Below are 56,900 nucleotides of genomic sequence, written 5' to 3'. Positions count from 1 at the left end.
CGTGCCCACCGCCACGTCGGCCGACACGCGCGAGCAGAAGGACTGGTCCAAGGCCGTCATCGACAACAACGTCGTGCTGCGGGCGGCGCCAGTGCAGCTGCCGGCGGGCAAGCATGTCGTGCGCCTCTGGCGCCTGGACGACAACGCCGTGCTGCAGCGCCTGGTGCTGGTGCCGGGCAACGTAGGCGACGCGGTGCTGCGCTCCGCCGCCGCCGAGACCGGCCAGTACCGCAACCTGCTGCGTGAGCTGCGCCCGGACATCACCGAGGCCGACATCACCGCCAAGCTGGACAGTTACTGGCGCTCGCTGTTCGAGGGTGGCAAGGATCAGCGCATCGTCTACCCCGCCGCCGCCACGCCCGACGGCCCCGCCGCCTATGTGCTGGACGTGGGCAACAACGACGTGCGCAGCGAGGGCATGTCCTACGGGATGATGGTGGCCGTGCAGATGGGCCGCAAGGCCGAGTTCGACGCGCTGTGGAACTGGGCCTGGACGCACATGCGCTACCGCAGCGGCCCGCGCCAGAGCTATTTCCGCTGGCAGTGCAAGCCCGAGGGCTGCGCCGGCTTCGGCAAGGATGCCGTGCCCGCCTCCGACGGCGAGGAGTACTTCGCCACCGCGCTGTTGATGGCGGCCTCGCGCTGGGGCAACGGTCAGGGCATCTACGACTACAACGCCCAGGCGCAGGAACTCCTGACCGCCATGCTGCACAAGGAGACGATGAACGGCGGCATCAAGGACGGCGCGCGCGCCATCTTCTCGCCGCAGCACGGCCAGGTCGTGTTCGTGCCGGTGGGCGACGCGGCGGACTTCAGCGACCCGTCCTACCACCTGCCGGCGTTCTACGAGATCTGGGCCCGCCGTGCCGCCAAGGCCGAGGACCGCCAGCGCTGGCGCGAGATCGCCGACATCAGCCGCGCCTACTTCTCCAAGGCCGCCCACCCGCGCACCGGCCTGACGCCCGACTACGCGCACTTCGACGGCCGCCCCAAGGTGCTGGAGGGTCATGAGGACTTCCGCTACGACGCCTTCCGCACCGCCGTGAACTGGAGCGTGGATCAGGCCTGGTGGGGCAAGAACCCGGCGGCCTACGGCCTGAGCCACAAGCTGCTGAACTTCTTCGCGTCGCAGAAGCAGCCCTACACCCACCTCTACACGCTGGACGGCAAGCCGCTCAACGACGAGCCATCCAAGGGCCTGATCTCCTGCAATGCGGTGGCCGCGCTGCTGGTGGACGAGGCGCAGGCCGCGCCCTTTGTCAACGCCCTCTGGGCGCTGGAGCCGCCCACCGGCCAGTGGCGCTACTACGACGGCCTGCTGCAGTTCATGAACCTGCTGCACATCACGGGGCGCTTCAAGGCCTGGTGAGATTCACCTGCAAACGCGCAGGGCGCTGAGCCGAGGGCGGGGTGGCTGTCCCTAACATCGCCCGCACGCACCGCGGTGCGTGCAACCAAGGGATGCCATGCAGAAAGACCACCGGGGCCGTGCGCGGCTCGCGCTCCTGACCCTCACGCTCGCTGCCGGCCAGGCCTGGGCGCAGACGCCGCCCGTGCCGCCGGCTGGGGCCGCGTCGGCCGCTGCGGCTGCCGGCGCCCGCCCGCCGGTGGTGCTACCTGACCCGTCCGAGCCCAAGCCCTTCGACAAGGTCATCACCTCGGACGCCAAGACCCAGCAGGGCCTGTTCGCGGTGCACCGCGTCAAGGCCAAGCTGTACTTCGAGATCCCCAAGGCGCTGCTCGACCAGCCACTGCTGATGGTGGCCAATGCCACCGCGGTGCCGGCCGGGCAGGACCACGTCGGCCGCGCGCTGCACCAGGACGTGCTGCGCTTCGTGCTGCACCAGAACCGCGTGCTGGTACAGCGCGTGTCGCACAGCGCCGTCACGGCGCCCGGCAACGTGATGGCCGACGCGGTGGCGCAGTCGCAGCGCGAGGCCATCCTGGCCGTGTTCCCGGTCGAGGCCTTCGGCAAGGGCGGCGCGCCGGTCATCGAGGTCACGCGGTTGTTCGCGTCCGAGTTCGGCGACTTCAGCGCACGCTCGGTGGTGCGCGGTTCGGCCGATGCCAGCCGCAGCTATGTGGACAGCACCAAGGCCTTCGCGGGCAGCGTCCGCGTGGATGCGGTACAGACCTACAGCGTCGCCCCCACGCCCGTGCCCGCCGCACCCGGCGTGCCGGTGCTCGTGGCCGGGCCGGCACCGCGCAGCGTGTCGGTCAACGTGGCCTACAACATCGTGCGCCTGCCCGAGCAGCCCATGCAGCCGCGGCTGCTGGACGACCGCGTCGGCTTCTTCAGCGTCAGCCGCATGGACTTCGGCGCCGGCCTGCAGGAGGCCCGTCAGCAGCGCGTCATCACCCGCTGGCGCCTGGAGAAGAAAGACCCCGCGGCCGCGCTCAGCGAGCCGGTCAAGCCCATCGTCTGGTACATCGACAAGGCCACGCCCACGGCGCTGGTGCCCTTCGTCAAGAAGGGTATCGAGGCCTGGAACATCGCCTTCGAGGCGGCCGGCTTCAAGAACGCCGTGCAGGCCCGGCCCTATCCCACGGCCGAGGAAGACCCCGAGTTCGACCCCGAGGACGTGCGCTACAGCGTCATCCGCTGGGTGCCGTCGCCCATCCCGAACGCCTACGGCCCGCACCTGGCCGACCCGCGCAGCGGCGAGATCCTGAACGCCAACATCGTCATGTATCACAACATCCTGCAGCTGCAGCAGGACTGGTACGTCACGCAGGTCGGCCCGCTGGACCCGCGCGCCCGCAAGCTGCCGTTGCCCGACGACCTGATGGGCGAGCTGGTGGCCTACGTCGTCACGCACGAGGTGGGGCATTCGCTGGGCTTTCCGCACAACATGAAGGCCAGCTCGCAATACCCCGTGTCCAAGCTGCGCGACGCGGAGTGGCTCAAGACCATGGGCCATGTGCCCACGCTGATGGACTACAGCCGCTTCAACTACCTCGTGCAGCCCGAGGACAAGCTGGACCCGGCGCTGCTCATCCCCAAGATCGGCCCCTACGACATCTTCGCCACGCGCTGGGGCTACACGCCCATCCCGAGCGCCAAGACGCCCGAGGACGAGCGCCAGCAGCTCAACCTGTGGGCCCGCGAGCAGGAGGCCAAGCCCTGGCTGCGCTTCAACGCGCCCAAGGCCGAGGGCGGCGATGTCGGCGAGAACACCGAGGCCGTGGGCGACGCCGATGCGGTGACCGCCACCGGCCTGGGCCTGGCCAACCTGCAGCGCGTGATGAAGATGCTGCCCGCCGCCGTGCCGCAGGACGGCGGCGACGATCAGCTGCTGCTGCGCCTGTACCAGGCCACCTGGCAGCAATGGGCGCGTGAGATGGGCCATGTGGTGGCTGTCGTCGGCGGCTACGAGGTGCAGAACAAGCACAACGACCAGCCCGGCGCCATCGCCAAGCCCGTGCCGCGCGCGCAGCAGGCGCGGGCCATGGCCTTCCTGACCCGGCATGTGCTGGCCACGCCCGACTGGCTTCTGGACCCCGCCATCACGCAGCGCCTGAGCCCGTATGCGGCCGGCACGCTGTTGACGCTGCAGCAGCGCTCGCTGCTTCGCCAGCTGCTGGCGCCCGCGCGCACGCTGCGCCTGGTGACCCAGGAGGCCACGCTGGGCAGCGGCGCCTACCGGCTGCAGGACCTGCTGGCCGATCTGCGGCGTGGTGCATTCGGCGAGCTGGATGGCGCGGCCGCCATCAGCGCGCCGCGCCGCAGCCTGCAGCGCGCGCTGGTGGAGACGCTGACCAGCCGGCTGAGCGCGCGCAACCTGCTCGGCAGCGACGACGGCGAAGCCCTCATCCGCGCCGAGCTGGTGGACCTGCAGCGCGTGCTGGCTGCTGCGGCTTCGCGCGGCGACATGGGCCGCCGTGCCCACCTCGCCGCGTTGGGCGACGGCATCGCCAAGGCGCTGGACCCGCGCTTCGCGTCGGCCGCCATCGCCCTGCCGGTGGTGGTGCCCGTGTTTGGCCACGAGGCCAGCGAGCCGGCCCAGCCCCACGCCTGCTGGCCGGGCCACGCGCATTGAGCGCCCTTGCCCCTGGCGCGCTGACCCGCCTTTGAGGGGGCCGCCCTGGCCGCGCCGCCGCGTGCGGCCGGGGACAATCGCGCGCATGCGGAGGGCAAGCATCCAGGCGGATCAGGGCAGGGTAGGTGCATGGGCATGGGCCTGAGCGGCGCCGTGCCCGCCTGGCCACGCCGACGCCCCCGCTGGCCGCTGCCGCCGGCGGCGCTGCTGTCGTTGCTGGCGCATGGAGTGCTGCTGTCGCTGAGCTTCGGCCAGGGTCAGGGCTTGCCGGGGCTGGACTTCCCCTGGCAGAAGCGCCGCGTCGAAGCGCCTGAGCTGCGCGTCGTGCTGGCGTCGCCCCCGCCCGGGCAGGCGGCGCTGCCCGCGCCCGAACTGCCCCAGGACGCCGCGGCCGCGGTGGCCACCGCCCCTGCCGGGCCGACGGATGAGCCGGCGGCCATTGGCGCACTGGCGGAAGCGGCGCCGGGTGCCGGCGATGCGGCCGCCAAGCCAGAAGTGCCCGAGGTGCGCCTGCTGGCCGCGCCGGCGGCCGACGCTACCGTGGAGGCGCCGCCCGCCCGCGCCGTGCTCACCACGCCGCGCCCCGTGGCGGCCTGGGCGCTGCCGGCGGCCTCGGCCGTGCCGGCGGCTGCCGTGGCCGTGATGGCCGGCGCCAGCAGCCCGGCCGTGCAAGCCCTGCAGCGCGAGCGCCTGCAGCCCCGCAGCGACGTCGTGAGCGACCTGGGCGCCGTGCAGCCGCCTGCGCCCGCGGCCGTGGTGGCAGCGCTCACCGCCGCGTCCGGCCCCGCCGTGGAGCGCGTGAAGCGCAGCGGCGATGCGCTGCGCCTGCTCGGCGAGCGGGCCGGCCCGACGCTGCCGGGCGAACGGCCCGAGGGCATCGCGCTGCCATCAGCCGTCGTCTCCACACTGGGCCTGACCGCCGGCAGCAGCGTGCAGGCGCTGCGGCGCGGCAGCGAGGCCTTGCGGGCCGGCGGCGCAGCCGCGGACCGTGGCGCCGACATCGCCCAGCTGGACGCTGCCCGCCTGCAGGCCCAGCAGGGCGCGCAGCAGCTGGAGGCCGCCCGCCAGGAAGCGCTGCGCCAGGACGCCCAGCGGCTGGAGGCGGCACGCGCCGAGGCGCTGCGCCTGGCTGCCGAGCGCGCCGAGGCGGCCCGCCAGGCGGCCGCGCGGGCCGAGCTGGCGCGGCAACAGGCGGTGCAGGCGGCGCAGGCGGAGGCCGCCCGCCTGGCCGCCGCCCAGGCCGAGGTCACACGCGCCGAAGCGGCCAACGCCGAAGCGGCTCGCCTCGCGGCCGCACGCCAGGAGGCCGAGCGCGCCGAGGCCGCCCGTCAGCAGGCCGCCCGGCTGGCCGCCGCCCAGGCGCAGGCCCGCGCCGAGGAGGAGCAACGCGAGGCCCGCAAGCGCGCCATCGGCCGCCAGCTGGACGAAGAGGCCGCCCGCCGCGACGCCCAGCGCGACCCCGAGCGCCAGCGCCCCGACTGGGTGCCGGCGCGGCGCGGCCGCCTGTTCGGCCGCATCGACAGCCATGCCGAGCTGGCGCTCTACGGCGAGGCCTGGGCGCGCAAGATCGAGAACAACACGCCACCCGACACCGTGCGCGAGCTGGCCCGCCAGCCGCACAGTGCCGCCGTCGTCACGGTGGCCGTGCGCAGCGACGGCTCGGTGGAGGCCGTCACCTTCGTGCGCTCCAGCGGTGTGCCCGCGGTGGACGAGGCCATCACACGCATCGTGCGTGCACAAGCCAACTACCCGGCCTTCCCGCCGGGGCTGCTGCGGGACTACGACGTGGTGGAGATCCGGCGCAGCTGGCAGTTCGACACGGCGGTGCGTCTGAATTGATCACGCCCTGCATGGCGATGCCGTAGCGATGCCCGATATCTCGGCAGCAAACAGAGATCTGTTCACCGACCAAGCCATGCCAAGCGGGTGTCGCAGGCCGCTGGCCCGAGTCCAGGCACGTGCCCCTGCCGGCAACGTGTTCGATCTACGGTCCCGTCGTGGCGCCGTTGTCGGCGGTGTCAGGCCCAAGGCCATAGAGCTTGCCAGCGCCCGCCCAGTCAGTGGGCTGCACGTCTTCGAAGATGACGTAGACGTAGTTGGGATCGGTGCCGGTGTGGCGCGCGATGCTGGCGGTCACGTCGGCTGCGACGGCCTGCTTGGTGGGGGTGTCTTTGCCGGCGAACCAGCTGATGCGAACAACGGGCATGGGAGCTCCTTGAGAGGGGTGAGCGCCTGCGGCGCGTGGGGTGAACGTGGGGGCAGGCCCGGGCTTGGCACGCAGGCGCGGTGGATCGGGATGCCGGCTCAGCCTGCACCGTCGGCCAGGCGTTCCCACAAGCGGGCAGCGACGCGCGCATCGATGCCGTGGCCAAGGTGCGGAAAAATGTCTAGCGTCACGGTTGCGCGTAGCGCTTGCAACTGGGTGTAGGCGTCGACCGATGCCTGGGTTGGGACGACGGTGTCGGCCTGCCCATGCAGCAGGTGGATGCGCATGCCGGGCAGCACCTGCGTTGGCGCGACGGCAAATCGGCCCGCAAGCGCAGCCACGCGGCTGGCTGCAGGCAATGCTTGCTGGGTGGTCGCCAGCGCCATGATGGCGCCCTGCGAAAAACCCAACAGCGTCGTGTGGCTGGCGGGTACACCGCTGTGTTGCTGCCAGCGGGCCACGGCCTGCAGAAAGCTCGGCATTGCATTGGCGACACGGTCGGCACGGTTGTCGTCTGTGACACCTCGTACCGAGAACCACTGCCAGCCCAGGCCCTGATCAGAGGGCTGCGATGCCTGCACACTGATGATCCATGCGCGTGGGTGGCGGATGGCAAGTGCAGTACCCAGAGCGTGCAGATCCTCGGCGCTCCCGCCGACGCCGTGGAAGAGCAGGAAGAGATGCGCGGCCGGGGTGCCGTTGAGGTCAGGCTGCTGGACGATCAGGTCGTTCATGGCACGGGCATGCGGTGGTAGTGCGCCATGGGCTAGGGTCAGGCTTTGCGCAGCCAAGTGGGTGCGATCGCGGTGCCAAGGCCGGCACCGTAGCCGAGATAGATGTTCAGTCCGGCCAGCGGTTCCAGGTAGCGTGCGTTCTTCAGGCTGCCGGCGTCGACGGTGTCGAAACCGATGCTGGCGGCCAGTGTGGCGGCACGCTGCTTGGCAGCGGCGTCGTCGCTGGCGAGAAAGACGGGCACCTTACCGGCGGTGCCGAAGTCCGCGCCACCGGCCAGCACCTGGGCAAAGACGGTGTTGAACCCCTTCACCACCGCGGCGGCTGGGACCGACTTGGCGATCTCCTCGGCAGCGGAGGTGCTGTGGCCGAGTGTCAGGCCCATGTAGTCGGGCGTCAGCGGATTGGTGATGTCGATCACGGCCTGCGCGGGCTGGATGTCTGCCGCCTGCAGCGCTGCGATGGCATCGGCGTAGCCGGTGGCCAGCACGACGATGTCTGCGCCGTGGGCGGCGCCGTTCGCGGGTACTGCACGTGCACCGGAATGCGCCGCCGCGACTGCGGCGGCCTTGGCCGGGTCGCGAGCGGTGACGCTGACCTCGTGGCCGGCGCGAACCAGTTGACTGACGAAGGCTGAACCCATGTTGCCGGCGCCGATGACGGTGACTTTCATTGCTTGACTCCTGGTGGTGAAAGCAGCGGGCTTGCTGCGATGTCCGGCACTTTATGAATCCTTGTGAGTGGGATAAATGGCCTTTGTAGGGACTGATAGGTTCGAAAATCAGGACAATCCGGCATGGATCGATTTCTTGAAATGCAGGCCTTTGCGGCGGTGGTGGACAGCGGCAGCTTCGTGCGTGGTGCAGACGCCTTGCAGTTGTCGAAGTCCGTGATCTCGCGGCTTGTGGCGGACCTGGAGGCCAGGCTGGGTGTGCGGCTGCTGCAGCGCACGACCAGAAGGCTCTCGCTGACGCCAGAGGGCCAGGTCTTTCTAGAGCGGTGTCGCCATCTGCTCGCCGATGTGAACGATGCAGAGGCCGAGGTCACGCGTCACGCGGGTGAGGTGATTGGCGAGCTGCGTGTCAGCGCACCGGTGAGTTTTGGGCTGCAGCAGTTGGCGCCGTTGTGGCCGGCCTTCATGGCGCGACATCCCCAGCTGTTGCTGGATGTGACGCTGGCCGACCGCTTCGTTGATCTGGTTGATGAGGGCTACGACATGGCGCTGCGCATCGCGCGGCTGCCTGCGTCATCGCTGGTCTGTCGCCAGCTGGCCAGCACCCGACTGGTGCTGTGCGCCTCGCCGCAATACCTGCAGCAGCACGGCGAGCTGAACCACATCGACGAGCTCGCCGGGCGTACGGTATTCGCCTACAAGCTGCTGAGCACGGGAGATCAGTGGCATTTCACAGGTCCGAAAGGGCCGGTGTCCGTGAAGGTCACACCGCGCATGCGCAGCAACAGCGGTGACTCCTGCGTTCAGGCCGCCTTGCAGCACCAGGGGCTGGTGCTTCAGCCCAGCTTTCTCGTCGGCGAGCCGCTTCGCTTGGGTAGGCTGGTGGAGGTGTTGCCGCAGTACCGTTCGATTGAGCTCGGCATCTACGCGGTCTATCCCAGTCGCAAGCAATTGGCGCCCAAGGTGCGCCGCTTGGTGGACTTCCTGGTTGAGTCCTTCCGCACGCCGGCCTGGCCGGCGTGAGCCCGGAGGCGCTAGCCAGGGTGTCGCAACAGCGCCGACGCCGCTGCCACCACCGCCTGCACCGTTATGCCGAAGTGCGCGTACAGCGCCGCAGCCGGCGCCGATTCGCCGAAGGTGTCGATGCCCACCACGGCGCCCTCCAGCCCGACGTATTGGCGCCACGGCCCGGTGACGCCGGCTTCCACGGCCACGCGTGGCACGCCGGCGGGCAGCACGCTGGCACGCCAGGCGGCGCTCTGCCGCTCGAAGGTGAAGCAGGACGGCATGGACACGACGCGGGCGTTCACGCCTTGCTCGGCCAGCCGTTGGTGCGCCTGCACGGCCAGGTCCAGCTCGGAGCCGGTGGCGATCAGCACCAGTTGCAGCGGGCTGTCGGTGACCTCACGCACGAGCACGTAGCCGCCGCGCTGGATGTCGGCCAGCGCCTGGGCGTTGCGCGGCTGGTGCGGCAGGTTCTGGCGCGACAGGATGAGCGCGGTGGGCGTGTGGCGGTGGCGCACGGCGGTCTGCCAGGCCACGAGCGTCTCGACGGCATCACCCGGTCGCCAGACGTCCAGGTTGGGCACCATGCGCAACGTGGCGACCTGCTCGACCGGCTGGTGCGTGGGGCCGTCCTCGCCCAGGCCGATGGAGTCGTGCGTGAACACGTAGATGGGATTGGTGCGCATCAGCGCGGCCATGCGGATGGCGTTGCGGGCGTACTCCGAAAACATCAGGAAGGTGCCGCCAAACGGCCGGTAGCCGCCGTGCAGCGCGATGCCGGTCTGGATGGCGACCATCGCGAACTCGCGCACGCCGTAGTGCAGGTAGTTGCCGCCAGTGGCAGCTTTCTCGACCGAGCGGCAGCCCGCCCATTGCGTGAGGTTGGACGGCGCCAGGTCGGCCGATCCGCCCAGCAGTTCAGGCATGCCGGGCGCGAGCGTGTTGATGCTGTTCTGCGAGGCCTTGCGCGACGCGATCGTCTCGGCCTTGGCAGCGACGGCGGCGAGCTGGGCGGCGGCTTGCTCGTCGAAGCCGGCGGGCAGGTCGCCGCGCATGCGGCGCATGAACTCGGCCGCGCGCGGGTGCGTGGCGAGCAGGGCTTCCCAGGCGCGCTGGGCAGCGGCGCCGCGCTCGCGGGCGTCCAGCGGCGCGCGGGCCTCGGCGGGCACGACGAAGGGCGGGTGCGGCCAGTTCAGCGCGTCGCGCACGGCCGCCACTTCGGCAGCGCCCAGCGGCGCGCCGTGCACGTCGTGGCCGCCGGCCTTGTTGGGTGAGCCCTGGCCGATGGTGGTCTTGGCGCAGATCAGCGTGGGCTTGCCGATGTCTTCGGTCGCTGCGTTCAGCGCCGCGTCGATGGCGTCAAAGTCGTGACCGTCGACATTGCGGATCACGCGCCAGCCATAGGCCTCGAAGCGGGCCGGCGTGTCGTCGCCGAACCAGCCTTTGACGTCGCCGTCGATGGAGATGCCGTTGTCGTCGTAGATGACGACGAGCTTGCCCAGGCCCCAGGTGCCGGCCAGCGAGCAGGCCTCGTGCGAGAGGCCTTCCATCAGGCAGCCGTCGCCGACGAAGACGAAGGTGCGGTGGTCGACAAGGGCGTTGTCTGCTGTGTTGAACTCGGCGGCCAGCAGCTGCTCGGCCAGCGCCATGCCCACCGCGTTGGCCAGGCCCTGGCCCAGCGGGCCGGTGGTCGTCTCCACGCCGGGCGTCAGGCCCACCTCGGGGTGGCCGGGCGTCTTGCTGTGCATCTGGCGGAAGTTGCGCAGCTCCTCGATGGGCAGGTCGTAGCCGGCGAGGTGCAGCAGCCCGTACAGCAGCATGGAGCCGTGGCCGTTGGACAGCACGAAGCGGTCGCGGCCGGGCCAGGTCGGGTCGGCCGGGTTGTGGCGCAGGTGGCGGCTCCACAGCACGGCGGCGATGTCGGCCACGCCCATGGGCATGCCGGGGTGGCCGGAGTTGGCCTGCTGCACGGCGTCGATGGCGAGCAGGCGCAGCGCGTTGGCGGCGAGGGTGAGGTCTTGCATGGTGTTCAGGCTTGGATGGAGCGGATCAGCTGTTCCAGCGTCTCGGTGTCGGCGATGAACTGCTGGATGCCTTCGTTGAGCTTCTCGTGGGCCATGGCGTCGGCGGCCAGTGCGGCGTGGAACTGGGCTTGCGTCAGGGCGGCGGGCCGCGGTTCGATGCGCCCGTCGTGGGACAGGCGGCGTGCTACCGGTGTGCTCGCACCGGCCAGCTCGGCCAGCAGCGCGGGGCTGATGGTCATCAGGTCGCAGCCGGCCAACGCCAGGATCTGGCCGCTGTTGCGAAAGCTCGCGGCCATCACCTCGGTCCTGATGCCGTGGCGCTTGTAGTGGCGGTAGATCTCGACGACGGAGCGCACGCCAGGATCGTTGGGGCCGGCCATCGCGGCTTCGTCCCAGCTCTTGCCGGCGGTCTTCTTGAACCAGTCGTAGATGCGGCCCACGAAGGGCGAGATCAGCTGCACGCCCGCATCGGCGCAGGCCTGGGCCTGGGCCAGGCTGAACAGCAGCGTCAGGTTGGTGCGGATGCCTTGCTGCTCCAACGCGCGCGCGGCCTGGATGCCTTCCCACGTGGACGCCAGCTTGATGAGCACGCGCGCTCGCGGCACGCCGGCGGCCGCGTACAGCGCGATGAGGCGCTGGGCGGTGGCGACCGAGGCCGCCGTGTCGTGCGAGAGGCGCGGGTCGATCTCGGTGGACACGCGGCCCGGCACGAGCTTCAGGATCTCGACGCCGAACGCCACCAGCAGATGCTCGGCCACCGTCGTCGCGCTGGCGCCCGGCTGGGCCGCCACGGCCTGCGCCAGCAGCGTGCGGTAGCGCGGCTGCTGCACGGCCTTTAGCACGAGGGAGGGGTTGGTCGTCGCGTCCTGCGGGCGGAATGCGCCAAGCTGGTCGAAGTCGCCCGTGTCGGCGACGACGGTGGTGTGTTGGCGGAGGAGGTCGAGGCTGTTCATGGGCGAAGCGCGGCCCTGCCGTCCAACGACAGCATGAGCCTGTGCAGTTGAGAAATGGGTTAGCTGAACTCGCTGCGCAGCGCCGCGTACAGGCGCTGGAAGCGTTCAAAGCGAGGCTTCAGTGCGGCAGCCAGCGAGGGGTCGGGATCGGCGATGCGGGCGATGTCGGGCGTGCGGCAGACCTCGTCCACCGTGCCGCCCGTGGCCAGCCACGCCAGGCGGGCGGCGCCGAGCGCACCGCCGGCTTCGGCGCCGACACCGTTGACCAGGCGCACGTTCAGCAGTGACGCGAGCAGCTGGGCCCACCATTCGCTGCGCGCACCGCCGCCCACCAGCCAGAGTTGTTCTGCATGGCCGCCGCCAGCCTGCAACGCTTGCCAGCCGTCCAGCAGTGCGAAGCCCACGCCTTCGAGCACGGCGTAGCCCATCTCGGCGGCGCCATGCTCGTGCGTGAGGCCGAAGAACACGCCCTGCGCGTTGGCGTTGTTGTGCGGCGTGCGTTCACCGCTGAGGTAGGGCAGGAAGATCGGCGCCTGCTGCCGCTGCGTGTCGGTCAAGGCTGCAGCCTTGGCGATGAGGTCGGCCTCGCCGCCCGGCATGCCCAGCATCAGCGTGACCCAGCGCAGCGCACTGGCGGCGCTGAGGATGACGCTCATCTGGTGCCAGGTGTTCGGCAGCGCGTGGCAGAAGGCATGCACCGCCCGCGCCGGGTTGGGGCTGAACGCCTCATTGCACAGGAAGATGACGCCGGACGTGCCCAGCGACAGGAAGCCGTCGCCGGGCTTCACGACGCCCATGCCGACGGCGCTGGCCGCGTTGTCGCCGCCGCCGCCAGCGACGGGGATGCCTGCCGGCAGGCCCCAGCGCGTGGACAGCTCGGCCTTCAGTGTCGCGCTGGCTTCGCTGCCTTCGACGAGGCGCGGCATGTGGCTTTCATTGAGGCCCGTCAGCGCAAGGGCGACGGGTGACCAGCGGCGCTGGGCGACGTCCAGCCACAGCGTGCCGGCGGCGTCGCTCATCTCGCTCACCGCTTCGCCGGTCAGCTGCAGGCGTAGCCAGTCCTTGGGCAGCAGCACCTGGGCCACGCGGGCGAACAGCTCGGGTTCATGCTGGCGCATCCACGCCAGCTTGGGTGCCGTGAAGCCCGGCATCGCGAGGTTGCCGGTGATGGCCGGCAGCTCGGGGCAGGCGGCCATCATCTCGGCGCACTGCGGGCCGCTGCGGCCGTCGTTCCACAGGATGGCCGGGCGCAGCACCGCGCCGGCTGCGTCCAGCGTCACGGCGCCGTGCATCTGGCCGGACAGGCCGATGCCCCGCACCTGCGCGAGCGCAGCGCCGTGGTCTTGCTTGAGCTTGGCCATGCCGGCATCGAGCGCGGCCCACCAGTCGGCGGGGTTCTGCTCACTCCACAGCGGCTGCGGCCGCTGCACGGTGAGCGCCACGCCGGTGGTGGCGATGATCTGGTGCTGCTCGTTGAGCAGCAGCAGCTTGATCTCGGAGGTGCCGAGGTCGATGCCAAGAAACATGGTGTCTTGAATTCGGTATTGGGCTTTCGGGCCGAGCGCCGGGCCGCCCCAAGCCGGCCCGTCAGGCGATGTGCTTGCGGCCCAATGCCGCAAGCATCGCCATCCCCTCGGGGGATCGATCAGCTCGCCACGCGTTCAGCAGGGCGAGCTGGGCGAGGGGTCAAACAAACGCGTTGACGATGTTCTCGAGCCGCTCTTGACGGCCCGAACGCGGCTGGGGCGAGATGCCTTGCGCGTGAACCAGCGAAGCCAGATCGTCTAGCGAAGCACCGCCGGTGATCTTCTTGCCCAGGTCACCTTCCCAGCCCGCATAGCGGTCGGCCACGGCCTTCTCCAGCTGGCCGCTCTCGTACAGCGCGGCGGCGGCCAGGAAGGCGCGGGCCATGGTGTCCATGCCGCCGATGTGACCTTCCAGCTGGTCGATCGGGTCGATGGACTGGCGGCGCACCTTGGCGTCGAAGTTGGTGCCGCCGGTGGTGTAGCCACCCGCGCGGATCATCTCCAGCATGGCCGGCACCAGCTGCACGTGGTTGTTGGGGAACTGGTCGGTGTCCCAGCCCAGCTGCTCGTCACCGCGGTTGGCGTCCAGCGAGCCGAAGATGCCCAGGGCGCAGGCGGTGGCCACTTCGTGCTCGAAGCTGTGGCCGGCCAGCGTGGCGTGGTTCACCTCGATGTTGACCTTGACCTCGTTCTCCAGGCCGTAGGTCTTCAGGAAGCCGTAGACCGTGGCGCTGTCGTAGTCGTACTGGTGCTTGGTGGGCTCCTGCGGCTTGGGCTCGATGAGGATGGTGCCCTTGAAGCCGATCTTGTGCTTGTGCTCGACGACCGAGGTCAGGAAGCGGCCGTAGTTGGCCATCTCGCGCTTGAGGTTGGTGTTCAGCAGGGTCTCGTAGCCTTCACGGCCGCCCCACAGCACGTAGTTGGCGCCGCCCAGGCGGTTTGTCCACTCCAGCACGTGCTTCACTTGGGCGGCGGCGTAGGCGTAGACCTCGGGGTCGGGGTTGGTGGCCGCGCCGCTCATGAAGCGGCCGTGCGAGAACAGGTTGGCCGTGCCCCACAGCAGGCCGACCTTGCCGTCCTGCATCTTCTTGGCGGCGGCTTCCAGCAGGCCGTCGAGGATGCGGTTGGACTCGGCCAGCGTGGCGCCTTCCGGGGCCACGTCGCGGTCATGGAAGCACCAGTAGGGCAGGCCCAGCTTGCCGAAGAAGTCGAACGCGGCGTCCAGCTTCATGTAGGCGGCCTTGACCGGGTCGGCCTCGTTGAACCAGGGGCGCTGGAACACGGTGTTGCCCAGACCGAATACGTCCTCGCCCTTCCAGCAGAAGTTGTGCCAGTAGCAGACGGCGGGGCGCAGGTGCTCGGCCAGCGTCTTGCCCAGCACGACGCGCTGGGCGTCGTACCAGCGGTAGGCCAGCGGGTTGGTGGACGAGGGGCCTTCGTATTGAACGACGGGGAGATCGGAATAGGCGGTGCTCATGGTGAGGTCCTTACTGCGGGGATAGTTTGTGGAGGGGGAGGGTCAGGCGGCCGCTGGCGCCACACCGGCCTGGAGGCGGCGTTGGGCGAGGTCGTCGGCCATCTGCAGGGTGGTTTGCTTGGTGAGCTTGTTGGCGAGCAGGCAGACGGTGCAGGCGGCAAAGCAGAAGCCGACGCCGAAGCTGGACATGACGCGGTAGCCCTCGATGGCGTTGGCGGCCGTCGGGTTCTGCGTGTCGTAGCCGAAGAAGCCGGCCAGGCACCACAGGAAAACGGCCGAGCCCAGCGCCAGGCCCGACTTCAGCGAGAAGCCGATGGTGGCGAACACCATGCCGGTGAAGCGGCGGCCGGTCTGCCACTCCGAGTAGTCGGCGGCGTCGGCGTACATGGCCCACATGACGGCGATGGTCGGCGCGTAGAACACGGCGCCGAGCACGTGCAGGCCCAGCATCAGCCAGACGGCGTCGGGCGGCAGCAGGTACATCGCGCAGGCCGCGACGGTGGACAGCGCGAAGCCGACCGTGGCGACCGCGCGCTTGCCGTAGGTGGCCGACAGGCCGGCGGACAGCATGATGACCACCAGCGTCGTGCCGAAGCCGGCCATGTTGATGATGCTGTTGAACACGTCGGCGACGTTGGAGCTGGCCAGGCTGTCGCGTGTGCCGTGCACGATGTAGCCCAGCCAGTCGGCCAGGCTGCCGGTGGGGTTGGGGTCGGGCGTGGTCAGGCCGAGCGCGGCAACGAAGTCGAACATCGCCGCCTTGTCGACATAGTGGTGGTAGTAGTTGAAGTGGGCGCCACCGCGCAGCGTCAGCATGCCGAAGTTGAAGACCGTGTAGCAGACCAGCGCGATCCACGGGCCGTTCTTCAGCAGGTCGAGAAAGTCCTCCTTGGGCGAGGCCTTGGTTTCCACGATGGGCTGGATGCGCTCCTTGGTCGTGAAGAAGGTGATGAGGAACAGCACCAGGCACAGCACGGCCCAGATCGTCATCGTGACCTGCCAGCCGTGGGCGCGGTCATGGCCCTGCGCGAACTTGGCCACCAGCGGCAGCGTGAAACCGCCGACGATGAACTGCGCCACGTTGACCGACACGAAACGGTAGGAGTTGAGCTTGGTGCGTTCGTTGAGGTCACCCGTCATGACGCCGCCCAGCGCCGAGTAGGGCATGTTGTTCATCGAGTACAGCGTCATCAGCAGCGTGTTGGTGATGCCGGCGTACGCGATGACCATGCCGGTGCTCCAGCCCCAGCTGGGGTCGGGCGTGGTGTAGGCCGCGATCATGACCACGCACCAGGGGATCGTCGTCCACAGCACCCAGGGGCGGAACTTGCCCCAGCGCGTGTTGGTGCGGTCGGCCAGCACGCCCATGACGGGGTCGAACAAGGCGTCCCACAGCCGCGGCCACAGCAGGATGGCGGCCGCCGTGTTGGCCGACAGGCCGAACACGTCCGTGTAGAAGTTCAGCTGGAACAGCACCATCGTCATGAAGACGAAGTTCGCCGCGGCGTCGCCGCAGCTGTAGCCGGCCTTCTCGAGGAAGGAAAGTCGATGGTGGGTCATAGGTCTCCGGTCTTGTGATGTCGCGGCCCGTCGAGGGGCTCTCGGGAATCAGGGCTTGGCTTCGTAGCTCAGGTAGTCGAAGTCAGCATGCTTGCGCGTGCCGGCCAGGTCCTGGCAGGCGATGCCGACGAAGTTGCCGGTGAAGCCGAAGCTGCTGGCAAAGCCGTTGACGAAGCGCGTGGCGTATTCGTCGCTGAGCATGGCCGTGTCCAGTGCCGGGCCGAAGGGCTGCCAGGCAGCGTCGCCCTGGCGGAACGAGAACTGGTAGGTGTCGTGGCTGAACTCCACGGCGAGGTCCACGGGCCCGTCAGCCAGCGGCACGGGCGCGGCGGGGCCGCTGATGGCGGCGTCACGGTTGACGGTCAGGTAGAGCACGCGCTGCGTGCTGTCGGGCTCGCAGGTGATGTGCAGGTAGGCGTGGTTGCGCGTGTTGTAGTACGCCACCAGGCCGGCCATCTGGTGGAAGCTCTCGGGCGCGAAGTCCACGCGCGTTTCGACGCGGCAGTTGAAGTGCTGCTGGCGGCGCGCGACCAGGCTCTGGTCGAACAGGCTCATCAGCGACTCACGACCCGTCAGGCGCAGGTGGCCGGGGCGGGCGGTCAGCGACGCCCAGCTGTCGTCGAAGGGCTTGCGCAGCGAGTTCAGGTGGCCGTTGAAGACCGGCGTGTCGAAGTCGTCGCGCGCGGCCTCGGCGGGGAAGGGGTGGGCCGGCAGGCTGGGCAGCTCGACGTTGACGCTGGGCTGTTGGCCATGGCCGCCAACGATCTCCGGCCAGTCATCGTCGCGCCAGCGGATGCGCTGCAGTGCCGTCTCGCGGCCCAGCGGGCAGTGCAGGCCTTCGTAGCCGTTCTCGGGGCGGTTGGCGGCGGCGTGCGGGCCGCTGCGCTCCAGCGGGCGGCCGCACAAGTGGGCCAGGAACCATTCGCCGTCGGCCGTCTCCACCAGGCTGGCGTGGCCGCTGCGCTGCAGGCCGTCTGTCTGCTTCTGCCAGGCCGTCAGCAGCGGGTTGCCGGGCAGGGTTTCGTAGGGGCCATCCAGCTGGCGCGAGCGGGCCAGCGTCACGGCGTGCTCGTAGAAGGTGCCGCCCTCGGCCGTCAGCAGGTAGTACCAGCCGTTGCGGCGGTAGATGTGCGGGCCTTCCACCACGCCCAGCTCGGTGCCGCGGTAGATGTTCTTGATCGGGCCCACGAGCTTCTTCTGCGCGTGGTCGTACTCCTGCAGCAGGATGCCGTTGAAGTGGTTCTTGCCGGGCCAGTGCGTCCATTGCTGGTTGACCAGCCACTGGCGGCCGTCGGCGTCGTGGAAGAGGCTGGGGTCGAAGCCCGAGCTGTTCAGGTAGATGGGCTCGCTCCACGGGCCGTCGATGCTGGGCGCGGTGATGAGGTAGTTGTGCGTGTCCTTGAACGCGCCGATGGTGGAGCGCACGTCGGTGTAGATCAGCCAGAACTGGCCGCCCGCGTAGGTCAGGCAGGGCGCCCAGACGCCGGCGGAGTCCGGGTGGCCGGTCATGTCGAGCTGGCTGGTGCGCGTGCAGGCGTAGCTGTGGTGGCGCCAGTTCACCAGGTCCTTGGAGTGGTGGATGCGCACGCCAGGCCACCACTCGAAGGTGGAGGTGGCGATGTAGTAATCGTCGCCGTCCGGGCCCGGAACGCGGCAGATGGAGGGGTCGGCGTGGAAGCCCGGCAGGATGGGATTGGCGATCATCTTCAGGTGGTCAGGGGAAGCAGGGAGACCGGGCGGCGCTGCGGCCGGCCGGCATGGAAGAGCAGGGCGCCGATGGCAACGAGGCCCCCGGCAGCGGTGGCGGCCTGGGCGGCACCGGACAGCTTGGCGGCGGCGACGCAGGCGTCCCAGTTCGCGGTGATCAGCCACAGCAGCGCCGCACCCAGCAGGGCCAGCGCCGCGCCGGCGCCGAGCAGCGGGCGATGGGGGCGGTTGAAGTCGGGCATGCCGCCCAGATCGACACGCGCGAAGCCGTTGCGAAACCACAGCCAGAAGATGGCCAGGCTGGTCAGGTGCATGGCGCCGGCATAGACGAAGGCCCAGTGCTGCGTGCCGGTCCATTGCACGGTCAGTGCCGTCAGCAGCGTGATGAACATGCCGCCGATGCCGCCCGCCGTGGCGCCCAGGCCGATGACGGCGCCCGAGACCTGCGTGGGGAAGAGGTCGGTGGCCGAGGTCAGCAGGTTGGCCGACCAGGCCTGGTGGCAGGCGGTGGCCAGCGTGATCAGCGCCACGCACACGGCGAAGCTGTCGGTGCTGTAGGCCAGGATGCTGGCCGGCATGCAGGCGGCGAACAGGCCCATGGTCGTGAGCCGCGCCCGGCCCACCGGCCAGCCGCGCTGGGTGAGGTGGCCCGACAGCCAGCCGCCCAGGATGGAGCCGACGCTGGAGCCCAGGTAGATCAGCGCCACGAGGCCCGCGCTCTTCAGCGGGTTCTGGCCGCGCTCGCGCTCCAGGTAGGACGGCAGCCAGAATAGGAAGAACCACCACACCGGGTCGGTCAGCAGCTTGCCCAGCAGGAAGGGCCAGATCTGGCGATAGCGCAGCAGCGCCGTCCACGGCAGGCGCAGCGCGTCGGTGGCGGGCGGCTGGCCGGCGCGGATGTGGGCCAACTCGGCCGCCGACACGCCGGCATGCTGTTCCGGCGTCTGGAAGCCGCGCTGCCAGAACACCAGCCACAGCAGACCGGCCGCGCCGATGGCGATGAAGGCGGCCTGCCAGCCGAAGCTGATGGCCAGCCACACGGTCAGCGGCGACGCGATGATGCCCAGCGCTGTGCCGGCGTTGAACAGGCCCGTGGCCAGCGCGCGCTCCTGCTGCGGGAACCACATCGCCACGGCCTTGATGGCGGCGGGGAAGTGCGCCGCCTCGGCCATGCCCAGCAGGAAGCGCACAAGCACCAGGCCCAACACACCGGCCACCAGGCCATGCGCCGCCGAGGCCAGCGACCACAGGATCAGCGCCACGGCCAGGCTGCGCTTGACGCCGAAGCGGTCGATGGCCGTGCCGATCAGCGGCGGGAAGGCCGCATAGGCGGCCGTGAAGGCGAAGGTGATCCAGCCGTAGTCGGCGTCCGTCAGCGCCAGGCCGCCGGCTTCGAGCGGTTGCTGCAGCCGGGTCTTGAGCACCGACAGCGCGTTGCGGTCGATGTAGTTGATCGTGGTGGCCGCGAACAGCAGCGCGCAGATCCACCAGCGCGTGCGGCCCGGTGCCGCCGACATGCCTGCCCTCATCACGCAGCCCTTGCGCAGCGGCTGGTAGCGCTAGCGATGTGCCGGGTAAACCCGTGTCGCCGGGGCGACCTGCGGGTTGATCCGGGGGGGGCGTGTTTCAAACGATGTCTCCGAGGGAAGCGCCGCTGCGAATGTGGGGTTGTGGCGGCTTGCGGGATGCAAATGTAGCGCTACCATTTGGATTTGCGCAAGCCGGAATTTCGCGCATCCGGCGCGGCGCACCCTTGGAGACGGGATGAACACCTTTTTTGCAAGACTGGGTGGCCTGCTGCTGGCCACGGCCTTGGCGCTGCTGCCCGGCTGGGCTGCGGCTGAGGATGGCTACGAGCTGTGGCTGCGCTACCGGCCGCTGGCCGCGCCGGCCCTGGCGCAATTGCAGACGCAGGCGCGCCGCATCGTGCTGGCGGCGCCGGACTCGCCCACGCTGCGGGCCGCCGTGGCGGAGCTGCAGCGCGGCGTGGCCGGCATGGCCGGGCGGGCGCCGGCCTTGCGCGGCAGCGTGGCGCCAGGGGCGCTGCTGTTGGCGCTGCCGGGCCGGGCGCCGGCCGGCGTCAGCGTCGACTGGGCGGCGCTGGGCCCCGAGGGCTATGTGCTGCGCAGCCTGGTGCTGCAGGGCCGGCGCGTGACGCTGATCGCCGCCAGCACCGACCGCGGCCTGCTGTACGGCAGCTTCGCCTGGCTGCGCGCGGCGCAGACCGGCGCCGACCTGTCGCGGCTGAACGAGCGCTCGGTGCCCAAGGTGGGCCTGCGGCTGCTCAACCACTGGGACAACCTGGACCGCCATGTCGAGCGCGGCTATGCCGGCGCGTCGCTGTGGGACTGGTGGCGCCTGCCCGACATCGTCGATGCGCGCTACACCGACTACGCCCGCGCCAACGCGTCGCTGGGCATCAATGGCGCCGTGCTGAATAACGTCAATGCCAAGGCGGACTCGCTGACGGCGCCCTACCTCGCCAAGGCGGCGGCGCTGGCGGACGTGTTCCGGCCCTGGGGCGTCAAGGTCTGGCTGTCGGCGCGCTTCTCGGCACCGCGCGAGCTGGGCGGGCTCAAGACCTCGGACCCGCTGGACCCGGCCGTGCGCGCCTGGTGGCAGGCCAAGGCGGCCGAGATCTACCGACTGATTCCCGACTTCGGCGGCTTCCTCGTCAAGGCCAACTCCGAGGGACAGCCCGGCCCGCAGGACTACGGTCGAAGCCATGCCGACGGCGCCAACATGCTGGCCGAGGCGCTCAGCGCCCACGGCGGCGTCGTCATGTGGCGCGCCTTCGTCTACGCGCCCGAGGCCAAGGACCGTGCGGCCCAGGCCTTCGACGACTTCAAGCCGCTGGACGGCCAGTTCGCGCCCAACGTCATCGTGCAGGTGAAGAACGGCCCCATCGACTTCCAGCCGCGCGAGCCCTTCCACCCGCTGTTCGGCGCGATGCCCAAGACGCCGCTGGCGCTGGAACTGCAGATCACCAAGGAGTACCTGGGCTTCTCGACCCACCTTGTGCACCTGGGCCCGCTGTTCGAGGAAGTGCTGAAGGCCGACACCCATCACGGCACCACGGTGGCGGGCGCCGTGAAGGCCATCGCGGGCGTGGCCAACATCGGCACTGATCGCAACTGGAGCGGCTCGCAGTTCGACCAGGCCAACTGGTACGCCTTCGGCCGCCAGGCGTGGGACCCGGACCTCGCCGCCGCCGACGTTGCCCGCGAGTGGGTGGCGCAGACCTTCACGGCCCGCCCGGCGGCGCGTGATGCCATCGTGGCGTTGATGGCGGACTCGCGCGAGGCCGTCGTGGACTACATGACGCCGCTGGGCCTGCACCACCTGATGGGCACCGGCCATCACTACGGGCCGGCGCCCTGGGTGGACAACCTGGAGCGCGCCGACTGGAACCCGACCTACTTCCACCGCGCCTCGCGCAGCGGCATCGGCTTTGACCGCAGCGCCCGTGGCAGCAAGGCCGTGGCGCAGTACGCGCCGGCGCTGGCGCGCAGCTGGGGCGACCCGCGCACCACGCCGCCGGAGCTGCTGCTGTGGTTTCACCACCTGCCCTGGGACCACGCCATGCCCTCGGGCCGCACGTTGTGGGCCGAGCTCGTCGCCCGCTACGACCGTGGCGTGGCCACGGTGGACAGCATGGCCCGGCGCTGGGCGGCCTTGAAGCCCGACATCGACCCGCAGCGCCATGCCGAGGTGACGGCCTACCTGACCGTGCAGGCGCGCGAGGCGCGCTGGTGGCGCGATGCCTGCATCGCCTACTTCCAGTCGGTCTCGGGCCTGCCCCTGCCGGCCGGCACGCGGCCACCCGAACGCAGCCTGGCGGACTACCAGGCGCTGCAGTTTCCTCATGCGCCGGGGCGCTGAGTTCGCGTCACCATGGGCTTGGTAGAGAATCACGCCCGCAGCCATGCCGCGCTCCAGCGGCGGCCAAGAACAACGATGAGTCGAGGTGCAGAGTGAAGCCAAACGCGCGCCAGGGTCGCAGCACCAAGGTCGCCACCATTGCCGACGTGGCCGGTCTGGCCGGGGTGTCGCCGATGACGGTGTCGCGGGTGGTCAACGGTGAGCTCAATGTGCGCCCCGGCACACGCGAGAAGGTGCAGGCCGCCATCGCGCAGCTGAACTACGTGCCCAACCAGGCGGCCCGCCGCCTCGCCGGTTCGGAGCCCATCCGCATCGGCATGCTCTACATCGATCCGACGGCCGGCTACCTTAACGAGTTCCTCATCGGTCTGCTGAACAAGGCCAGCCTGCGCCATGTGCAGCTCATCGTGCAGCGCTGCGATGCCGCGCGTGACGGTGAGGAGGCGCCGGTGGCCGAGATGATTGCCAACGGCATCGACGGCCTCATCCTGCCGCCACCGTTCTGCGATTCGCAGCCGCTGCTGCAGCTGGTGGCCCGCACCGACACGCCCGCCGTGGTCGTTTCCGCCGGCCAGCCGCCGGCGGATGTCTGCGCCGTCGGCATCGACGACTATCAGGCCGCCTACGAGATGACGCGCCACCTGCTGAACCTGGGCCACCACCGCCTGGGCTTCATCATCGGTGACCCCTACCAGAGCAGCGCCGCGCGCCGCCTGGCGGGCTTCCACGCCGCGATGGCCGATGCCGGCCTGAACATCGAGGAAGAAGAGGTGGTGGCCCAGGGCATGTTCACCTACCGCTCGGGCCTGGATGCCGCCGAGCAGCTGCTGTCGCAGGAACGCCGCCCCACGGCCATCTTCGCCAGCAACGACGACATGGCCGCTGCCACCGTCGCCATCGCGCACCGGCTGGGCCTGGACGTGCCCAGCGACCTGACTGTCGTCGGCTTCGACGACGCCCCCCTGGCCACGACCATCTGGCCCGAACTCACCACCGTGCGCCAGCCCATCATGGAGATGGCCGGCGCGGCGGTGGATCTGCTGGTGCGCCACATCAAGGCGCGCCGCTCTGGCGAGTCTCTGCCCTGCGAGCACGAGCTCAAGGATTTCGAACTGGTCCGACGCCAGTCCGACGCCGCCCCGCGCCTGCGCCCGCCGCTGCGCCTGGGAGCCGGTGCCTGACCTCGTCCCCCTGCTCGCGGCCCGATACCGGGCCCGCTCCGCCATGCAAGAACTGACCGGACTGCGCTTCAAGCGCCTTCTGCTGACCGGCGCTGCCGGTACCCTGGGCCGCATGCTGCGCCCGCGCCTGAAGCGCTACTGCGAGACGCTGCGCGTCTCCGACCTCGCTGCGATGGAGCCCGCCGGTGACGGCGAGGAAGTCGTCATCGCGCCGCTGGAAGACGAGGCCGCGATGCTCGCGCTGCTGGAGGGCGTGGATGCCGTGCTGCACTTCGGCGGCGTGTCCGTCGAGAAGCCGTTCTCCACCGTGCTGCCGGCCAACATCGTGGGCGCCTACAACCTCTACGAAGCCGCGCGCCGCCAAGGTACCAAGCGCATCGTCTTCGCCAGCTCCAACCACGTCACCGGCTTCTACGGCCAGGGCGAGACCATCCTGGCCAACGTCGTGCCGCGCCCGGACAGCTTCTACGGCTTGTCCAAGGCCTTTGGCGAGAACCTGGCGCAGTACTACTTCGACCGCCACGGCCTGGAGACCGTCAGCATCCGCATCGGCTCCTGCCTGCCCGAGCCGCAGGACCGCCGCCACCTGGCCAGTTGGCTCAGCCACGACGACATGGAGCGCCTGCTCGTCGCCGCCTTGAGCGCGCCCGTCGTGGGCCACAGCATCGTCTACGGCTGCAGTGACAACCGCACCACCTGGTGGGACAACGCCCAGGGCCGCCACGTCGGCTACCGGCCGCAGGACAGCTCCGAGCCCTGGCGCGCACAGCTGGAGGCCCAGCAACCCCACATCGACCCCACGCGCCCCGAGGCCCGCTACCAGGGCGGCGTCTTCGTGACGCAGGGGCCGTTCCCCTTCGCCGGCCAGCCGGGCGGAGAGGGCGCATGAGCCACGTGCACGGGCCGGCCATCCCCTTCCAGCCTGCATCGCGGCTGCCGGACGCGGCCTTCGAGATCCTCGCGCCCGAGGGCCGCGAGCTGCGCCTGTTCTCCGCCTGTGTGGAGCAGCTCGCCACCGGTCTGCAGTGGGCCGAAGGGCCGGTGTGGTTTGGCGACGGGCGCTACCTGCTGTGGTCTGACATCCCCAACGACCGCATCCTGCGCTGGGACGACTGCAGCGGCCAGGTCAGCGTGTTCCGCCAACCGGCCGGCAACGCCAACGGCCATGCGCGTGATGCGCAGGGCCGGCTCATCAGCTGCGAGCACCTGGGCAGGCGCATCACGCGCACCGAGTTCGACGGCCGCATCACCGTGCTGGCCGACCGCTTCGACGGCAAGCCATTGAACTCGCCCAACGACATCACCGTCGCGCCCGACGGCGCCATCTGGTTCACCGACCCGGAGTTCGGCATCAGCGGCGATTGGGAAGGCGCGCCGGCCGAGCGCGAGCAGCCGCATGGCGTCTACCGGCTCGACGGCCAGACGGGCGAACTGCAACGTGCCATCGACGACCTCGCCGGCCCCAACGGCCTGGCCTTCACGCCCGAAGGCCGGCTGCTGGTGGTGGAAAGCCGCGCGCAGCCGCACCGGTTGATCTGGTCGTACGCGGTGAGCGGCGCAACGGTCAGCGACAAGCGTCTGCTGATCGACGCCCAAGGCCCTGGCGCCTTCGACGGCATCGCGCTGGACACGCAGGGCCGCATCTGGTGCGGCTTCGGCGGCGGCGGCCAGCCGGGCGTGGACCCGGCGCCGCTGGACGGCGTGCGCGTCTACAGCCCGCAGGGCCAGCCGCTGGCCCACATCCACCTGCCCGAGCGCTGTGCCAACCTGTGCTTCGGTGGCGCCAAGGGCAACCGGCTCTTCATGGCCAGCAGCCATTCGCTGTATGCCCTCTATGTCCATGCCCGAGGTCTTGTCCGTTGAACGCTGAACCTGCCGTCACCCAACGCGAGTACGGCCGTCTGCCCGACGGCCGCGTCGTCCACGAATACCGCCTCGACAACGGCCGCGGCCTGGTGCTGACGGCGCTGGACTGGGGCGGCATCGTCACCGGTCTGTGGGCGCCTGATTTTTCGGGTCGATCTGACAACGTTGTCTTGAGCCTTGCCAGCCTGGACGCCTACCTGGCCGGTGCGGGCTCGCACCTGGGCGTCATCGCGGGGCGCTATGCCAACCGCATTGCCGGCGGCAGCTTCGTGCTCGACGGCCAGCGCCATCAGCTCGTCACCAACGACGGCCCCAACTGCCTGCACGGCGGCCCGGCCGGCTTTGGCGCGTCGCTGTGGCACGCGCAGCCGGCGTCCGATGGCAGCGCCAGCCTCACGCTGGCTCTGCACAGCCCGCATGGCGACATGGGCTTCCCTGGCGCGATGGATGTGCGCGTGCGCTACACGCTGGGCGCGGACATGAGCTGGCGCGTGGACTACGAGGCCACGACGGACCGGCCCACGGTGGTCAACCTGACCTCGCATGCCTACTTCAACCTCGGCGGCGCCCGGGCCGGGTCGGCCCTGGGGCACCGCTTGCAGCTGCTGGCCAGCCGCTACACCGTGCCCGGGGCGCACAGCATCCCGCTGCACCATGCGCCGGTGGCGGGCACGCCGTTCGATTTCCGCGCCGAGCGCGTCATCGGCGGCGAGATGGGCTATGACCACAACTGGCTGCTGGACCATCCGCTGGACGGCCAGCTGCATGACGCTGCACGCTTGGTGGATCCGGTGTCGGGCCGCTGGATGAGCATGGCCACCACCGAGCCGGCGCTGCAGTTCTATGCCGGCATTTGGATGGATGGATCGCTCGGCAGCGCCGATGGCGTGCGCTACACGCGCGGGGCCGGCGTCTGCCTGGAGACCCAGCACAGCCCCGACTCGCCCAACCGCCCGGTGGGGCCGGACTGGCCGTCGACCGTGCTGCGCCCGGGCGAGGTGTTCCGTTCAGCCACGCTGCACCGCTTCGGCCACGATCCAGTCTGAGCGGGCTCCGCCGTCGCGGAAGGGCTCTATGGCCGGCGGCGGTGGTTTCGGTTAGGGTCATTGCAGACGCACTTGGAAGCTTGCACGCATGGCCTTACCGCGCATTGATGAACGACGCCGCCAGGCCCTGGCCTGCCTGCTGGCCGCCGGCCTGCCGCTGGGCTGCAGTGCGCCGGGGCCGGTGCGGCTGGGCTTTGTGGCGGAGCTCAATGACACCTCGTCCGATCTGGCGCGCACCGCACGCAACGGCGCCTTGCTGGCCGTGCAGGCGGCCAACGAGGCAGGTGGCGCGCTCGGGCCGGTTGAGCTGGTGGTGCGCGATCTCGGCGCCACGCCCGCCGATGCGCAGCGCGCCGTCGAAGAGCTGACGCAGGCCGGCGTGGTTGCCGCCATCGGCGCCGTGACCAGCGTAGGCACGCAGCGCCTGCTCGACGCCGCCACGCCACGGGGCTTGCTGCTTGTGTCGCCCACCGCCAGTTCGCTGGACTTGCACGGCCACGACGACCTGCTGTTCCGCATCAACGGCACCACGCGTGACAACGGGCTGGCCTATGCGCGCCGCTGTGCCGAGAAGCGCGGGCTGCGCCGGGTGGCGGTGGCCAGGACGGCCCGCAACAAGAGCTTTGCGGACAGCTGGGCCCGCGAGTTCACGACGGCGCTGACAGGCTTGGGCGGCCAGGTCGTGCAGCAGGTGGACTTTGATTCGCTGAGCGACTCGCTGGTGGAGGTGGCCAGGCAGCTGGCGCAGCTGGCCGGCGTGCAGGCCATCGTCATCATCGGCAACGCGGTGGATGCCGCGCGGCTGACGCAGCTGCTGCGCAAGCAGCGGGCGGATCTGCCCATCCTGGTGTCCGAGTGGGCGGCGTCGGAGCAGTTGCTGGAGCTTGGCGGCCAGGCCGTGGAGGGGGTGGAGCTCATCCAGCTCTACGACCGGCACGACCAGTCCGCGCGGTTCACGCGCTTCACGCAGCGCTACGAGAAGCAGTTCCGGGAGATGCCCGGCTTCGGCAGCGTGGGCGGGCATGACGCGGCCACGGCGGTGCTGGACGCGCTGCGCCGCAAGGCGCACGCCATGGCGCTGAAAGACGCCCTGCGCACGCAGGGCCCGTTCGACGGGCTGCAGCAGCCGGTGGCCTTCGATGTCAACGGCGACAACCTGCAGCGCAAGCCATTCTTCGTGACCATCCAGACGGGCAAGTTTGTGCCGGCGGTCGGCGCCTGAGCGCGGTGAGCAAAAAAACGGCGGTCTGCTCGCGCAGCCGCCGAAAGTGACAGGACACCCCACCAACCCGGGGCACCCGACCAGAGAACTGTTGGGTTGGCACGAATTGTGAGCGCTATCTTTTGTGTTGCCAAGTGCTTGAGGGCATCACACTTTTCGCTATGAGGGCTTTGGATGGCGGCGCTAACAGCCGCACGCCTCACTGGGCCGTGCAGCGTCGCTCCAGCAACGGCAGCGGGAAGAAGTCCGCCATGGCTTGGTAGCCGGCCAGTGACGGATGGAGTCCGTCGTTGTCGAACTCCCGGCGCAGGTGGGTGGGCCGGGCCGGATCGCGCATCAGGCTGTCGAAATCCACGACGGCGTCGAAGCGGCCGGGCACGCGTATCCATGCATTCAGCGCCTGCCGATCTGCCTCGTTCTCAGGCCCCGGCTGGTAGTAGCCACTGCCGCCGTAGGGCATGACAGTGCCGATGAACAGGCACACGCCCCGTTCGCGCGCCTGGGCTGCGAGCATGGTCAGGCCTTGCTTCAACTCGGCCAGCAGTGCCGCACGCGAGTCGGGCGTCGTGGCGCGCTGGCGATGGCTGCTGCCCAGGTCGTTGACGCCTGCCAACAGCATCACGTGCGTGACGCCGCTGCGTGACAGCGCGTCGCGCTCGAAGCGCGACAGCAGTCGGGGCCCGAGGCCATCCTGCAACAGCCGGTTGCCGCCGATGCCCGTGTTCACGACCGAACCCGGCCGGCCCTGCGCGGTGAGGCGGCGGGCGAGGGCGTCCGTCCAGCGCTGGTAGCTGCCGGGCGGCACACCGTAGCCATCGGTGATGGAGTCGCCGGTGGCCACCAGCACCGGCTGCGGCGCCGCGCCGCCCACATCCACCGCAGCCAGGTGCCACCAGCCCGGCTGGGCAGCGGCATCCGGCCAGTCGACCGTGTCTGCATGTGGGCCCGGCAGCGCCCAGCTGTGGATGCGGGCGCCCGGGTGCACCGTCGCCTGCGCGGGCGACGCGACGATGTGCATCTGCACCGCCACGTCGGCCAGGGCCGGCAGTTCCAGGGCGACCGGGTCGCTCCAGGCTTCCTCGCCGGGGCCCAGCACGAGCTCGCGCTGGCCTCGGAAGCGCAGCGGCGTCACAGGGCCGTTCTGCAGCACCGGCCTGCCGCTCTCGCTACCCGGCTGGACCCGCGCCACGCTTGCCGCACCCAGCCGCAGCGGCTCGCGCCCGAACAGGTTGCTGATCTGCACGCGCAGCGTCTGCCCCGCGGCGGTCGTCCGCACGATCTGGCGAAGGCTGACATCGCGCAGCGGCGCCTGCCACGCGACCGCCGCCCCCGGGGCGGTGGGTGCGGGCTGCTGCTCCAACTGGGCGCTGCCCCAGGCGGCGAGCCACGGCGCGGGGCCGGCACTGCGTGGCGTGGCCCCGCATCCGACCAGCAGCAACGCGATGGCTGCCCAGGCGCCCCAAAGCCGATGCGGGTGCGGGCGGGTGGGCGGGGCAAGCTGCGGCGTCATGCGGGCGTCTCCTGGTGTTTTGCAAAATGATATCGCTATCAATTTGCTCAGGTGCGGGAGGGTTCGCTTGGCGTTGCGCTGTGAGTACTGTATAAATAGACAGCTTCAACGAAAGGCCCACACCATGCTCAGCCAGTACCGCCAGACCTACACCCCCAGCCGCCCGCTGCCGCGCTGGTTGCAGCGCCTGATCAGCTGGCTGTGACGGCGTGATGCGCAGGCCGGCAGGCTGCACGTCAGCCCTGCCGTGGCCCAGAAACGAAAAAGCCCAGCGGGGTGCGCTGGGCTTTGTTGGGTGTCTGGTGCCGGCAAGAGGAGTCGAACCCCCGACCTTCGCATTACGAATGCGCTGCTCTACCAACTGAGCTATGCCGGCCTTGTGGTTCGCAGTGCTGCGGCCCTCAAGAGCCCGCCATTATAGCCACTATTTTTGAGCTGCCTCGCGGTGGTACGCGGCGATGCGTTCAACCTCGTTTTTCGAGCCCAGCGCCACGGCCACGCGTTCGTGCAGCTTGGTGGGGTTGAGGTCCATGATGCGTTCGGTGCCGTTGACGGCGGCGCCACCGGCCTGCTCGATGAGGAAGGCCATCGGGTTGGCTTCGTACATCAGGCGCAGCTTGCCGGGCTTGTCGGGCTCGCGCTGATCCCAGGGGTACAGGAACACGCCGCCTCGGGTCAGGATGCGGTGCACGTCGGCCACCATGCTGGCCACCCAGCGCATGTTGAAGTCCTTGCCGCGGGGGCCGGTGGAGCCGGCCAGGCACTCGTCGATGTAGCGACTCACCGGCGGCGCCCAGTGGCGCATGTTGGACATGTTGATCGCGAACTCCTTGGTGTCGTCCGGGATCTTGACCTCATCCTGCGTCAGCACCCAGGAGCCGGTCTCGCGGTCCAGCGTGAACATCGCGACGCCGTCGCCCACGGTCAGCACCAGCATGCTCTGCGGGCCGTAGACGCAGTAGCCAGCCGCAGCCTGCTGCTTGCCGGGCTGCAGGAAGTCCTCCTCCGACACGCCGCGCGAGTGGCCCACCTTGCGCAGCACGCTGAAGATGGTGCCGATGGACACGTTGACGTCGATGTTGCTGGAGCCGTCCAGGGGATCGAACAGCAGCAGGTACTCGCCCTGCGGGTAGCGGTTGGGCACGACGTAGATGCTGTCCATCTCCTCGCTGGCCATGGCGGCGAGGTGGCCGCCCCATTCGTTGGCCTCGATGAGCACCTCGTTGGCGATGATGTCCAGCTTCTTCTGGACTTCGCCCTGCACGTTCTCGCTGCCGGCGGAGCCGAGCACGCCGCCCAGGGCGCCCTTGTTGACGGCGATGGCAATGCGCTTGCAGGCGCGGGCGACCACCTCGATCAGCAGCCGCAGTTCCTGCGGGATGTGGCCGTGCTCGCGCTGCTGTTCGATGAGGTATTGGGTGAGACTGGTCTGTCGTGACATGGGACTGCTCTTAGTTGCCTGAAGCGAGTGCGCGTTCGACGATTTCGCGAACGTCGGTGGACAGATCCGGCTTGGCCGCCACGCGCGCCACGGCCTCGCGGGCGGCGCTGCGGTAGGGCTCGGCCAGCACCGACCAGCGGTCCATCGCGCGGGCGATGCGGCTGGCCAGCTGCGGGTTGATCGCGTCCACGGCCAGCACCTGTTCTGCCCAGAATACGTAGCCGCCCGCGTCAGCGCGATGAAATGCCGCCGGGTTGAACATGCACAGGCTGCTCAGCAGGCTGCGCGCGCGGTTCGGGTTCTTCAGCGTGAAATCGGCATGCTTGGTCAGCGCCTTGGCGCGGGCGAACACGCGGCCTTCGCTCTCCGGTGCACGGGCCTGCAGCGCGAACCACTTGTCGATCACCAGCGCGTCGTCCTTGAACAGCGCATGGAAGCGCTCCAGCGCGGGCTGCGCCAGCTCGGCACCGGCGTTGACCAGCGCGGCCAGCGCGCCGAGGCGGTCCGTCATGTTGGACGCGTCCTTGAAGCGCTGGTAGGCCTTGCCGGGCCACACGGTGTCGCCGGTGGCCTGTGCATCGAGCACGAGCATGGACAACGCCAGGTTGGCCAGCGCGCGCTTGCCGCTGGAGACCGGATCCGGCGTGTAGCCGCCGGCGATCTGGTTGGTCTCGAAGGTGGCGGCCCAGTCGTCGCGCAGCGCGCTGGCGAGCTGCTGTTGAGCTGCCATGACCGCGGCGTGGATGGCCTGCGGGTCGACGACGTCCAGCTGCTCGGCGATGTAGGCCTCGCCCGGCAGCGTCAGTGCCAGTTCCTTGAAGGCGGCGTCAAGCTCAGGGTGGTTGAGCAGGCCGCGCATCGCGTCGATGAATACGGGGCTGAGCTGCAGCGGCTGGCCGGCACGCAGCGCATGCAGGATGCGGTTCAGCGCCAGGCGCTGGCTGGCTTCCCAGCGGTTGAACGGGTCGCTGTCGTGGCGCATCAGCACCAGCAGCGCGGCGTCGCTGAGGCCGTCGTCCAGCACCACCGGCGCCGAGAAGCCGCGCAGCAGCGACGGCACCGGCTCGGCGTCGATGTTCTCGAAGACGAAGGTCTGCTCGGCCTGGTCCAGCACCAGCACGGTCTCGGTGTCGCCCGCGGCGTTCAGCGCCAGCGCGGCGCCATGGCGGTCCAGCAGACCCATGACGACGGGAATGACCTGCGGCAGCTTGGTCGGCTGGCCCGGCGTCGCGGGTGTGTGCTGTGCCAGGCGCAGCGTGTAGGTGCGGGCGGCGGCGTCGTGCTCGCCGTGCGCCTTCACGCGCGGCGTGCCGGCCTGGGAGTACCAGCGCTTGAAGGCGTCCAGCCGCGTGGCCAGCGCCGAGCCGGGGTTGGCGTCGGCGATGGCCTGCGCGAAGTCGTCGCAGGTCACAGCCTGGCCATCATGGCGCTCGAAGTACAGCTTCATGCCGGCCTCGAAGCCCTTGCGGCCGACCAGCGTCTGGTACATGCGGACGACTTCCGAGCCCTTCTCGTAGACGGTGGCCGTGTAGAAGTTGTTGATCTCGCTGTAGCTGTCCGGGCGCACCGGGTGGGCCATGGCGCCGCTGTCCTCGGGGAACTGCAGCGCGCGCAGCTGGCGCACGTCCTGGATGCGGCACACCGCGCGGGCCGACGCGCTGCCGGCCATGTCCATCGAGAACTCCTGGTCGCGGAAGACGGTCAGGCCTTCCTTCAGCGACAGCTGGAACCAGTCGCGGCAGGTCACGCGGTTGCCGGTCCAGTTGTGGAAGTACTCGTGCGCGACGATGGACTCGATGCGGGCGAAGTCGGCATCCGTCGCGGTGGCCGGCGAGGCGAGCAGGGCGGCCGTGTTGAAGATGTTCAGGCCCTTGTTCTCCATCGCGCCCATGTTGAAGTCGGACACGCCGACCACCATGAAGCGCTCCAGATCCAGCGGCAGGCCGAAGCGGGCCTCGTCCCAGACGATGGACGCGATGAGGCTGTTCATCGCGTGCTCGGTCTTCTCCAGGTCGCCGCGGCGGACAAACACCTGCAGCAGGTGGTCCTTGCCGGCGCGGGTGCGCACGCGCTGCTCGCGCGCGACGAGGTCGCCCGCGACGACGGCGAACAGGTAGCTGGGCTTGGGGAAGGGGTCGTGCCACACGGCGAAGTGGCGACCGTTCTCCAGCGTGCCGCTGTCCGTCAGGTTGCCGTTGGACAGCAGCACCGGGTACTTGGCCGCGTCGGCGCGCAGCGTGACCGTGTAGACGGCCATCACGTCCGGGCGGTCCAGGAAGTAGGTGATGCGGCGGAAGCCCTCGGCCTCGCACTGCGTGAAGAAGCTGCCGCCCGACGTGTACAGGCCCGACAGCGCGGTGTTCTTCTCCGGCGCGATGGTGTTGCGGATCTCCAGCGCGAAGTCGTCGTCGGGCGGGTTGTCGATGACCAGCTCATGGCCTTCCTGGCGGAAGGACACGCCCGCGCCGTTGATGAGGGCGCGCAGCAGGTTCAGTTCCTCGCCGTGCAGGCGCAGCGGGCCGTGTGGCACGGCGCGGTTGCGCTCCACCTGCATCTTGCTGGTGACGATGGTCTTGGCGGGGTCGAGGTCGAAGCTCAGGTCGACCTTGCGGATCCAGAACGGGGGCTGCTGGTAGTCCAGCCGCTGGATCAGGGGAGCGGTGCCTTCACGCATGAGGGGCTTCCTTGGGGAATCGAAAGAAAGAGGGCCGCAAGCGCGGCCCGGGCGGCATCAGATGCCTTGTTTAAGCGACTCGGTGATGAACTGGTCGAGATCGCCGTCCAGCACCTTCTGCGTCGCCGAGGTTTCGTAGTTGGTGCGCAGGTCCTTGATGCGGCTCTGGTCCAGCACGTAGGAGCGGATCTGGTGACCCCAGCCGACATCGGTCTTGGTGTCTTCCAGCTTCTGCTGCTCTTCCATGCGCTTCTTCATCTCATGGTCGTACAGGCGCGAGCGCAGGCGGCGCCACGCGACGTCGCGGTTGCTGTGCTGGCTGCGGCCGTCCTGGCATTGCACGACGATGCCGGTCGGGATGTGCGTCAGGCGCACTGCCGAGTCGGTCTTGTTGATGTGCTGGCCACCGGCGCCGCTGGCGCGGAAGGTGTCGGTGCGCACATCGGCCGGGTTGATGTCGATCTCGATGGAGTCGTCGACTTCCGGGTAGACGAACAGCGACGCGAACGAGGTGTGGCGGCCGCCGGACGAGTCGAACGGGCTCTTGCGCACCAGGCGGTGCACGCCGGTTTCGGTGCGCAGCAAGCCGAAGGCGTACTCGCCTTCCACCTTGATGGTGGCGCTCTTGATGCCGGCCACATCGCCCGGCGTCTCGTCTTCCATCGTGGCCTTGAAGCCCTTGCGCTCGCAGTACTTCAGGTACTGGCGCAGCAGCATGCCGGCCCAGTCGCAGGCCTCGGTGCCGCCGGCGCCGGCCTGGATGTCGATGAAGCAGTTGCTCGGGTCCGCCGGGTTGTTGAACATGCGGCGGAACTCGAGTTCCTCGACCTTGGCCTGCAGGGCCTTGGCGTCTTCCTCGATGGCCAGCATGCCGGCCTCATCGCCTTCTTCCTTGCTCATCTCGAACAACTCGGCGTTGTCGGCCAGCGAGGTCGTCAGGTGCGTGATCGTGTCGACCACGGTCTCCAGCGTCCGCTTCTCCTTGCCGAGCTCCTGGGCCCGCTTGGGGTCGTTCCAGACGTTGGGGTTCTCGAGGGCGGCGTTGACTTCGTTCAGTCGCAGTGCTTTGCGATCGAAGTCAAAGATACCCCCTTAGCGCGTCGGTGCGCGCTGAGAGGTCGGCAAGGCTGTTGCCGATTTGGTTGATGTGTTCGATGTCCATGACGGGCACAAGCGTGCAGTTCGGGAAAGGCCGCGATTTTTGCATGCGCCCGAGCAGGCACACTCTGCGCCGCCGGGGCCAGGCTGCCGAGGGCAGCGCCCGGCCGGAGAGCCCACCCATGCATCTGCTGCCCACCTGGCGCGCGCTGGCCCACACGGCCGCGCTCGCTACCAGCCTGATCTGCGCCACCAGCGCCGCCCGCGCCCAGGACGCGCCGCGCGCGCCCGTTGCCGCCAAGAAGCCCAAGGACGTCAGCGTGCATGGCGACCGCCGCATCGACGACTACTTCTGGCTGCGCGAGAAGGACGACCCCGAGGTGCAGGCCCACCTGAAGGCCGAGGCCGCCTACGCGGACGCCTGGTTCAAGCCCCATGCGGCCGCCGAGGCCCGGCTGTTCGAGGAGATGAAGGGCCGCGTGCAGCAGCGCGACCAGGGTGTGCCGCAGCGCGAAGGGCGCTGGTGGTACGTCAGCCGCATCGATGTCGGCCAGCAGTACCCCGTCTACGTGCGCCGCGCCGCGCAGGGCCCGCAGCGGCTGCACGACCCGCAGGCGCCCGAGCAGGTGGTGCTGGACCTCAATGAGCTGGCCAAGACGCGCAAGTTCGTCAACCTCAACGCGGTGTCCATCAGCCCCGATGAGCAGCGGGTTGCCTATGGCGTGGACGCGACCGGCGCGCGCGACTTCGAGCTGCACGTGCGCGACCTGACGACCGGCGAAGACCGCGTCATCGCCACCACACCGCATGCCGACGCGTTCGAGTGGTCGGCTGACGGCAAGACGCTGTTCTACATCCGCCACAACGACGCCCGCCGCTCGCACCAGCTGTGGCGCCACCGCCTCGGCGCCGTGCAGGACCAACTGGTGCACGAGGAGCCTGACGAGCTGTTCAACCTGATGCTCGCCAAGTCGCTGGACGGCCGCACGTTGATGCTGGGCTCGCGCTCCAAGGACACCATGGACTGGCGCGTGCTGCCCGCCGACCAGCCCGAGGGCCGCTGGCGCGAGGTGCTGCCGCGCAAGACCGGCCAGGAGTACGCGGTCACGCCCTTCGGCAAGGAGCTGCTGCTGCGCATCGACGACCGCGGCGTGAACTTCCGTCTGCTGCGCCTGCCCATGAAGGCCGGCGCCGGTGCGCTGTTCAAGCCGGCCGATCTGGCGCGCGCCCAGGAGCTCATCCCTCACCGCGCCGACGCGATGGTGGAGCAGGCAGTGGCCTTCAAGACCCACGCCGTCGCCCAGATCCGCGAGGGCGGCTCGGTCAAGCTGCGGATCTACCCGCTGAGCGCTGGCAAGCCGCGTGACATCAGCTTCCAGGAGCTGGCCTACAACGCCGTGCTGACCCCGCAGCGCGAGTTCGACGCGCCGCGTGTGCGTTTCGCCTACAACTCGCTCACCACGCCCGCCAGCACCTACGAGGCCGATCTGGCCACCGGCGCGCTGCAGTTGCTCAAGGTGGCGCCCGTGCAGGGCGGCTACGACGCCAGCCTCTATGCCAGCGAGCGCGTGTGGGTGACGGCGCCGGACGGTGTCAAGGTGCCGGTGAGCCTGGTCTACCGCAAGGACAAGCGCCGCGCCGGCCCGCAGCCGCTGTGGCTGTACGGCTATGGCAGCTACGGCATCCCCAGCGACCCGCGCTTTGCCAGCCCGCGCCTGTCCATGCTGGACCGCGGCGTCATCTACGCCATCGCCCACATCCGCGGCGGCGGCGACCTGGGCCGCCAGTGGTACCTGGACGGCAAGCTCGGCAAGAAGATGAACACCTTCACCGACTTCGTCGCCTGCGCCGAGGCGCTGGTGAAGCAGGGCTACACCCAGCCCAGCCAGCTCATCATCCACGGCGGCAGCGCTGGCGGCCTGCTGGTGGGCGCGGCCGCCAACCTGCGGCCCGACCTGTTCAAGGCCGTGGTTGCCCAGGTGCCCTTCGTCGATGTGCTCAACACCATGCTGGACGCCAGCCTGCCGCTGACCACCGAGGAATACATCGAATGGGGCAACCCCAACAAGGCCGACGAGTACGCCTGGATGCGCGCCTACAGCCCCTACGACAACCTCAAGCCCGCCGTCTACCCGGCCGTGCTGGCCAAGACGGCCATCAACGACAGCCAGGTGCCTTACTGGGAGGCTGCCAAGTACGTGGCCAAGCTGCGCGAGCTGAACCAGGGAAGCGCGCCGGTGCTGTTCGACATCAACATGACGGCCGGCCACGGCGGCGCCTCCGGCCGCTTCGACGCGCTGCGCGAGACCGCGCGCACCTACGCCTTCATGCTGCAGCAGTGGGGCTTGCTGAATGACTGAGACCGGGCACGGCGATTACTGGCGCCGCACGCGCCGGCTCACCGCCGCGCTGCTGCTGGCCTGGGCCTTGGTGGCCTTCGTGCCCGTGGTGTTCGCGCGCGAGCTCAGCGTGGAGCTGTTCGGCTGGCCGCTGGCCTTCTGGCTGGCCTCGCAGGGCGCGCTGCTGGGCTTTTGCGCCATCGTCATCGTCTACGCGCGGCGCATGCGCCGGCTGGACGAGGAGTTCGCCGAGCGCCGCTGAGTGCGTTCAGGCTGCGCCGAGGAAGGCCTCCACCGCCGCGGCCAGGGCCTCGGGCTGGTCGTGGTGCAGCATGTGCCCGGCGTCCTGCAGCACCGTGCGGGCCAGGTCGGGCACCACGGCCAGCCGCGACTCGAACTCGTCGCGCGGGTAACGCCCGCCCCAGAAGCGCGTCAGCTGGTCGTCGCTGCCCTCCACCCACAGCGTGGGCGCCGTGATGCGCTGCCAGCAGGCCAGCACCTCGGCCTTGCGGTACAGCACCGGGTTGGACAGCTTGTGCGCCGCATCGGCGTTGAGCTGGAAACCTGTCGCTTCTTCATCGGACGCAGGACGCGCCCAGTGGGCCGCCAGCCAGGCAGCCTTGTCGGCCGGCAGGCGCGGGTTGTTCTTGCGCAGGCGTTCGGCCACGTCGGCCAGCGTCGCGTAGGGGCGCAGCGAGGGTGGGTCCTTCAGCTCGTCCAGCCAGCGCGCCAGCCGCTCGGGCGCCGCGGCGGGCGACACGTCGGGCATGCCGAAGCCTTCCAGGTTCACCAACCGGCGCACGCGCTGCGGGCGCACGCCGGCGTAGCTCATCACCACGTTGCCGCCCATGCTGTGGCCCACCAGGTCGACCGGGGCGCCGGGGCTGACGACGTCCAGCAGTGCGTCCAGGTCGGCCAGGTAGTCGGGGAACCAGAAGCAGTCGGCCCCGCCCGCGTCGCTCAGGCCGAAGCCGCGCCAGTCCAGCGCGATGACCTCGCGCGTCTCGTGCATCGCGTCGACGAAGAACTGGAACGAGGCACCCACGTCCATCCAGCCATGCACCAGCACCAGGGGCGGGCGGCCCGGCAAGGGCTGACCCCAGCGCAGCAGGTGGTGGCGCAGCCTGCGCAGCGTCAGGAACTCACTGTGATGCGGGCGATGAACGGTGTAGACATGGGGCATATCCGCACTGTAGGCGACGGCGCAGCCCCGACAATGCGCTCATGCCCCGCCCAGACATCCGCCCCGCCGAGCCCCGCGACCTTCACGTCATCGTCCAGTTGATCGGCGAGCTGGCCGAGTTCGAGAATCTCAGCCACCTGCTGGAAGTCACCCCCGAGTCCCTGGCGCCTCACCTGTTCGGTGACGAGCCGGCGGCCGAGTGCGTGGTGGGTGAGGTGGGCGGCGAGGTGGTGGCCTTCGCGCTGTTCTACAAGAACTTCTCCACCTTCCTGTCGCGGCCGGGTCTGTACCTGGAAGACCTGTATGTGCGCCCCGCGCACCGCCGCAGCGGCCTGGGCCGCGCGCTGCTCATCCACCTGGCGCGGCTGGCCTGCGAGCGCGGCTATGGCCGCTTCGACTGGACGGTGCTGGACTGGAACGAGGACGCCATCCGCTTCTACGAGTCGCTGGGCGCTGACGTGATGCCCGAGTGGCGCATCTGCCGCCTCGCCGGCGACGCGCTGGAGCGCTACAGCGACGGCGAGCGCCCCAGCCGGTGGTCGCCCTCCGCCTGGCTGGGCCTTTAGGCCTGCGCTGCTTGCCCGGGCCTGCTGACCGATGCGCCTGCGGCATGCCCAGTTCTACGGCCACTTCGACACGCGCTGCGACGTGGCGGGCTTCAGCCTCGCGCGGCTGACCGCACAGACGCCTGCGCACGAGGTGCTGCCGCACGAGCATGCGGACGGGCACTTCATCGTCGTGCTGTCGGGCCGCTACCGCAGCAGCGCGCGCGGCGCCGACCGGCTGCTCGGCGCTGGTGATGTGCTGTGGAACCCGCCCGGCACGCGACACCAGGACAGCTTCCTCGACCTGGGCAGCCACTTCGTGGCGCTGAGCCTGGGCGCGCGCCAGGTGGCCGACCTCGCGCTGCTGGACGGCGGCGCACGGCGCCTGGCCGCTGCGGCGCAAGCGGTTGCGCAAGACCTGGCCCGCCAGCCGGTGGCCGTCGACCTGGCCGGGCTGTTGCAGATCGAGGAGCAGTGCCACCGCCTCTGTGCGCTGAGCCGTGCCCAGGCGGCGCCTGACGACCCTGCGGCGCGTGGCCGCGGAGAGCCGGCCTGGCTGCGGCGCTGCATGGAGCAACTGGTGGACGACTGCGCGCAACCGCTGCGCCTGGCTGACCTGGCCGCGGCAGCGGGTGTGCACCCGGTGTCGCTGTCGCGGGCCTTCCGGCGCCACTACGGGCTCTCGCCCGGCGCGCTGCAGCGGCGGGCTCAGCTCAACCTGGCGGCGCGCCGCCTGCGCGAGGGCCAGCCGATTGCCGACGTGGCTGCGCAGCTCGGCTTTGCGGACCAGAGCCACTTCACGCGCCTGTTCCGCGCAGAGTACGGCTGCACGCCGGCGGCCTGGCGGGGCGGGTTCAAAACGTTCTAGACGCCCCGGCCCGGTGCCGGCGAGCATGGCTCCATGACCGCTTCACGACCCCTGGCGCTGCTGGCGCTGAGCTTCTCCCTCCTTCTTGGTGGCGCCGCGCGCGCCGCCGAGCCTTTGGTGGACACCGCCGACCTGGCCGCGCTGCAGGCCCTGCCCGGCGGCACCAGCGTGCTGCTGCAGCGCGGCGGCTGCGTGCTGGCCGAGCACTATGCGCGCGGCGCTGGCGCCGACACGCTGCATGACACGCGCTCGGTGGGCAAGTCGGTCACCGCGCTGCTCGTGGCCGCCGCCGTGCAGGACGGTGCGCTGCGCCGTGACACGCCCGTGTTCGCCGCCTTCACCGACCTGCAGCCCCTGGCGCACGATGGCCCGGCCAAGCAGGCCATCGTCGTGGCCGACCTGTTGACCATGTCTTCCGCGCTCGACTGCGATGACAACCAGGACGCCAGCCCCGGCAACGAAGAGCGCATGTACCCGCTGCCGCGCTGGCTGCGCTGGGCTGTGGACCTGCCCACCCGCGCCGTGCCGGCGGGTTCGCCTTGGGCCTACTGCACCGCCGGCACTGTGCTGCTGGGCCAGCTGCTGGAGCGGCGCATGCCCGGCGGGCTGGAGGCCTATGCGCAGCGCCGCCTCTTCGGGCCGCTGGGCATCACTACCGTGCAATGGCACCACTCGCCCAGCGGCGAAACCATGAGCGGCGGCGGCCTGCGGCTGCGCACGCGCGACTGGGCGGCGCTGATGCAGCTGCTGCTGCAGCGCGGCCAGTGGCAGGGCCGCGAACTGCTGGCGCCGGCGCAGGTCGATACGGTGCTGAGCGCGCACCGCAGCACGCCGCTCGGCATGGACTATGGCGAGCTGTTCTGGCGCCGCGACTTCGAGCTCGCCTGCGGCCGCCACAGCGGCTGGATGATGGCCGGCAACGGCGGCAACCTCGTGCTGGGCCTGCCCACGCTGGGCGCCGTCGTCGCGCTGACGCGCACGCACTACAACCAGCGCGGCATGCACCCACAGAGCTGGGCGTTCACCGCGGCGCTGCTGTCGCGCCACCTGTGCGACGGCGAGCGGCTGCGCCCGCTCGAGGGCGGCACACCGGGCTAGCCCCGAGTGGCGGCACCGGGTGGGCTGGCTAGCATCGCGCCTCGCTCAACCAGGGGGGCTGATGGCCGACGACCGCTACGAGCCGCTGCATGCCGCCTTCCGCTGGCAGGTTCCGCCGGACTTCAACCTCGCCGAGGCCTGCTGCGGCCGCTGGGCGCGCGCCACGCCCAAGGCCACCGCCATCTACTTCGAGAGCGACAGCGGCTGCCGCGCGCAGTACAGCTACGCGCAACTGCAGCGCGCTGCCAACCGCCTGTCCAACGCGCTGATGGCCCAGGGCGTGCGGCGCGGCCACCGCGTGGCGGTGCAGCTGCCGCAGCGCTTCGAGACGGCCGTGGCCCACATCGCCATCCAGCAGATCGGTGCGGTGGCGTTGCCGCTGTCCATGCTGTTCGGCGCCGAGGCGCTGGCCTACCGGCTGCAGGACAGCGGCGCCGTGCTGGCCATTGCCGCCGGCGAGGCCATGCCGGCGCTGCGTGCGGCCCGGCCGGACTGCCCGGCGCTGCGGCGCGTCATCGTCGTGGGCGACTGCACGACCGCGCGCGATGAGCTCGCGTGGATGGACGTGCTGCAGGCCGAGGCCGCGAGCTTCACCCGCGTGGCCACGCGCGCCAGCGACGCGGCGCTGCTGCTCTACACCAGCGGCACCACCGGCAACCCCAAGGGCGCGCTGCTGCCGCAGCAGGCGCTCATCGGCAACCTGCCGGGCTTCATCGCCAGCCAGGACTGGTTCGGCTTCGATCCCTTCGACGAGAGCAAGCCGAGCGATGCCGTCTTCTGGAGCCCGGCCGACTGGGCCTGGACGGGCGGGCTGATGGATGCGCTGCTGCCCAGCCTCTACTTCGGCCGGCCCATCGTGGCCTGGCAGGGCCGCTTCACGGCGGACAAGGCCTTCGAGCTGATGGCGGCCTATGGCGTCACGCACGCCTTCCTGTTCCCGACCGCGCTCAAGGCCATGATGAAGGCCGCCCCCCGCCCCAAGCGCCTCGGCCTCAAGCTGCGCACGCTGATGAGCGCCGGCGAGGCCGTGGGCGACGCGGTGTTCGCCTGGTGCCGCGAGTGCTTGGGCGTGCCCGTCAACGAGATGTTCGGCCAGACCGAGATGAACTACGTGCTCGGCAACTGCCAGCGCCTGTGGCCGGCGCGGCCCGGCAGCATGGGCCGCGCCTACCCCGGCCACCGCGTGGCCGTCATCGACGACGACGGCCGCGAATGCGCACCGGGCCAGGTGGGCGAGGTGGCCGTGCACGCGCGCGACCGCCACGGCGTGCCCGACCCGGTCTTCTTCCTTGGCTACTGGAACAACGACGCCGCCACCCGCGCCAAGTTCACCGGCGACCCGGCCGACAGCTGGTGCCGCACCGGCGACCTGGCTCGCATGGAGGCCGACGGCAGCTTCTGGTACGAGGGCCGCGCGGACGATGTGTTCAAGAGCGCCGGCTACCGCATCGGCCCCGGCGAGATCGAGAACTGCCTGCTCAAGCACCCGGCGGTTGCCAACGCCGCCGTCGTGCCCAAGCCCGACGCCGAGCGTGGTGCGCTGGTGAAGGCCTACGTCGTGCTGGCCGACGGGCATGTGGGCGACGCCGCGCTGGTGGCCGCGCTGCAGGCCCACGTCAAGGCGCGCCTGGCGCCCTACGAGTACCCGAAGGAGGTCGAGTTCATCGCCGCGCTGCCGATGACGACCACCGGCAAGGTGCAGCGGCGCGTGCTGCGGCTGCAGGAGCAGCAGCGCGCCGGGCTGGGCGCGGGGGCTTCGTAGGCCACGGTGAGCGCCGCGACCCCACGTGCGATGCACCGCGTGGTGAAGGTGCCCAAAGCGCATGCGACATCGCCGGTGCAGCACCGCTGTCTGGCTGCCCGTCGCCTGCCGTGACGCGGGTGCCGTCCCCGCCGCTCACTTGCACTTGTAGGGCCGCCCGGCCATCGGCGTGGCGATGGGGGCCACGTTGCCGTTGAAGGGGTCGGAGTCGGCGATGCGGGAGCGGAAGATCTCCACGCAGGTGTTGCCCCGGCGCATGACGCGGCGGTGCTCGCCGAGGGCGCCGACGGCCTGGTTGCGGTTGTCGCTGGTGTGCTCCTCCACCCAGGCGCCGGCACCGCCGGTAGCGTCGGCGATGCGGTCTTCCAGCGTTGTGCGGGCGGTGTTGCTGCGCGGGTCGTTGAGCGCTGGGTTGCGTGCTGTGGCCGACGAGGCGGCGTAGCCGGGCGGCAGCGTCAGTTTCAGCGTGATGCGTGGGGGCTCGGCCGGCGGTACAGCCGTGGGCGCAGGCGGCGCCGGGGTGGCCGGGGAGGTGGGCGCGGCGATCTCAGTGTCGTCGCGCGTTGGCGCGATCGAGAGGCTGGGCGCCTGCGCCGTGGATGGGCGGCGCGCGGCGAAGCGGTTCGGGTCGGGCAGCGGCGCTTGCTGCCGCGGCGGCGCGATCAGGCGCACGCTGGTGGCCTGCCGTTCGCGCGCCGGGGCCAAGCCGGGCGGTCGGTGCAGCAGCGCCGCCACCAGCAGCGCCGCGTGCAGCGCGATGACAAACGCGCGTGCGGCCCAGCGGTGCGGCGTGGCCATGGCGGTGGCTACAGCTTGATGGACAGCTTGGTGCCGGGCGGCGGCACCAGGCGTGCCGCGTCGGGCCAGTTCTCCTGGCCGGTCAGCACGGTGCACGGGCGGCTGGCCTCGCCCTTCTTGGTCTCGGGCTCGCGCTCGCCCGTGGCCGGTTGCAGCGGCAGGCCCAGCAGCTGGCCGTTCTCCGTCCAGGTCAGCTCCCAGGTGGGCGTGTCGCTGCAGATGCGCACGCCCTGGCCGCGCGGGAACAGCCAGCGCAGGTAGAAGGGCAGCAGCTCTTCGCGCAGCTTGCGCCCCACCTGCATGATGCGGCGCACGGTGGCCAGGTCCAGCTGTTCGGGCGGCGTGGTGAGCTTCACGGTGCCGCTGACGGCCATCTGCCCCTTGGCCGCGTTGGTGGCGAGGTCGGCCGTCTTGGCCTCGGCTTCGGGCAGCACGGGCAGGTCGAAGCGGCCCTCGGCGTCGAGCTTGATCGGGTGGTCGGCCTCGTCGCTGCGCACGGCCATGCGCAGCTCGGTCAGCGGCTTCTTGGTCTTGGCGGTGTCAACGCGGAAGTCCATGCGGAACAGGCCTTCGCCATGCTGGCGCAGCTTGCTCAGCAGCTGGTTGAGCTGGGCGTAGGGCAGCACGCTGCCGTCGCGCTTGAGCTCGGTGCGCACGGCGGGCAGCACCTGCGTGTCCTGGGCCGGGGTGACCGAGCTGGCCATCAGGAGCGACGTTAGCAACAGGGGTGTGAGCAGGGGGCGCATGGCGGGCTCGCAGGCGTTGGGGGTGGGTGAGGCGGTCAGTTGCCGCGCAGCTTGACGCTGAGGTGGGTGTTTTCCGGCGGCAGCAGGCGGGCGCTGTCGGGCCAGCTTTCCTGGCCGGTCAGCAGCGCGCAGGGGCGCGGCCGGGGGCTGTTGGCGTCCTGCGCATCGCGCTCGCCGGCGGTGGCGGGCAGGGCCAGGCCCATCAGCTGGCCGCCTTCGGGCCATTCCAGCTCCCAGGTGGGCGTGGTGCTGCACACCCGCACGCCTTCGATGCCGGGCACCAGCCAGCGCACGGCCCAGGGCAGTAGCTCCTCGCGCAGCGTGCGGCCCAGCGCGACGATCTCGCGCACCTTGCCCATGGTCAGCTGCTCCGGCGCGAGGTTGAGCTCCAGCGAGATCTTGGCCTTGAGGTGGCCCTTGGGCGTGTTGGTGGCGAAGTCGGCCGTCTTGGCCTCGGCCTCCGGCAGGATGGGCAGCTGGATCAGGCCCTGCGGGTCGATGCTCAGCGGGTAGTCCTTGTCATCGGTGCGCACGGCGATGCGCACATCGGCCAGCGGCACCTTGGTGCGCTCGCGGTCGACCCGGAAGTCCATGCGGAACAGGTTTCTGCCGTGCAGCCGCAGCTTGGTGAGCACCTCGTTGAGCTGGCGGTAGGGCAGCACGGTGCCGTCGCGCTTGAGTTCGGTGTGAACGGGGGGCAGCACCAGCGTGTCGGCGGCCAGGGCGGGCAAGGCGCTCAGCAGTGCGGTGGTCAGGAGCAGGCGCGGGGCGAGGGTCGGCATGAAGTGGGTTGACAGAAATCGGTGAATGAGGCGGTCAGGGCGGGGTGTCGCCATCGGGCTCAGGCTCGGGGCCGGGCTCCCAGGCGAGCAGCTCACCGGGCTGGCACTGCAGCACCTCGCAGATGCGCGCCAGCGTGTCGAAACGCACGCCGCGCACCTTGCCGCTCTTGAGCAGCGAGAGGTTGGCCTCGGTGATGCCCACCCGCTCGGCCAGCTCGCGCGAGCGCATCTTGCGCCGCGCGAGCATGACGTCGAGCGTGACGATGATGGGCATCAGACGAACTCGGCGTTCTCGTCCGCCACGCGGGCAGCTTCAGACAGCACCTGGGCTAGCGCCAGCAGCAGCAGGCCAAACAGCAGCGCGAGGTAATGGTCGGACGACAGCCCGAACCACAGCCGTCGCTCGCCCTTGCCGTTGCCCCAGGTCAGCGCCAGGATGGCCAGTGTGTGGCCCAGCGGCTGGGCGGCGGCCAGGCTGCTGACGCCCAGGCCCAGGCGGCGCAGGTGCGCGGCCGGCCGGCGCGCCAGCAGCTCGCCCTGGGCGAAGCAGCCGAACAGCGACCACATCTGCCACAGCGTGAACAGGCTCACCGCCGTGGGCAGCAGCATGGCCGCCAGGCCCCACAGCCGCGAGCCCAGGTCCAGCTGCACGGTGCTCAGGCTCCAGGTGCGCGCGGCCACCTCGGCCACCCAGTCGGGCTGGGCCCAGAACACGAAGGGCAGGGTGCCGATGAACAACGCGCCCAGCAGGCTCAGCAGCCGCACGATCCAGGCCAGCCGGCGGATGCGCCGGTGGCCGTCGGTGGAAAAGGAGTCCGGCATGCACGCCTTCGTGAAACGAGAAAAACTTACTGTAAAACAATAAATCGTTGCCGGGAAACAGAATATTCACATCCCCCCGAGAATGGCGGCATGAGCAAGAAGAGCACCCATGTCAGCGAGACCCCGGCCACGCAGATGCTCAAGCGCGCCGGCGTGGCCTTCACCGAGCATGTGTACGACTACGTGGACCACGGCGGCACGGCCGAGTCGTCCAAGCAGCTGGGCGTGGACGAGCACGCCGTCGTCAAGACGCTGGTGATGCAGGACGAGCGCGCCGAGCCGCTGATCGTGCTGATGCACGGCGACAAGACCGTCAGCCTGAAGGAGCTGGCCCGGCAGATCCCGTGCAAGAAGGTGGAGCCCTGCAAGCCCGAGGTGGCGCAGCGCCACAGCGGCTACCAGGTCGGCGGCACCTCGCCCTTCGGCGTGCGCAAGGCCATGCCGGTGTTCGTGGAGGCGAGCATCCTGGCGCTGGACAAGATCTGCATCAACGGCGGCCGGCGCGGCTACCTCGTGGGCATCGCGCCCCGGGTTCTCACCGAGTTGCTGGGCGCCCGCCCGGTGCAGTGCGCCAACGGACAATGACGCCATGCAAGAGACTCTCATTCCCCTGATCGCCGCCGTTGGCGGCTACCTGATCGGTTCGCTTTCTTTCGCCGTCATCGTGAGCCGCGCGATGGGCCTGTCCGACCCGCGCTCCTACGGCTCCGGCAACCCCGGCGCCACCAACGTGCTGCGCTCCGGCAACAAGGCCGCGGCCATCCTGACGCTGGTGTTCGATGCGCTGAAGGGCTACCTGCCGGTGCTCGCCGTCTACCTCTGGGGCGCGCCCCACGGCCTGGGCGAGGGCACGGCTGCGCTGGTGGGCCTGGGTGCCTTCCTGGGCCACCTGTGGCCGGTGTTCTTCAAGTTCGAAGGCGGCAAGGGCGTGGCCACGGCGGCCGGCGTCATCTTCGGCCTGAACCCGCTGCTGGGCGTGGCCACGCTGGCCACCTGGGCCATCATTGCCTGGTTCAGCCGCTACTCATCGCTGGCCGCCATAGTGTCGGCCGCGTTCGCGCCGATGTATCAGTTGCTCATTTGGGAAGCCGGCCCCACCGCGCTGGCCCTCATCATCATGGGCCTGCTGCTGGTGTGGCGCCACCAGGCCAACATCAAGAAACTGATGGCCGGCACCGAGAGCAAGCTGGGCCAGAAGGCCGCGGGCGCAACGCCGGCCGCCGGCACCAGCAAGAAGCATCCGCACGGCACCGGCCCCCGCCCGGCCGGGCATTCGCATCACCACCCCTCACGAAAGAAGTGACCCCATGAGCAACAGCATCGAGCGCTACGACGTCGGTCCCCGCATGTCCGAGATGGCCGTCTACAACGGCGTGGCCTACCTGGCCGGCCAGGTGGCCGAAGACGGCAGCCAGGGCATCGAGGGCCAGACGGCCCAGGTGCTGGCCGCCATCGACAAGTTGCTGGCCCGCGCCGGCACCGACAAGAGCCGCATCCTGCGCGCGCAGATCTTCATCGTCGACCTGGCCGACTTCGCCGCCATGAACGGCGTGTGGGAGCAGTGGGTCACGCCGGGCCACACCCCGCCGCGCGCCACCGTGCAGGCCGCGCTGGCCCGCCCGGAGTGGAAGATCGAGATCGTCGTGACCGCAGCGGTCTGATCGGATCGCTCATCCGCCTCGACAAGGGCGGCCTGGTCAGCGTTGATGGCGCTGGCGGGCCGCCTTTTTTCATGGGCGTGTTCCTGGCTGGCGATAGGAAGTTGTGCGTTTGGCCGGGAGGCTGGATCGGTGAGTGACGGCTTTAGGCTGGTTGCAGCCGCCCGGATCAGGCAGTCGAGCGGCTGCAAAGTGCCCAAAGGAGCCGTTGGCCAGCACCAGGCCGCCAAAAGTGCGCAAGCGCTGCGCCTGTTCATCGCGCGCTCTCCGGTGTGAGGGAAATCAATGTCTCTGAGAAACCGGGGCAGGTCACCGTCACCTAGACACAGATGGGATTGGCATCGAACGCGCCAGGTCTAAGACCTTGCCGTCTCGCATCTGCACGACGCGTTTGGCGCCAGCAATCGTTTCAGGACGGTGAGCAATCACCAATCGCGTAAGTTTCATGTGCGCGATCGCTGCAGTTACGGCGCGTTCGTTCTCGACATCCAGGTGACTCGTGGCTTCGTCTAGAGCCAGCACGCGAGGTCGCTTGTAAAGCGCGCGGGCAAAGAGCAAACGCTGGCGCTGCCCGCCGGACAGGCCTGAGCCGAGATCGCCAATCAAGGTCTCATAACCCATGGGCATGCGGCAAATCTCGTGGTGCAGTTGAGCCATCTGAGCACAGGCCTCTACCCATGCGCGATCGGGACGTTCGTCGAAGAAGGAGATGTTGTCGGCAAGGCTGCCAGTCAGCAAAACGTCCTCTTGCATCACCGTCCCAATTTGCCGACGAAAGTTTTGCCATCCAAGGTGGCGAACAGGGTGACCGCCGAACAGCACCTCTCCCTCAGTCGGCTTCAGCAAGCCCAATGCGACCTTGAGCAAGGTTGTCTTGCCGGTGCCAGAGGATCCCACAATAGCAACGCTCTCTCCAGCGTCGATCAGGAGATTCGCATCTTTGAGAATCCACGGCTCGTTATCGCCGTATCGAAAGCTCACATTCCGTAGTTCGACGGCAGGCGCCAAATGGCTCAAGTCATGTTGCGGCACCACGTCCTTCTCTGGTGGCTCTAAACAGATGTCTGCCAAGCGTTCGGCATGCAGACCGACCATCTTGAGCTCCACCGCACAGTTGATGAGCGCAGTCACGCGAGTCGCGAACTGGGTCTTGTAGGTAATAAACGCGAAAAGCATTCCGACAGTGAAGGCGGACGTGCCGTCGCCCGCACCGTTCATGACGAGTCGAGCTCCCAACCACAACACAAGCAGGTTCTCCAACCCGAATATCAGACCGTTTGCGGCCGAGAAGGCGATGCCTATGCGAGCTGTGCGTACATCGCGGTTCTGCACTTCGACGATGAGATTCTGCCAACGGGCGCGACGTTCGTCTTCCCGGCCAAACAGCTTCAACGGAGCAATGGCGCGCAGCGTTTCTAGAAAGTGCGAATTCTCCTTGGCGGCGGCGGCAAGGCGTTCTGCCGAGGCCGTTCTTAACGGGGCGTACCACGCCCAGCGCAGCAATCCGTATACCACGAGTGCGCCCATCGTCACCAAGGCCAGCCGCGGCGCGTAGATCAGCATCATCGCGAGTGCTGCGATGGCCATCACTCCGTCGAGAACGACCTCTATCACCGATGTAGTCAGCGTCTTCTGTATTGCTTGGACGGCGCTGAATCGCGACGTAATGTCTCCGAGGTGGCGCCGTTCAAAGAATGCGATTGGCAGCTTAACTAGATGCGAGAACACGTTCGTTGCCCATTGCAGCGAGAGCGTCTGCGACAGCACTACAACCATCCAAGACCTAGCGAGTCCAAGCGTCGTCTGAATCAGCAAAAGCAGCCCGAACCCGAGTAACAGCACGGTCAACAGATCATGATCGGACGACGTTAAGACCTCGTCCACAGTCAATTGTTGGAACAGCGGCGCCGCCAGGGCGAACATCTCCAACACCACCGCTACCGACAGGATTTGAGCAATAGACGTCCATGCACCTGTCACTCTGCCGGTCAAATTGGAAAGACTCAGGCGCCGCTCAGGCGGCCGCGACTGAAACTCTGCAGTGGGCGTGAGTTCCAGCGCAACACCTGTGAAATGCTTGGAGACCTCAGCAAGTGGGAGCTTGCGCGTGCCGAAGGCAGGATCCAAGATGACGACATGTCCACGCTGAAACCTCTTGAGCACGACGAAGTGATTCAAATCCCAGTGCAGTATGCAAGGCAGTCGAAGGGTGGCCAGCGACTCAAGCTCCACCCGCACGGCGCGTCCGGAAAGGCCAAGGTCCGCGGCGATCACCAGAAGGTCTCGCGCCGTTAGGCCACGCCTGCCGACGCTTCGAGCCTTTCGCAGTTCATCGAGTACTGAGTGCCGACCATGATGCGCTGCGATGTCCGCGATGCACATCAGGCCGCATTCGCCTGCCTCGAGCGCTGGCAACTCGTATGCCATGTCGCTCAGCGCGACGGCGAAGCGCCAAGGCTCTTCACAACAAGTTCAGTGGGGCCGTCCTGCAACAGGGTCAGTTCAAAAAAACGTGATGGGTGAACGACCATGGTGGCGGCGGCCTGAACGTTGTCGTCGATGCCGACGGTCATCCGGCGAACACCGTCAACCGCCGGTTCGATCTTGTACTCGGCGCCACTTCCGGAGACGGGCGTCGCGGAACCTTCTGGACGCGGAAATGTCGAAACGGTTCCGTCAAAGTATGGACGAAGAGCTTCCCTGGTGCGAGGAAGGAAGATTCGACGACCTGTGAGCACGCCGTTGTCTGAAGTCTTTGCGAGAAATCCTGTTTGCTTTGCGAGTGCAAGAAAAGTCGCCAAACTAGCGTCTGCGTCGACGGCAGTGGTCAGTAGGGCCGCGTCGATTTTCAGCTCGAAACGCGTGGCAGCATTGTCCTGAACCAGCGATGCCGAGGGGGATTGGCTTGTTGCTGCAGGAGCAGCATTTAGCGTCTTCAGCTCAGCGCTAACCTCTGCGTCGCTCAAGCCTCCCAACTTCACGCGTTCGGATTCACTCATCAAACCTTCTGCAACGGGGTACAAATGAAAAGCACCGGCTTTCGATGCATTCTGTTCAAATTGGGTTGAAAACCATTGAGGCTGTCGTCTGGCCATCATTAGCCGATCCCATGCAAGGGCCGAAAGTCTGACGAATTTACGTTCTTCAGGAAAATGCAACTTGGCTTGAACCGCAAGGGAGTATGACAACTGCAGGCTCTTTTCATCTCCCGCGTGAAGGAGAATCAATGACGAACAATAGAAATCTCGGGCGGAGCGGACGCGATGGGTTTTCAGCTGCGAAACGACTTGGCGTTGACGTTTTGCGTCCCGCTCCGCAATGGCGGCCCAATTGCTCGCGCCAACCGCTTTGTCGTAGTTCTTCCGATCAGACTGGTCACCAAGGCAGTCAGCGTCTTGCACTGTCCCCGCATTTGCAAGATTGAACCAAAGCAGCGCTGAAATTGCGCTGATTCGGACAAAAGTTGATGGGAGCTTGCGTGTCGTCATCGGGGTCTCCTAAGCGTGTTGCGAGGTGCGGCTGGGCCGTACTGTTTTTGCAACTTCGGCGAGCGCAAGGGGACCTGACCATGCGGAGTTTCCCACCAAGTAATCGCAGAACGGTTTCAGTATTTGAATATCTGGATTTCGGTCTTCGATCCAAAGGAACTGCCCCGCTTCATTCACTTCGAGGAAAACATATTCCCGATCCCCAGTTTCGAGGATGTCGAAAGTGCCAAATCCAAGCTCCGCGACATCCATGAATTTGAAAAGTAAGATTTTCAGTGCTTCAGGAATGTCACTTGGCGTCACTTTCAATGATGAGTGGGGGCCAGCGCGCCAATCGCTAAGAGATGAATACTGGTGTGTCGACTCAACTGTGGCTGTTATACATTGATTGCCGAACACTGTAACCCTGTACTCTCTTGCGGCCGGGACGAGTTCCTGGAAAATTGCCGGTGCGCGCGAAATGGAGGCGGAATGATCCATTACCTGAGCACAAGATACTTTGGTGGTAAATAAAGCGTTGGTCGAAGTGTTGATTTTTCCAGATGGCGCGTCCCAGTGAACGGGAGAAAATGACTTGAATGCCAAGGTTCCAAGTTGTTGAGCGAAGCGAATCACTTCAGCAGCGTCATTGCTGATGATTGTTTTTGGAATTTTTAGGCCAACATGTTGCGCCACCCTCAACTGATAAATTTTGCTTTGCGCTCTTAATTTGGCGGATAAGCGATTTATCTGCCGCGCACCTGGCGCGAGCGCAAACTGGCAATGCTTCCAGAATTCCCCAACCTCCTGCTTCGAGATTTGCTCATCGACGCTATCTAGGCAGTCCTCGAAATTCTTCGGCTGGCCCCGTCGACGGAGCCACACTGTTTCAAAGTTGGATGCCTCTTGTCCATTGACCCGCGAAAGCTCGTCGCCGTCAATAAAGAGATGGCTGAGCGTTTGCTCCCGGGGGAGCCGGTCGCTGGCGAGTCTTGTCGTCGAAATCCCATGCGTGGTCAATGCATGTTGGACCACGTTGGCGTGAATGTCACTGCTCTCTGAAACGATCAGGATGCTCATCTTCTCAACCACCTTTGAATGAACCCACCGAGGTGGGCTCAAGTCATGTCAACGGCAGGCCTCAGTCGTTGTCGCGTCCGTAGTCAGCATCGCAACCGCCGCAGCCGTCGCAGCCCGTCATGTAATAGCGAGTGGTCTGCGCACCCGCGATGTCATCCAGTTGCTCAAGCGTCAGTTCAACGGCGACGCTGCGGTGCAGCAGTTGATTAGTACCAGCGCTCGAGTGCATCGATTGATCGTTCATGGTTCTTCCATTTGAGAAACACCGCCGTTTATTTCAGTCCGCCGGCGGCAATCGCGGAGTTCTTTTATTTCGAGTTATCGGCCGATACCGGACTTGGCGATGGACAGCACAGGTTCCAACAGCCATTCCCAGATCCGCCGCTGTTCTTGCAGGATGTCAGCGTCAAGACGCATTCCCGTCGTCAGCGGGATAGCTTGTCCATACGCCATCACTGTCTGTGACGACAACCGGACGGTGATTCGATATAAAGCTTCAGCAGCTTCTGTGGATAGGGCCTGACCAGCAGGAAGATCTGACGCGGCGATCGGACTCCTACTTACTTCGATCACTTCGCCACTCGCCATGCCGAACTTCTGATAGGGGAATCCCGCGTAGCGCAGCCACACTTTCTGCCCCGTTCGTACGAAGGCCGACGTTCGACTCGGTGCAAAAAGCTGCGCCTGCAGTTCAGAGACATCGCGGCTCGCTGGATCAGCGGCGGACTTTGGGACAAGGCTCAGCAGCGTCTGGCCGGGCTGGACGCTCTGACCAACTTCCAGGGTGATGGCACTGACGTGACCGTCCTTCGTCGCGGTGACGGTGAGGCCATTGCGGCCGTCGGCCTCAACTGCTTCTTGATCCAAAGCGGCGCGAGTGCGATCGAGCTGCTCCAGGTTGGCCCTGATTTGCATCACGAGCGCCTGCAGATCCGCGTTCACTCCTTGGCGGTCTCGCGTGAGCGCTTGAAGATTCCGCTCTGCGTTGCGCACACGAAGCTCAATATCAAGCAGTTCCTCTTGTCTCGACTGGACCTGCGCTGCTGCCACGAATCCGTCGTTGGCAAGCTGCTGCTGACGTTCTACGGTCTTCCTGGCAAGTTGCAAGCGCAACTGATGAGTCTCCAACTCGGAGAGTGCTTGGCGTTCCTCCGCCTGGAGGCTTTGCATTCGCTGTTGGAGACTTTCCCTGCGCTGCAGCAAGCTCTGTTCAGTAAGCCTTCGCTCCGAGTCAATACTGGCACGTCTGCTGCGAAGTGCGTGGTCGTTCAAGACACCGAGATCTCCAGCAGCAGTGATGCGCTGACTCCTGACCCGCAGCAGCGGCTGTCCGGCGCTAACGAGGTCACCCTCGTTAACCAAAACTTCCGCGATAACACCAGCCTGCGGCGTTTTGATGGTGATCAGGCCACCGGTGGGAAGTAGGAGACCTCGAACGGTGGCCTTGCGGCTGAATGTTCCCCAGAAGGCGAAGGCGAATAGAAGAGCTGCCATCGCAAACGCAGCGCCTGTTGCGAGACTGAAGCTCAACGGACGACCGACTCGGATGCTGCCCAGCCATTGGGCTTGCTGGGCTTCTCCAACCTCAGGTCGGAATAGCGGCACTGCGGCACGCTTTGCGTCGGACGTTGACATTCATCTCCCTGGACCTCTGCGGGTTGGTGACCGTCAGCTAGCCTGCGGCCTAGTTCCGAAATGCTATGGGACCTGCGCCAGACAAATGAGTCCGGCGCGGTCATCCAAAGCTGCGTCGGAATGCTCCTGATGCCAATGCATGGAGTCTTGTGCTAACCGCACGCTCTCTGGATTTAACGCCTCGACGTCATATCTGCAACGGGGCGAGCAGTTGATTGGTAACGTCGGCTTCGCCGTATGTCGCGTGGACAGCCTAGTGACCACAGCAAGATCGATCGAAAAGCTATTCACCGGAGGACGATCCACGTGACAGCTCACGTTCGCCTATGGTGAGCATCGGTCCGGATGGCGGCTTCCTGCCAGCAACTCGCCTTAGTTAACTGATGTCCGCGATGAGTCGATAGGAGCGACCGAGTGGGTCTCCAGCGAGCGACAGCAGTCACCCTCCCGCTGCCACCCGATCAATTTCGGCTTTGGGCACATTGCTGCCGTACGGAGGCAAACCGCGACCGTCAGCAACCGCTGCACAGCCGCCATCCAGAAAATGTCGACAGCAAGCAGCGCGCATATCGGCTGCAGCTGATCCCCTCAGCCAGCCGCCGCATCACCCCACACCTTCAACCGACACCCTGCGCCCGCCTTCGCCAGAACGCCGCGTCGATGAGCTGTTCGGCGCCGGTGCGCGCGTTGACGAGCCAGAACGCTTGCCCGTCTGCACTGAGGCGCGCGACCTCGCCCTCGTGCCGCCCGGCGCGCACGCGCTGGCCGACGGTGTTGGCCGGGAAGTCCGGCCGCGCGGCCAACTCCAGCAGGGGCGTGGCCGCGCGCGTGTCGCCCGCCAGCCGCAGCCGCTGCATCAGCGGCGCCAGCAGCGGGCTGGCCGCATCGGCTGGCGACACGAACAGCACCAGCTTGGCCTGCGCGCGGCTCAGGCCCACGTTGAGCAGGCGCTGCGCTTCCTCGCCGTGCAGAAAGGGCTGGGCGCCGTCGGCGGGGTCGAACAGCACCACCGGCGCCTCGCTGCCCTGCGCCCGGTGCACGGTGCTGACGCGCAGCTGCTCCGGCAGCCCGCGCGCGCGCAGCCGCTGGCGGATCAGCGCGCGCTGGGCACGGAAGGGCGTCAGCACGATGACCTCCTCGGCCTGCCACTGGCCGCTGGCCAGTGCCTGAGTCAGCAGCTCGGCGATGGCCTCGGCCGATTCGCGCCGCACCGGCCCGCGCTCGGCGGCCACCCAGCCGCCGTCGGTCTTGAGGCGGTGCACGTGCACATGCGCGTCGGCCGGGATGTCGCCCAGCGTGCGCTGCCGGGCGGCCAGCCAGTCGGGCGAGCGATCGGCGTCGTCCGCCACGCGCAGCAGGCCGTCGTAGAACAGCTGGCTGACGAGCTCACCGATGGGCGGCGCCATGCGCGATTGCTCGTCCAGCAGCGCGACCGACGCGGCTTGCGCGCCGGTGCCTCGCGGCATCTCAGCGAAGGCAGAGCGGCCCAGCCAGCGGCGGGCCAGCCGATCCTCGCTGCGTTGTACGGGCGAGAGCTGCTGCGGGTCGCCCGCGAACAGCCGCGCGCGGCCCAGCGGCATCAGCGCCAGCGTGTGGGCCAGGCTCACCTGGCTGGCTTCGTCGAACACCAGCAGGTCGAAGGGCGGCTCGCCGTCGGGGGCCAGTTCGCGCAGGGTCTTCAGCGTGAAGGCCGCGCGCGTGGTCGTCATGCTGGCCAGGCGGCAGCGCTGCAGCACCTTCAGCGACGAGGCGCGCAGCTCGTCGCGCAGGTCGCTCACGCGGTCGGCCCAGGCCTTCAGCGCGTGCGCGTCGCGGCTGGGCGGTCGGGCGGCTTCGGCGCGGGCGAGGCGGGCGATGAGCTCGCGGTCCTGCGTGGGGATGAGGTGCTCGCGGCCGTCGTAGGCGGCGGCGTCGAAGCGCGTGCCCAGGCGCTGCACGGCGGCGCGCAGGGGCTCGCGCCGGCCCTTTTGTAGCGCCTTGTCGACGGCCAGCGTGGCCAGGTCCACGGCCTGGTTGGTGGTGGACAGCAGCAGCACACGCGCCGTGGGGTGGCGGTCCAGGTACTCGGCCAGCAGCACGCCCAGCGTGGTCGTCTTGCCGGTGCCGGGCGGCCCCCACAGGAAGGCGCTGCTGAAGCCGGTGAGCGCCAGCGCGGCGCGTTGCGCCGGCCGCAGCCAGCGGAAGGGCTCGCCGGTCAGCGGCGTGCCGCCGCGCAGCGGGCGGGGGGCCGAGAGATCCGGCAGGCAGGCCAGCGCGGCCTCGGCCCACGGCGTGTCCCACCAGGCATCGGCCACGGCGTTCAGGAAGCGCGTGGGGTAGAGCCGGATCAGGTGGCCGGCCGGCGGCGGTGGGCTGCTGGCGTTCTGCAGCACGAGCTGGTCGTCCTCCACGACGACGGCCAGCACGCTGGCGCCGCCCTTGGCCGGGCTGCCCCACCAGGCAGCGGCGCCGTCCAGGCTGTCGTCCAGCAGCGCCTGGGCGGAGGCGGCGCCGGGCCGCTGGCCTTCGGCGAACACATAGCCCGGCTCCAGCGTGACGCGCCACAGCGTGCCGTCACGCTCGGCGTGCAGCACCTTGAAGTCGTAGTACTCGGGTGTGGCCGAGAGCTCGGCGGTCAAGGCCGCGCGGATGTCGGCGAGGCTCATGGCATCTGGCTGGTCGAAAACAGGGAGGGTGAAACTGTAAATGCATACAGCATCCGGCCGACCTTGATCTTGCTCAAGACGCACCACGTGTGGCGCGGTTAGCCTGCGCAGCCACCACCATCACTCACCGGGTCGCCAGGATGTCCATCGAGTTGTTCCGCCAGGACCGGCATGTCTGCGTCATGTTTGCCCGGCTGGGTGACGAGGGCGGCGATGCGGTGCAGTCCAACCAGTTCCTGCTCGTCAACGGGGACACCGGCGCCATCCTGGACCCCGGCGGCAACATTGCCTACAACGAGCTCTACCTCGGCATGTCGGCCTTCTTTGCGCCCCACAAGCTGGCCGCGATCGTGGCCTCGCATGCCGACCCCGACATCATTGCCTCGCTGGACCGCTGGATGACGGCGACCGAGGCGCCGGTCTACATCTCGCGCATCTGGGAGCGCTTTGCGCCGCACTTCTGCAAGCCGGGCAAGACGGCCGGCCGCATCGTGGGCCTGCCCGACGCGGGCGAGCGCCTGCGGCTGGGCACGGGGGCAGACCGCTTCGAGCTGTGGGCGCTGCCGGCGCACTTCCTGCACGCCGAGGGCAACTTCCAGTTCTACGACCCGGTCAGCCGCATCCTGTTCTCGGGCGACCTGGGCGCGTCGCTGGGCGTGAGCCTGAACCCGGAGCAGCCGGTCACGTCGCTGGCCGCGCACATCCCGCGCATGGAGGGCTTCCACCGCCGCTACATGGTCAGCAACAAGGTGCTGCGGCTGTGGGCGGCCATGGTGCGGCAGCTGGACATCCAGATGATCGCGCCGCAGCACGGCGCGCCGATGGTGGGCCCGGCGGTGCAGGAGTTCATCGCCTGGGTGGAGCAGCTGGAATGCGGCGTGGACCTGTTCGGGCCGGCGAACTACCGCGTGCCGGGCTGAGAGCCTGTGAACCCGTCCAGCACACCCGCTCGGCCGCCCCAAACGCCGCCACTCGGGCGCGCCGGATTCATGCACAGGCTCTGAGGCGGCGGCGCTGTCATGGCCGCGCCACACGCGGCCGCTAGGCTGCCGGCTTTCAGCCGGGAGCCGAACTTGGGGCACATCGAAGACGAGCTGGTAAAGAGCATTCACCGCGATCTGCAGGACGATTTCGACGAAGAGCTCGAGCTGGAGTTGGAGGACCGCGACTTCAGCGACCCGGGTGCCGACGCAGCGCCCGAGGTGTCCGCGCAGCGCAAGCGCTACTTCCGCGAGCTGTTCCGGCTGCAGAGCGAACTGGTGAAGCTGCAGGACTGGGTGCAGCACACCGGCCACAAGGTGGTCATCCTGTTCGAGGGCCGCGACGCGGCGGGCAAGGGCGGCGTCATCAAGCGCATCACGCAGCGGCTGAACCCGCGCGTGTGCCGCGTGGCCGCGCTGCCGGCGCCCAACGACCGCGAGCGCACGCAGTGGTACTTCCAGCGCTATGTGTCGCACCTGCCGGCGGCCGGCGAGATCGTGCTGTTCGACCGCAGTTGGTACAACCGCGCCGGCGTGGAGCGCGTGATGGGCTTCTGCACCGACGAGCAGTACGAGGAGTTCTTCCGCTCGGCCCCCGAGTTCGAGCGCATGCTGCAGCGCTCGGGCATCCAGCTCATCAAGTACTGGTTCTCCATCAGCGATGACGAG

Annotated in this window: 48 protein-coding genes and 1 tRNA gene (2 of these 49 running past the window's edge); 22 read left to right on the top strand and 27 right to left on the bottom strand. The window is 68.7% G+C overall.

The genetic code is table 11. From position 1 onward, the window contains the following. The 3 genes from NYO99_RS17350 to NYO99_RS17340 all read left to right on the top strand — a co-directional run. Positions 1-1,369, top strand: the end of a protein-coding gene (locus tag NYO99_RS17350) for a glycosyl hydrolase family 8 (RefSeq protein WP_268168506.1). Its footprint begins 2,387 nt before the window's first position; only the last 1,369 of its 3,756 coding nucleotides appear in the window; its start codon lies off the left edge, out of view; its stop codon occupies positions 1,367-1,369. A gap of 97 nt (positions 1,370-1,466) precedes the next feature. Next, complete coding sequence (locus NYO99_RS17345) at positions 1,467-4,040, top strand: zinc-dependent metalloprotease (RefSeq protein WP_268168505.1); 2,574 nt, start codon at positions 1,467-1,469, stop codon at positions 4,038-4,040. Between the two features lie 129 nt (positions 4,041-4,169). Continuing rightward, entirely contained in the window at positions 4,170-5,879 is a 1,710-nt protein-coding gene (locus NYO99_RS17340) for a TonB family protein (RefSeq protein WP_268168504.1), read from the top strand. Between the two features lie 145 nt (positions 5,880-6,024). On the opposite strand, the gene NYO99_RS17335 is transcribed toward NYO99_RS17340, so the two are convergent. The 3 genes from NYO99_RS17335 to NYO99_RS17325 all read right to left on the bottom strand — a co-directional run bounded on the left by NYO99_RS17335 (position 6,025) and on the right by NYO99_RS17325 (position 7,651). Beyond that, positions 6,025-6,246 (bottom strand): tautomerase family protein, encoded by a 222-nt coding sequence (locus NYO99_RS17335; RefSeq protein WP_268168503.1) that lies wholly within the window; start codon positions 6,244-6,246, stop codon positions 6,025-6,027. Between the two features lie 98 nt (positions 6,247-6,344). After that, positions 6,345-6,980, bottom strand: coding sequence for an esterase (gene ypfH / locus NYO99_RS17330; protein WP_268168502.1), 636 nt, complete (start codon positions 6,978-6,980; stop codon positions 6,345-6,347). Positions 6,981-7,018: 38 nt separating this feature from the next. Continuing rightward, complete coding sequence (locus NYO99_RS17325) at positions 7,019-7,651, bottom strand: NADPH-dependent F420 reductase (RefSeq protein WP_268168501.1); 633 nt, start codon at positions 7,649-7,651, stop codon at positions 7,019-7,021. Between the two features lie 141 nt (positions 7,652-7,792). Between NYO99_RS17325 and NYO99_RS17320 the strand changes: the two genes are divergently transcribed. Then, the gene (locus tag NYO99_RS17320) at positions 7,793-8,674 is read left to right on the top strand and encodes a LysR family transcriptional regulator (protein ID WP_268168500.1); all 882 of its coding nucleotides are present in this window, start codon (positions 7,793-7,795) and stop codon (positions 8,672-8,674) included. Between the two features lie 11 nt (positions 8,675-8,685). On the opposite strand, the gene tkt is transcribed toward NYO99_RS17320, so the two are convergent. The 7 genes from tkt to NYO99_RS17285 form a co-directional block, all read right to left on the bottom strand. Beyond that, positions 8,686-10,680: a transketolase gene (tkt, locus tag NYO99_RS17315; protein ID WP_268168499.1), complete on the bottom strand. Its 1,995-nt coding sequence runs from the start codon at positions 10,678-10,680 to the stop codon at positions 8,686-8,688. 5 nt (positions 10,681-10,685) lie between these two features. Further along, a complete protein-coding gene (gene tal / locus NYO99_RS17310; protein WP_268168498.1) occupies positions 10,686-11,633 on the bottom strand; it encodes a transaldolase in 948 nt (315 codons plus the stop codon). Between the two features lie 59 nt (positions 11,634-11,692). Beyond that, positions 11,693-13,159: a xylulokinase gene (gene xylB, locus NYO99_RS17305; RefSeq protein ID WP_268168497.1), complete on the bottom strand. Its 1,467-nt coding sequence runs from the start codon at positions 13,157-13,159 to the stop codon at positions 11,693-11,695. A 160-nt stretch (positions 13,160-13,319) separates the two neighbouring features. After that, complete coding sequence (xylA, locus tag NYO99_RS17300) at positions 13,320-14,636, bottom strand: xylose isomerase (RefSeq protein ID WP_268168496.1); 1,317 nt, start codon at positions 14,634-14,636, stop codon at positions 13,320-13,322. 42 nt (positions 14,637-14,678) lie between these two features. Beyond that, complete coding sequence (locus tag NYO99_RS17295; RefSeq protein ID WP_268168495.1) at positions 14,679-16,196, bottom strand: MFS transporter; 1,518 nt, start codon at positions 16,194-16,196, stop codon at positions 14,679-14,681. A 48-nt stretch (positions 16,197-16,244) separates the two neighbouring features. Then, positions 16,245-17,900, bottom strand: a complete 1,656-nt coding sequence (locus tag NYO99_RS17290) for a glycoside hydrolase family 43 protein (RefSeq protein ID WP_268168494.1) — start codon at positions 17,898-17,900, stop codon at positions 16,245-16,247. A gap of 2 nt (positions 17,901-17,902) precedes the next feature. After that, positions 17,903-19,432 (bottom strand): MFS transporter, encoded by a 1,530-nt coding sequence (locus tag NYO99_RS17285; protein ID WP_268168493.1) that lies wholly within the window; start codon positions 19,430-19,432, stop codon positions 17,903-17,905. Between the two features lie 235 nt (positions 19,433-19,667). Between NYO99_RS17285 and NYO99_RS17280 the strand changes: the two genes are divergently transcribed. The 6 genes from NYO99_RS17280 (at position 19,668) to NYO99_RS17255 (ending at position 27,100) form a co-directional block, all read left to right on the top strand. Beyond that, entirely contained in the window at positions 19,668-21,785 is a 2,118-nt protein-coding gene (locus NYO99_RS17280) for an alpha-glucuronidase family glycosyl hydrolase (protein WP_268168492.1), read from the top strand. Between the two features lie 92 nt (positions 21,786-21,877). Beyond that, complete coding sequence (locus NYO99_RS17275; RefSeq protein WP_268168490.1) at positions 21,878-22,966, top strand: LacI family DNA-binding transcriptional regulator; 1,089 nt, start codon at positions 21,878-21,880, stop codon at positions 22,964-22,966. 43 nt (positions 22,967-23,009) lie between these two features. Further along, positions 23,010-23,855, top strand: a complete 846-nt coding sequence (locus tag NYO99_RS17270; RefSeq protein ID WP_268168489.1) for an NAD-dependent epimerase/dehydratase family protein — start codon at positions 23,010-23,012, stop codon at positions 23,853-23,855. Then, the gene (locus NYO99_RS17265) at positions 23,852-24,829 is read left to right on the top strand and encodes an SMP-30/gluconolactonase/LRE family protein (protein ID WP_268168488.1); all 978 of its coding nucleotides are present in this window, start codon (positions 23,852-23,854) and stop codon (positions 24,827-24,829) included. Before NYO99_RS17270 ends, NYO99_RS17265 begins: the two co-directional genes overlap by 4 nt. Continuing rightward, positions 24,826-25,878, top strand: coding sequence for an aldose epimerase family protein (locus tag NYO99_RS17260; protein WP_268168487.1), 1,053 nt, complete (start codon positions 24,826-24,828; stop codon positions 25,876-25,878). Before NYO99_RS17265 ends, NYO99_RS17260 begins: the two co-directional genes overlap by 4 nt. Positions 25,879-25,966: 88 nt before the next feature. Next, the gene (locus NYO99_RS17255) at positions 25,967-27,100 is read left to right on the top strand and encodes an ABC transporter substrate-binding protein (RefSeq protein WP_268168485.1); all 1,134 of its coding nucleotides are present in this window, start codon (positions 25,967-25,969) and stop codon (positions 27,098-27,100) included. Between the two features lie 199 nt (positions 27,101-27,299). Here NYO99_RS17255 and NYO99_RS17250 read toward each other — a convergent pair whose 3' ends face one another. Further along, on the bottom strand, positions 27,300-28,610 hold the full coding sequence (locus tag NYO99_RS17250; protein ID WP_268168484.1) for an SGNH/GDSL hydrolase family protein: 1,311 nt from the start codon (positions 28,608-28,610) through the stop codon (positions 27,300-27,302). Positions 28,611-28,677: 67 nt separating this feature from the next. Between NYO99_RS17250 and NYO99_RS17245 the strand changes: the two genes are divergently transcribed. Then, a complete protein-coding gene (locus NYO99_RS17245) occupies positions 28,678-28,815 on the top strand; it encodes a hypothetical protein (protein WP_268168483.1) in 138 nt (45 codons plus the stop codon). 95 nt (positions 28,816-28,910) lie between these two features. Here NYO99_RS17245 and NYO99_RS17240 read toward each other — a convergent pair. The 4 genes from NYO99_RS17240 to prfB all read right to left on the bottom strand — a co-directional run bounded on the left by NYO99_RS17240 (position 28,911) and on the right by prfB (position 33,887). Then, a tRNA-Thr gene (locus NYO99_RS17240) sits at positions 28,911-28,986 on the bottom strand. A gap of 48 nt (positions 28,987-29,034) precedes the next feature. Continuing rightward, positions 29,035-30,051 carry a class 1 fructose-bisphosphatase gene (locus NYO99_RS17235; RefSeq protein WP_268168482.1) on the bottom strand — a complete coding sequence of 339 codons (1,017 nt, stop codon included), beginning with the start codon at positions 30,049-30,051 and terminating at the stop codon, positions 29,035-29,037. Between the two features lie 10 nt (positions 30,052-30,061). Continuing rightward, positions 30,062-32,725 carry an aminopeptidase N gene (gene pepN / locus NYO99_RS17230; RefSeq protein WP_268168481.1) on the bottom strand — a complete coding sequence of 888 codons (2,664 nt, stop codon included), beginning with the start codon at positions 32,723-32,725 and terminating at the stop codon, positions 30,062-30,064. A gap of 57 nt (positions 32,726-32,782) precedes the next feature. Further along, a protein-coding gene (gene prfB, locus NYO99_RS17225; protein WP_268168479.1) for a peptide chain release factor 2 occupies positions 32,783-33,887 on the bottom strand; the annotation gives its coding sequence in 2 pieces (ribosomal slippage) (positions 32,783-33,805 and positions 33,807-33,887; 1,104 coding nt in all). 118 nt (positions 33,888-34,005) lie between these two features. Here prfB and NYO99_RS17220 point away from each other — a divergent pair. Beyond that, positions 34,006-36,183 carry a S9 family peptidase gene (locus NYO99_RS17220; protein WP_268168477.1) on the top strand — a complete coding sequence of 726 codons (2,178 nt, stop codon included), beginning with the start codon at positions 34,006-34,008 and terminating at the stop codon, positions 36,181-36,183. Beyond that, the gene (locus NYO99_RS17215) at positions 36,176-36,424 is read left to right on the top strand and encodes a DUF4212 domain-containing protein (protein ID WP_268168476.1); all 249 of its coding nucleotides are present in this window, start codon (positions 36,176-36,178) and stop codon (positions 36,422-36,424) included. The genes NYO99_RS17220 and NYO99_RS17215 overlap by 8 nt, the downstream gene beginning before the upstream one ends. A 6-nt stretch (positions 36,425-36,430) precedes the next feature. Here NYO99_RS17215 and NYO99_RS17210 read toward each other — a convergent pair whose 3' ends face one another. Beyond that, on the bottom strand, positions 36,431-37,345 hold the full coding sequence (locus NYO99_RS17210) for an alpha/beta hydrolase (RefSeq protein WP_268168475.1): 915 nt from the start codon (positions 37,343-37,345) through the stop codon (positions 36,431-36,433). Positions 37,346-37,386: 41 nt separating this feature from the next. Here NYO99_RS17210 and NYO99_RS17205 point away from each other — a divergent pair, with 41 nt between their 5' ends. From NYO99_RS17205 to NYO99_RS17190, 4 genes are all read left to right on the top strand, one after another. Beyond that, on the top strand, positions 37,387-37,911 hold the full coding sequence (locus NYO99_RS17205) for a GNAT family N-acetyltransferase (protein WP_268168474.1): 525 nt from the start codon (positions 37,387-37,389) through the stop codon (positions 37,909-37,911). Positions 37,912-37,942: 31 nt separating this feature from the next. Then, positions 37,943-38,758 carry a helix-turn-helix transcriptional regulator gene (locus tag NYO99_RS17200; protein ID WP_268168473.1) on the top strand — a complete coding sequence of 272 codons (816 nt, stop codon included), beginning with the start codon at positions 37,943-37,945 and terminating at the stop codon, positions 38,756-38,758. A gap of 33 nt (positions 38,759-38,791) precedes the next feature. Then, the gene (locus tag NYO99_RS17195; protein ID WP_268168472.1) at positions 38,792-39,856 is read left to right on the top strand and encodes a serine hydrolase domain-containing protein; all 1,065 of its coding nucleotides are present in this window, start codon (positions 38,792-38,794) and stop codon (positions 39,854-39,856) included. Between the two features lie 61 nt (positions 39,857-39,917). Beyond that, on the top strand, positions 39,918-41,618 hold the full coding sequence (locus tag NYO99_RS17190) for an acetate--CoA ligase (RefSeq protein WP_268168471.1): 1,701 nt from the start codon (positions 39,918-39,920) through the stop codon (positions 41,616-41,618). 135 nt (positions 41,619-41,753) lie between these two features. On the opposite strand, the gene NYO99_RS17185 is transcribed toward NYO99_RS17190, so the two are convergent. Genes NYO99_RS17185 through NYO99_RS17165 form a run of 5 tightly spaced genes read right to left on the bottom strand, consistent with a single transcriptional unit; the run spans position 41,754 to position 44,766 of the window. Further along, positions 41,754-42,416, bottom strand: coding sequence for a hypothetical protein (locus NYO99_RS17185; RefSeq protein WP_268168470.1), 663 nt, complete (start codon positions 42,414-42,416; stop codon positions 41,754-41,756). An 8-nt stretch (positions 42,417-42,424) separates the two neighbouring features. Further along, positions 42,425-43,162 carry a hypothetical protein gene (locus tag NYO99_RS17180; protein ID WP_268168468.1) on the bottom strand — a complete coding sequence of 246 codons (738 nt, stop codon included), beginning with the start codon at positions 43,160-43,162 and terminating at the stop codon, positions 42,425-42,427. 35 nt (positions 43,163-43,197) lie between these two features. Then, positions 43,198-43,944: a hypothetical protein gene (locus NYO99_RS17175; protein WP_268168467.1), complete on the bottom strand. Its 747-nt coding sequence runs from the start codon at positions 43,942-43,944 to the stop codon at positions 43,198-43,200. 34 nt (positions 43,945-43,978) lie between these two features. Further along, on the bottom strand, positions 43,979-44,218 hold the full coding sequence (locus NYO99_RS17170) for a helix-turn-helix domain-containing protein (RefSeq protein WP_268168466.1): 240 nt from the start codon (positions 44,216-44,218) through the stop codon (positions 43,979-43,981). After that, entirely contained in the window at positions 44,218-44,766 is a 549-nt protein-coding gene (locus NYO99_RS17165) for a DUF2975 domain-containing protein (RefSeq protein WP_268168465.1), read from the bottom strand. Before NYO99_RS17165 ends, NYO99_RS17170 begins: the two co-directional genes overlap by 1 nt. 90 nt (positions 44,767-44,856) lie before the next feature. On the opposite strand from NYO99_RS17165, the gene ybaK reads away from it, so the two are divergent. From ybaK to NYO99_RS17150, 3 genes are read left to right on the top strand one after another with little or no spacing between them, the layout of a single operon-like run. Beyond that, on the top strand, positions 44,857-45,351 hold the full coding sequence (gene ybaK, locus NYO99_RS17160) for a Cys-tRNA(Pro) deacylase (protein WP_268168464.1): 495 nt from the start codon (positions 44,857-44,859) through the stop codon (positions 45,349-45,351). 4 nt (positions 45,352-45,355) lie between these two features. Beyond that, positions 45,356-46,069: a glycerol-3-phosphate 1-O-acyltransferase PlsY gene (gene plsY / locus NYO99_RS17155; protein ID WP_268168463.1), complete on the top strand. Its 714-nt coding sequence runs from the start codon at positions 45,356-45,358 to the stop codon at positions 46,067-46,069. A 4-nt stretch (positions 46,070-46,073) separates the two neighbouring features. Continuing rightward, the gene (locus NYO99_RS17150; protein WP_268168462.1) at positions 46,074-46,427 is read left to right on the top strand and encodes a RidA family protein; all 354 of its coding nucleotides are present in this window, start codon (positions 46,074-46,076) and stop codon (positions 46,425-46,427) included. Positions 46,428-46,739: 312 nt separating this feature from the next. Here the strand turns inward: NYO99_RS17150 and NYO99_RS17145 are convergent, their stop codons facing one another. The 6 genes from NYO99_RS17145 to NYO99_RS17120 all read right to left on the bottom strand — a co-directional run bounded on the left by NYO99_RS17145 (position 46,740) and on the right by NYO99_RS17120 (position 55,251). Continuing rightward, positions 46,740-48,851, bottom strand: a complete 2,112-nt coding sequence (locus tag NYO99_RS17145) for a peptidase domain-containing ABC transporter (protein WP_268168461.1) — start codon at positions 48,849-48,851, stop codon at positions 46,740-46,742. Positions 48,852-48,856: 5 nt separating this feature from the next. After that, the gene (locus tag NYO99_RS17140; protein WP_268168460.1) at positions 48,857-49,912 is read right to left on the bottom strand and encodes a hypothetical protein; all 1,056 of its coding nucleotides are present in this window, start codon (positions 49,910-49,912) and stop codon (positions 48,857-48,859) included. 9 nt (positions 49,913-49,921) lie between these two features. Beyond that, complete coding sequence (locus tag NYO99_RS17135; RefSeq protein ID WP_268168459.1) at positions 49,922-50,971, bottom strand: MvdC/MvdD family ATP grasp protein; 1,050 nt, start codon at positions 50,969-50,971, stop codon at positions 49,922-49,924. Between the two features lie 61 nt (positions 50,972-51,032). Then, positions 51,033-51,215: a hypothetical protein gene (locus NYO99_RS17130; RefSeq protein ID WP_268168458.1), complete on the bottom strand. Its 183-nt coding sequence runs from the start codon at positions 51,213-51,215 to the stop codon at positions 51,033-51,035. Positions 51,216-51,289: 74 nt separating this feature from the next. Further along, positions 51,290-52,606, bottom strand: coding sequence for an HlyD family secretion protein (locus NYO99_RS17125; protein WP_268168457.1), 1,317 nt, complete (start codon positions 52,604-52,606; stop codon positions 51,290-51,292). A 617-nt stretch (positions 52,607-53,223) separates the two neighbouring features. After that, entirely contained in the window at positions 53,224-55,251 is a 2,028-nt protein-coding gene (locus NYO99_RS17120; protein ID WP_268168456.1) for a DEAD/DEAH box helicase, read from the bottom strand. Positions 55,252-55,391: 140 nt separating this feature from the next. Here NYO99_RS17120 and NYO99_RS17115 point away from each other — a divergent pair, with 140 nt between their 5' ends. Next, positions 55,392-56,171, top strand: coding sequence for an oxygen-binding di-iron domain-containing protein (locus NYO99_RS17115; protein WP_268168455.1), 780 nt, complete (start codon positions 55,392-55,394; stop codon positions 56,169-56,171). A 153-nt stretch (positions 56,172-56,324) separates the two neighbouring features. Further along, positions 56,325-56,900, top strand: the 5' portion of a protein-coding gene (gene ppk2, locus NYO99_RS17110) for a polyphosphate kinase 2 (RefSeq protein ID WP_268168454.1). It continues 330 nt past the right edge of the window; 576 of the gene's 906 nt are visible here — the first part of the coding sequence; it begins with the start codon at positions 56,325-56,327; the stop codon falls past the right edge of the window.

The organism is Roseateles hydrophilus, assembly GCF_026712245.1.
Taxonomy (GTDB): Bacteria; Pseudomonadota; Gammaproteobacteria; order Burkholderiales; family Burkholderiaceae_C; genus Pelomonas; species Pelomonas hydrophilus.
This window is presented reverse-complemented; position numbering and strand designations above follow the sequence as displayed.

Coding starts and splice junctions, on each gene's coding strand:
- NYO99_RS17345 (WP_268168505.1), top strand. CDS start 1,467: ATGCAGAAAGACCACCGGGGCCGTGCGCGGCTCGCGCTCCTGACCCTC.
- NYO99_RS17340 (WP_268168504.1), top strand. CDS start 4,170: ATGGGCATGGGCCTGAGCGGCGCCGTGCCCGCCTGGCCACGCCGACGC.
- NYO99_RS17335 (WP_268168503.1), bottom strand. CDS start 6,246: ATGCCCGTTGTTCGCATCAGCTGGTTCGCCGGCAAAGACACCCCCACC.
- ypfH (WP_268168502.1), bottom strand. CDS start 6,980: ATGAACGACCTGATCGTCCAGCAGCCTGACCTCAACGGCACCCCGGCC.
- NYO99_RS17325 (WP_268168501.1), bottom strand. CDS start 7,651: ATGAAAGTCACCGTCATCGGCGCCGGCAACATGGGTTCAGCCTTCGTC.
- NYO99_RS17320 (WP_268168500.1), top strand. CDS start 7,793: ATGCAGGCCTTTGCGGCGGTGGTGGACAGCGGCAGCTTCGTGCGTGGT.
- tkt (WP_268168499.1), bottom strand. CDS start 10,680: ATGCAAGACCTCACCCTCGCCGCCAACGCGCTGCGCCTGCTCGCCATC.
- tal (WP_268168498.1), bottom strand. CDS start 11,633: ATGAACAGCCTCGACCTCCTCCGCCAACACACCACCGTCGTCGCCGAC.
- xylB (WP_268168497.1), bottom strand. CDS start 13,159: ATGTTTCTTGGCATCGACCTCGGCACCTCCGAGATCAAGCTGCTGCTG.
- xylA (WP_268168496.1), bottom strand. CDS start 14,636: ATGAGCACCGCCTATTCCGATCTCCCCGTCGTTCAATACGAAGGCCCC.
- NYO99_RS17295 (WP_268168495.1), bottom strand. CDS start 16,196: ATGACCCACCATCGACTTTCCTTCCTCGAGAAGGCCGGCTACAGCTGC.
- NYO99_RS17290 (WP_268168494.1), bottom strand. CDS start 17,900: ATGATCGCCAATCCCATCCTGCCGGGCTTCCACGCCGACCCCTCCATC.
- NYO99_RS17285 (WP_268168493.1), bottom strand. CDS start 19,432: ATGAGGGCAGGCATGTCGGCGGCACCGGGCCGCACGCGCTGGTGGATC.
- NYO99_RS17280 (WP_268168492.1), top strand. CDS start 19,668: ATGAACACCTTTTTTGCAAGACTGGGTGGCCTGCTGCTGGCCACGGCC.
- NYO99_RS17270 (WP_268168489.1), top strand. CDS start 23,010: ATGCAAGAACTGACCGGACTGCGCTTCAAGCGCCTTCTGCTGACCGGC.
- NYO99_RS17265 (WP_268168488.1), top strand. CDS start 23,852: ATGAGCCACGTGCACGGGCCGGCCATCCCCTTCCAGCCTGCATCGCGG.
- NYO99_RS17255 (WP_268168485.1), top strand. CDS start 25,967: ATGGCCTTACCGCGCATTGATGAACGACGCCGCCAGGCCCTGGCCTGC.
- NYO99_RS17250 (WP_268168484.1), bottom strand. CDS start 28,610: ATGACGCCGCAGCTTGCCCCGCCCACCCGCCCGCACCCGCATCGGCTT.
- NYO99_RS17235 (WP_268168482.1), bottom strand. CDS start 30,051: ATGTCACGACAGACCAGTCTCACCCAATACCTCATCGAACAGCAGCGC.
- pepN (WP_268168481.1), bottom strand. CDS start 32,725: ATGCGTGAAGGCACCGCTCCCCTGATCCAGCGGCTGGACTACCAGCAG.
- NYO99_RS17220 (WP_268168477.1), top strand. CDS start 34,006: ATGCATCTGCTGCCCACCTGGCGCGCGCTGGCCCACACGGCCGCGCTC.
- NYO99_RS17215 (WP_268168476.1), top strand. CDS start 36,176: ATGACTGAGACCGGGCACGGCGATTACTGGCGCCGCACGCGCCGGCTC.
- NYO99_RS17210 (WP_268168475.1), bottom strand. CDS start 37,345: ATGCCCCATGTCTACACCGTTCATCGCCCGCATCACAGTGAGTTCCTG.
- NYO99_RS17205 (WP_268168474.1), top strand. CDS start 37,387: ATGCCCCGCCCAGACATCCGCCCCGCCGAGCCCCGCGACCTTCACGTC.
- NYO99_RS17200 (WP_268168473.1), top strand. CDS start 37,943: ATGCGCCTGCGGCATGCCCAGTTCTACGGCCACTTCGACACGCGCTGC.
- NYO99_RS17195 (WP_268168472.1), top strand. CDS start 38,792: ATGACCGCTTCACGACCCCTGGCGCTGCTGGCGCTGAGCTTCTCCCTC.
- NYO99_RS17190 (WP_268168471.1), top strand. CDS start 39,918: ATGGCCGACGACCGCTACGAGCCGCTGCATGCCGCCTTCCGCTGGCAG.
- NYO99_RS17185 (WP_268168470.1), bottom strand. CDS start 42,416: ATGGCCACGCCGCACCGCTGGGCCGCACGCGCGTTTGTCATCGCGCTG.
- NYO99_RS17180 (WP_268168468.1), bottom strand. CDS start 43,162: ATGCGCCCCCTGCTCACACCCCTGTTGCTAACGTCGCTCCTGATGGCC.
- NYO99_RS17175 (WP_268168467.1), bottom strand. CDS start 43,944: ATGCCGACCCTCGCCCCGCGCCTGCTCCTGACCACCGCACTGCTGAGC.
- NYO99_RS17170 (WP_268168466.1), bottom strand. CDS start 44,218: ATGCCCATCATCGTCACGCTCGACGTCATGCTCGCGCGGCGCAAGATG.
- NYO99_RS17165 (WP_268168465.1), bottom strand. CDS start 44,766: ATGCCGGACTCCTTTTCCACCGACGGCCACCGGCGCATCCGCCGGCTG.
- ybaK (WP_268168464.1), top strand. CDS start 44,857: ATGAGCAAGAAGAGCACCCATGTCAGCGAGACCCCGGCCACGCAGATG.
- plsY (WP_268168463.1), top strand. CDS start 45,356: ATGCAAGAGACTCTCATTCCCCTGATCGCCGCCGTTGGCGGCTACCTG.
- NYO99_RS17150 (WP_268168462.1), top strand. CDS start 46,074: ATGAGCAACAGCATCGAGCGCTACGACGTCGGTCCCCGCATGTCCGAG.
- NYO99_RS17145 (WP_268168461.1), bottom strand. CDS start 48,851: ATGGCATACGAGTTGCCAGCGCTCGAGGCAGGCGAATGCGGCCTGATG.
- NYO99_RS17140 (WP_268168460.1), bottom strand. CDS start 49,912: ATGACGACACGCAAGCTCCCATCAACTTTTGTCCGAATCAGCGCAATT.
- NYO99_RS17135 (WP_268168459.1), bottom strand. CDS start 50,971: ATGAGCATCCTGATCGTTTCAGAGAGCAGTGACATTCACGCCAACGTG.
- NYO99_RS17130 (WP_268168458.1), bottom strand. CDS start 51,215: ATGAACGATCAATCGATGCACTCGAGCGCTGGTACTAATCAACTGCTG.
- NYO99_RS17125 (WP_268168457.1), bottom strand. CDS start 52,606: ATGTCAACGTCCGACGCAAAGCGTGCCGCAGTGCCGCTATTCCGACCT.
- NYO99_RS17120 (WP_268168456.1), bottom strand. CDS start 55,251: ATGAGCCTCGCCGACATCCGCGCGGCCTTGACCGCCGAGCTCTCGGCC.
- NYO99_RS17115 (WP_268168455.1), top strand. CDS start 55,392: ATGTCCATCGAGTTGTTCCGCCAGGACCGGCATGTCTGCGTCATGTTT.